This is a genomic window from Microcoleus sp. CAWBG58 (assembly GCF_020883045.1).
Classification (GTDB): domain Bacteria; phylum Cyanobacteriota; class Cyanobacteriia; order Cyanobacteriales; family Microcoleaceae; genus Microcoleus.
Map to the genome: position 1 here is coordinate 1 of NZ_JAHRFA010000059.1, position 45,470 is coordinate 45,470.

At 46.9% G+C, this 45,470-nt stretch carries 39 protein-coding genes and 2 pseudogenes; 19 read left to right on the top strand and 22 right to left on the bottom strand.

All coding sequences use genetic code 11. The features are described 5' to 3' along the window. The 3 genes and pseudogenes from QZ918_RS22965 to QZ918_RS22975 all read right to left on the bottom strand — a co-directional run. Positions 1–153: pseudogene (locus QZ918_RS22965) on the bottom strand (IS630 family transposase); the annotation flags it as partial. A gap of 95 nt (positions 154–248) precedes the next feature. After that, positions 249–587, bottom strand: a complete 339-nt coding sequence (locus QZ918_RS22970) for a DUF433 domain-containing protein (RefSeq protein ID WP_293338676.1) — start codon at positions 585–587, stop codon at positions 249–251. Positions 588–697: 110 nt separating this feature from the next. Continuing rightward, complete coding sequence (locus tag QZ918_RS22975) at positions 698–1,549, bottom strand: leucine-rich repeat domain-containing protein (protein WP_293338678.1); 852 nt, start codon at positions 1,547–1,549, stop codon at positions 698–700. A gap of 359 nt (positions 1,550–1,908) precedes the next feature. On the opposite strand from QZ918_RS22975, the gene QZ918_RS22980 reads away from it, so the two are divergent. Next, on the top strand, positions 1,909–2,796 hold the full coding sequence (locus QZ918_RS22980) for an aspartoacylase (protein ID WP_293338680.1): 888 nt from the start codon (positions 1,909–1,911) through the stop codon (positions 2,794–2,796). A 110-nt stretch (positions 2,797–2,906) separates the two neighbouring features. Here the strand turns inward: QZ918_RS22980 and QZ918_RS22985 are convergent, their stop codons facing one another. Beyond that, complete coding sequence (locus QZ918_RS22985) at positions 2,907–3,041, bottom strand: hypothetical protein (protein WP_293338682.1); 135 nt, start codon at positions 3,039–3,041, stop codon at positions 2,907–2,909. 31 nt (positions 3,042–3,072) lie between these two features. On the opposite strand from QZ918_RS22985, the gene QZ918_RS22990 reads away from it, so the two are divergent. Both QZ918_RS22990 and QZ918_RS22995 read left to right on the top strand, forming a co-directional pair. Then, positions 3,073–4,152 carry a M23 family metallopeptidase gene (locus tag QZ918_RS22990; RefSeq protein WP_293338684.1) on the top strand — a complete coding sequence of 360 codons (1,080 nt, stop codon included), beginning with the start codon at positions 3,073–3,075 and terminating at the stop codon, positions 4,150–4,152. 347 nt (positions 4,153–4,499) lie between these two features. Then, the gene (locus QZ918_RS22995) at positions 4,500–5,069 is read left to right on the top strand and encodes a hypothetical protein (protein WP_367275415.1); all 570 of its coding nucleotides are present in this window, start codon (positions 4,500–4,502) and stop codon (positions 5,067–5,069) included. Positions 5,070–5,191: 122 nt separating this feature from the next. Here the strand turns inward: QZ918_RS22995 and QZ918_RS23000 are convergent, their stop codons facing one another. After that, on the bottom strand, positions 5,192–5,425 hold the full coding sequence (locus tag QZ918_RS23000; protein ID WP_293338688.1) for a hypothetical protein: 234 nt from the start codon (positions 5,423–5,425) through the stop codon (positions 5,192–5,194). 180 nt (positions 5,426–5,605) lie between these two features. On the opposite strand from QZ918_RS23000, the gene QZ918_RS23005 reads away from it, so the two are divergent. Further along, entirely contained in the window at positions 5,606–7,783 is a 2,178-nt protein-coding gene (locus tag QZ918_RS23005) for an NAD(P)/FAD-dependent oxidoreductase (protein ID WP_293338690.1), read from the top strand. Positions 7,784–8,136: 353 nt separating this feature from the next. On the opposite strand, the gene QZ918_RS23010 is transcribed toward QZ918_RS23005, so the two are convergent. The 3 genes from QZ918_RS23010 to QZ918_RS23020 all read right to left on the bottom strand — a co-directional run bounded on the left by QZ918_RS23010 (position 8,137) and on the right by QZ918_RS23020 (position 10,876). Beyond that, on the bottom strand, positions 8,137–9,474 hold the full coding sequence (locus QZ918_RS23010) for a hypothetical protein (RefSeq protein WP_293338693.1): 1,338 nt from the start codon (positions 9,472–9,474) through the stop codon (positions 8,137–8,139). Positions 9,475–9,669: 195 nt separating this feature from the next. After that, the gene (locus QZ918_RS23015; RefSeq protein ID WP_293338694.1) at positions 9,670–10,335 is read right to left on the bottom strand and encodes a (2Fe-2S) ferredoxin domain-containing protein; all 666 of its coding nucleotides are present in this window, start codon (positions 10,333–10,335) and stop codon (positions 9,670–9,672) included. Between the two features lie 295 nt (positions 10,336–10,630). Continuing rightward, positions 10,631–10,876 (bottom strand): Asr1405/Asl0597 family protein, encoded by a 246-nt coding sequence (locus tag QZ918_RS23020; protein WP_293338696.1) that lies wholly within the window; start codon positions 10,874–10,876, stop codon positions 10,631–10,633. 355 nt (positions 10,877–11,231) lie between these two features. Here QZ918_RS23020 and dpsA point away from each other — a divergent pair, with 355 nt between their 5' ends. After that, positions 11,232–11,774, top strand: a complete 543-nt coding sequence (dpsA, locus tag QZ918_RS23025; protein WP_367275416.1) for a DNA starvation/stress protection protein DpsA — start codon at positions 11,232–11,234, stop codon at positions 11,772–11,774. Between the two features lie 299 nt (positions 11,775–12,073). On the opposite strand, the gene chlP is transcribed toward dpsA, so the two are convergent. Continuing rightward, positions 12,074–13,294 (bottom strand): geranylgeranyl reductase, encoded by a 1,221-nt coding sequence (gene chlP / locus QZ918_RS23030; RefSeq protein WP_293153397.1) that lies wholly within the window; start codon positions 13,292–13,294, stop codon positions 12,074–12,076. Positions 13,295–13,846: 552 nt separating this feature from the next. On the opposite strand from chlP, the gene QZ918_RS23035 reads away from it, so the two are divergent. Next, entirely contained in the window at positions 13,847–14,239 is a 393-nt protein-coding gene (locus tag QZ918_RS23035) for a hypothetical protein (RefSeq protein ID WP_293338698.1), read from the top strand. Between the two features lie 249 nt (positions 14,240–14,488). On the opposite strand, the gene QZ918_RS23040 is transcribed toward QZ918_RS23035, so the two are convergent. Together QZ918_RS23040 and QZ918_RS23045 are read right to left on the bottom strand one after the other, a co-directional pair. Next, positions 14,489–14,941, bottom strand: a complete 453-nt coding sequence (locus tag QZ918_RS23040; RefSeq protein ID WP_293338700.1) for a hypothetical protein — start codon at positions 14,939–14,941, stop codon at positions 14,489–14,491. Continuing rightward, entirely contained in the window at positions 14,938–15,414 is a 477-nt protein-coding gene (locus tag QZ918_RS23045) for a class I SAM-dependent methyltransferase (RefSeq protein ID WP_293338702.1), read from the bottom strand. The genes QZ918_RS23040 and QZ918_RS23045 overlap by 4 nt, the downstream gene beginning before the upstream one ends. Positions 15,415–15,543: 129 nt before the next feature. On the opposite strand from QZ918_RS23045, the gene QZ918_RS23050 reads away from it, so the two are divergent. Further along, entirely contained in the window at positions 15,544–16,371 is an 828-nt protein-coding gene (locus tag QZ918_RS23050; protein WP_293338704.1) for a S1 family peptidase, read from the top strand. A gap of 55 nt (positions 16,372–16,426) precedes the next feature. On the opposite strand, the gene QZ918_RS23055 is transcribed toward QZ918_RS23050, so the two are convergent. Continuing rightward, positions 16,427–17,860, bottom strand: a complete 1,434-nt coding sequence (locus QZ918_RS23055) for a tetratricopeptide repeat-containing S1 family peptidase (RefSeq protein ID WP_293338706.1) — start codon at positions 17,858–17,860, stop codon at positions 16,427–16,429. A 182-nt stretch (positions 17,861–18,042) separates the two neighbouring features. Continuing rightward, positions 18,043–18,588, bottom strand: coding sequence for a COP23 domain-containing protein (locus QZ918_RS23060; protein ID WP_293338708.1), 546 nt, complete (start codon positions 18,586–18,588; stop codon positions 18,043–18,045). A 151-nt stretch (positions 18,589–18,739) separates the two neighbouring features. Between QZ918_RS23060 and QZ918_RS23065 the strand changes: the two genes are divergently transcribed. After that, positions 18,740–19,765, top strand: a complete 1,026-nt coding sequence (locus QZ918_RS23065; protein WP_293338710.1) for a serine/threonine-protein kinase — start codon at positions 18,740–18,742, stop codon at positions 19,763–19,765. Between the two features lie 36 nt (positions 19,766–19,801). After that, positions 19,802–19,981: a hypothetical protein gene (locus tag QZ918_RS23070; protein ID WP_293338712.1), complete on the top strand. Its 180-nt coding sequence runs from the start codon at positions 19,802–19,804 to the stop codon at positions 19,979–19,981. Between the two features lie 84 nt (positions 19,982–20,065). Here QZ918_RS23070 and QZ918_RS23075 read toward each other — a convergent pair whose 3' ends face one another. The 4 genes from QZ918_RS23075 to QZ918_RS23090 all read right to left on the bottom strand — a co-directional run bounded on the left by QZ918_RS23075 (position 20,066) and on the right by QZ918_RS23090 (position 23,482). Next, positions 20,066–20,335: a putative type II toxin-antitoxin system PemK/MazF family toxin gene (locus tag QZ918_RS23075; protein ID WP_293338714.1), complete on the bottom strand. Its 270-nt coding sequence runs from the start codon at positions 20,333–20,335 to the stop codon at positions 20,066–20,068. Positions 20,336–20,354: 19 nt separating this feature from the next. Then, positions 20,355–20,780 carry a universal stress protein gene (locus tag QZ918_RS23080; protein ID WP_293338742.1) on the bottom strand — a complete coding sequence of 142 codons (426 nt, stop codon included), beginning with the start codon at positions 20,778–20,780 and terminating at the stop codon, positions 20,355–20,357. Between the two features lie 448 nt (positions 20,781–21,228). Further along, positions 21,229–22,542, bottom strand: coding sequence for a histidinol dehydrogenase (hisD, locus tag QZ918_RS23085; protein WP_293338716.1), 1,314 nt, complete (start codon positions 22,540–22,542; stop codon positions 21,229–21,231). Between the two features lie 613 nt (positions 22,543–23,155). Then, positions 23,156–23,482: a hypothetical protein gene (locus QZ918_RS23090; RefSeq protein WP_293338718.1), complete on the bottom strand. Its 327-nt coding sequence runs from the start codon at positions 23,480–23,482 to the stop codon at positions 23,156–23,158. A gap of 349 nt (positions 23,483–23,831) precedes the next feature. On the opposite strand from QZ918_RS23090, the gene rpsT reads away from it, so the two are divergent. Both rpsT and QZ918_RS23100 read left to right on the top strand, forming a co-directional pair. Beyond that, entirely contained in the window at positions 23,832–24,131 is a 300-nt protein-coding gene (gene rpsT / locus QZ918_RS23095; protein WP_293153433.1) for a 30S ribosomal protein S20, read from the top strand. 261 nt (positions 24,132–24,392) lie between these two features. After that, complete coding sequence (locus QZ918_RS23100) at positions 24,393–25,172, top strand: TatD family hydrolase (RefSeq protein ID WP_293338720.1); 780 nt, start codon at positions 24,393–24,395, stop codon at positions 25,170–25,172. 146 nt (positions 25,173–25,318) lie between these two features. Here QZ918_RS23100 and QZ918_RS23105 read toward each other — a convergent pair whose 3' ends face one another. Next, complete coding sequence (locus QZ918_RS23105; RefSeq protein WP_293338722.1) at positions 25,319–25,471, bottom strand: hypothetical protein; 153 nt, start codon at positions 25,469–25,471, stop codon at positions 25,319–25,321. Between the two features lie 57 nt (positions 25,472–25,528). Next, positions 25,529–25,672 carry a hypothetical protein gene (locus QZ918_RS23110; RefSeq protein ID WP_293338724.1) on the bottom strand — a complete coding sequence of 48 codons (144 nt, stop codon included), beginning with the start codon at positions 25,670–25,672 and terminating at the stop codon, positions 25,529–25,531. Between the two features lie 102 nt (positions 25,673–25,774). Between QZ918_RS23110 and rpoB the strand changes: the two genes are divergently transcribed. From rpoB to QZ918_RS23140, 6 genes are all read left to right on the top strand, one after another. Then, on the top strand, positions 25,775–29,161 hold the full coding sequence (gene rpoB / locus QZ918_RS23115; protein WP_293338726.1) for a DNA-directed RNA polymerase subunit beta: 3,387 nt from the start codon (positions 25,775–25,777) through the stop codon (positions 29,159–29,161). Positions 29,162–29,295: 134 nt separating this feature from the next. After that, positions 29,296–30,072: an HNH endonuclease signature motif containing protein gene (locus QZ918_RS23120; RefSeq protein WP_293338728.1), complete on the top strand. Its 777-nt coding sequence runs from the start codon at positions 29,296–29,298 to the stop codon at positions 30,070–30,072. A 236-nt stretch (positions 30,073–30,308) separates the two neighbouring features. After that, positions 30,309–31,607, top strand: coding sequence for an RNA-guided endonuclease IscB (gene iscB / locus QZ918_RS23125; RefSeq protein ID WP_293338730.1), 1,299 nt, complete (start codon positions 30,309–30,311; stop codon positions 31,605–31,607). A 102-nt stretch (positions 31,608–31,709) separates the two neighbouring features. Further along, on the top strand, positions 31,710–31,976 hold the full coding sequence (locus QZ918_RS23130) for a helix-turn-helix domain-containing protein (RefSeq protein ID WP_293338732.1): 267 nt from the start codon (positions 31,710–31,712) through the stop codon (positions 31,974–31,976). Between the two features lie 84 nt (positions 31,977–32,060). After that, positions 32,061–33,935 (top strand): DNA-directed RNA polymerase subunit gamma, encoded by a 1,875-nt coding sequence (locus tag QZ918_RS23135; protein ID WP_293338734.1) that lies wholly within the window; start codon positions 32,061–32,063, stop codon positions 33,933–33,935. Positions 33,936–34,291: 356 nt separating this feature from the next. Further along, on the top strand, positions 34,292–38,422 hold the full coding sequence (locus tag QZ918_RS23140) for a DNA-directed RNA polymerase subunit beta'' (protein WP_293338736.1): 4,131 nt from the start codon (positions 34,292–34,294) through the stop codon (positions 38,420–38,422). A gap of 1,290 nt (positions 38,423–39,712) precedes the next feature. Here the strand turns inward: QZ918_RS23140 and QZ918_RS23145 are convergent. After that, entirely contained in the window at positions 39,713–40,108 is a 396-nt protein-coding gene (locus QZ918_RS23145) for a response regulator (RefSeq protein WP_293153459.1), read from the bottom strand. 1,332 nt (positions 40,109–41,440) lie between these two features. Here QZ918_RS23145 and QZ918_RS23150 point away from each other — a divergent pair. After that, positions 41,441–41,644, top strand: a complete 204-nt coding sequence (locus QZ918_RS23150; RefSeq protein ID WP_293147232.1) for a hypothetical protein — start codon at positions 41,441–41,443, stop codon at positions 41,642–41,644. A gap of 135 nt (positions 41,645–41,779) precedes the next feature. Here the strand turns inward: QZ918_RS23150 and QZ918_RS23155 are convergent, their stop codons facing one another. Beyond that, the gene (locus tag QZ918_RS23155; protein WP_293153462.1) at positions 41,780–42,103 is read right to left on the bottom strand and encodes a hypothetical protein; all 324 of its coding nucleotides are present in this window, start codon (positions 42,101–42,103) and stop codon (positions 41,780–41,782) included. Between the two features lie 129 nt (positions 42,104–42,232). Between QZ918_RS23155 and QZ918_RS23160 the strand changes: the two genes are divergently transcribed. Then, positions 42,233–44,785: a DNA gyrase/topoisomerase IV subunit A gene (locus QZ918_RS23160; protein WP_293338738.1), complete on the top strand. Its 2,553-nt coding sequence runs from the start codon at positions 42,233–42,235 to the stop codon at positions 44,783–44,785. 503 nt (positions 44,786–45,288) lie between these two features. Here QZ918_RS23160 and QZ918_RS23165 read toward each other — a convergent pair. Beyond that, positions 45,289–45,470, bottom strand: a pseudogene (locus tag QZ918_RS23165) (hypothetical protein); the annotation flags it as partial.

Below are 45,470 nucleotides of genomic sequence, written 5' to 3' on the forward strand. Positions count from 1 at the left end.
ATGAGCAGCTATTTTTTCAACATACCAGCCATGTGCATTTAATCTAATTACTTCTGCTCTATCTTTGACTTTTTGTGGAACATCCGCAGTTCTCAGTTTTAAGAGAGTTTTGTCTTGCTGTTGAGTTAGGAATACCCTTAATCTAGCGCCCATATATTGACTTACCTCAGCAGATATATTCTCTTTGTTTACTTATCTTAACATAGTTCGGTTTTTTTGCGCCGACCTACTTATTTAAGCACCATTCCTTAGGCACCCTGAATCGCAGTTTGCTTTTCCCGTTCGGCCTTCAATTTTCGCAATCTTTCCGCAGCCGGATGAGGATTTTCGGCTTGGATTTTTCGCTGTTGGTGCGACCATTCCAACCAATCTTGTATGTATCGACTTACTGATTCCTTGTTCAGCAAATAATACAAAATAGTCGTATAAACTTCTGCTAAAGTTAGAGAAGGATAGAGTTGCTGAATTTCTTCGGCGGTGCGTTCGCGATGCAGATACTCATACAGCACAGTCTCAATCCCGATGCGATGTCCTTTAATCCGAATATCATCCGCTGCTAAGAAATCAAAATACTGATGCAGTTCCATATCTAAAATTCCTCTTTTAGCTATCTACTATTTTACTATTCGGTTTGATGGAAAACAATAATGCGATCGATTTCTGCGCGGTGGCGATCGCTCCACCGAGCATATCAAATTTACCTTAGAATCGGATTGCCCCGCAAATCTAGTTTTTCTAGATTCTCCATACAGTCGATCGCCCTTGGGATTGCTGTAATCTGATTATCATTCAGGTAAAGCTGTCTCAGATTCGACATTTGGGCGAGATTCTCAGGAATTTCTGTAATTTGATTGCTGCTGAGGTAAAGCTGTGACAGATTCGAGAGTTGGGCGAGATCCTCGGGAATTGCTGTAATCCGATTGTATCGCAGATAAAGCTCTGTCAAATGCGACAATTGGGCGAGATCCTCTGGGATTACTGCAATCTGATTTTTACTGAGATTAAGCTGTGTCAAATTCGCTAATTTTCCTAGCGCGCCTGGGATAGCTGCAATCTGATTGTGCGTGAGGTAAAGCTTTGTCAAACTCGACAATTGGGCGAGAGAGTCTGGGATGAAGGTAATCTGATTATTATACAGGTCGAGGTCTGTCAAATTCGACAATTGGGCGAGAGAGTCTGGGATTTCGGTAATCTGATTGTAACTGAGATCGAGCAGTTTCAGCTTTGACAGTTTTCCGAGTGCCTCGGGGATGACAGCAATCCGATTATTATAGAGGTCAAGGTCTGTCAGATTCGATAGTTGGGCGATAAAATCTGGGATTGCTGCAATCTGATTGTAACTTAAGTCAAGCACTGACAGATGCGAGAGTTGGCAGATAATTTCCGGGATTTCTGTTAAACCAATACTGCTTAAATCTAAACTTTCAAGCTGCGTACATTTGCAAATCTCCGGTGGCAATTCCTGCAAGTCCAATCCCGACAAATCAAGTTTTGTAAATTTTTGATCCGTAGCTAGATTAATTCGTCGTAGTGCTTCCTCGCGCGTCATAGCCTTAGTCTCCGCGTGTGTTTCCCTGGTGTTGTGTTTCTATTCGGGCAGGAATTGGGAAGATCCGGAAAAAATTGATTAGTCGAGATGAGAAACCGCATTAAGGCGATAAACCGGGTTTCTATCATAAATAAACGTCCAAAATTGTCATTGCGAGGCACGAAGCAATCGCCAAGACTAAGATTGCTTCGTGCCTCGCAATGACATATATCAGTTGTTTACGCAGGAGGCGAGAAACTGGGTTTCTATGAAGTTTTTGGTTAGGTGACTATAAATAGGGAAAGAAACCCGGTTTCTGAGGTCTGTGTTACCAAGAGAACGCAAATGATGGTAGGCTTGGCATAGAAACTTGTTTGTTTATGAATCAAATTAAACGTGTTGCCATAGTGGGAGGAACCCACGGAAACGAACTCACAGGAGTATACCTTGTGAAGAAGTTCGATCGCGCGCCAGAGTTAATTGGGCGATCGACTTTTGAAACAATTACCATGTTAGCCAATCCCCAAGCCTGCAAAATTGGCAGGCGTTACATCGACATCGACCTCAACCGCTGCTTTCGCCAGCAAGATTTAGAAAATCCCCACCTTTCCAGCTACGAAGCTCAGCGGGCGAAAGAGATATATCACATTTTTAGCTCACAAAACACCGATCGACAAACCTTGATCGTCGATTTGCACAGCACCACATCGAACATGGGGCTAACATTTATTCTCGCCAGTCAACATCCCTTTAACCTGCAACTAGCAGCTTATTTAACCTCTGTCTATCCTCACATGAAGCTACTGGCTTCGCCAAGCAACCATCAAGATAGTCCTTTGTTGCGATCGATTTCTGAGTTAGGCGGTACGCTGGAAGTTGGTGCAGTGCCGCAAGGCGTGTTAGATGCGTCTTTATTTCAGCAAACCGAGCAAGTTATCGCGACAATATTAGATTGCACAGAAGCCTACAATCTAGGCACAATGCCCGTTGTCAATAATTCCTTGACTATTTATCAAAGCATTCGGGCGATCGACTATCCGAGAAACAACTCTGGAGAAATTCAGGCAATGATTCATCCTCAGCTACAATCGAGAGATTATCAAGCCTTGAATCCGGGCGATCCGATGTTTTTAACCTTTGAGGGCGAGTCTGTCTTGTATGAAGGCAAATCGACCGTATATCCAATCTTTATTAATGAGGCGGCTTACTACGAAAAAGGAATTGCCATGTGTTTTACCGAAAAAGAAATTGTTCTTCATAGTTCGTAGTAAGGACTTTAGTCCTTCTTGTTGCGGACTAAAGTCCTCACTACAAACCTGCGTTGAAACTCATGGCAGGAGTCATATAGGCTTCACTTATCACCGAATATCCAGGAGAATCAATCCGTTACATCCGTTACAGAATCCGTTGCCGAACTTCCTTTTTCTGACAACAAATCTAGGAAACGAAAATGCTCGATCGCACGTCGAGATTCCCGAGCAAGTATATTTTGAATGATTAATAGATTTTCCACTACCCACCTCAGCTTTACATCTCACCAGCGAATGATTTTACTATCAAGAAAACAGATTTCTACAATTTTGTTAACCTTGGGGTTGACAAGTATTTCTAGCTGTGCGAAAGATACTGAAGTAAGTACGCCGATCGCCCAAGCCAACTCGATCGCCCAACGTCTCGTATCAACAGCCGTCGCCCAACAGCCCAACAGCCCGAAATTCGGTCAGCCGATCGCCTGTACTCTAGGAAAAGACTGTTTTGTAATGCACTATTTCGATCGCGATCCGAGTCCCGCCGCCGTTGATTTTGGGTGCGGGCGCCAAACCTACGATACCCACGACGGCACTGATTTTGCGATTCGCGACGCTAAAGCAATGGCTAAAGGAGTCCCCGTTGTCGCCTCCGCTGCGGGCAAAGTTTTGCGAGTGCGGGATGGTATAGTCGATCGACGCTTGCAAAACCCGACAGAGAAAGCCAACCTCGCGGGTACAGAATGTGGTAACGGCATGGTAATCGATCACGGTGCAGGCTGGGAAGCGCAATATTGCCACCTCCGTCAAAACAGCGTGGTTGTGAAACCGGGAATGCAAGTACAAAAAGGTACTGTTTTGGGCATGGTAGGAAACTCTGGGATGGCATCTTTCCCCCACGTACATATCACTTTTCGGTACCAAGGTAAGCCAGTAGATCCGTTTGTCGGCCCCGATGCTAAATTAGGTTGCAACACTGCTCGCAATCCAATTTGGGATAAGCCGATCGACTATGTTCCCACTGGTTTAATCCGTGCTGGTTTTGCCCCCAAGCCACCAGATGAGAATACTGTCTGGGCGGGACAATTTTCGGAAACTCAACTACCTGTAAGCAGCCCGGTTTTATTGTTTTGGGTACAAACTTACGGAGTCCTCAAGGGCGATCGCGAACAATACAAACTCTTTGCACCCGATGGCAAAACCATCGCCAACACCAGCAAAGAAATTCCAGCCCCAAACCGCACTTGGTTGGGTTTTGTCGGCAAAAGAAACAGTACAAATTCTCCCCTCACTCCCGGAGTGTGGCGTGCCGAATACAAATTGACGCGGGGCGATCGGGTTTTGACAGAAGTTAAGCGAGAAGTTGAATTGCGCTAACGGCTAAGTTATACAACAAGACAAGATTACCAGAAAGAATTGGTTGAAAGCCCCAAGTCTTTGAGGGAGAAATTAAAATCAGAATATTCATTACTCCAATCCTCTTCCTTCTAGCGGGTGCATCTGGTATTTGGCAAGGGCGAAGCATTTCGGCACATAATTTATCAGTGATAACCAGAGATTTACGGCCGAAATGCGAGAGTCCCTAGAAATATATTTGCAAAACCCAGATGCACCCTTTCTAGCTAGATGTCGCTCTTAAACTGTCAACTGTCAACTGTCAACTGTCAACTGCCTCAAGGCAAAATACCTTAACAATGTCATACAGTCAATTCACAAACCTAGAAATGATTGAAACCAACTTTGGCATCACCATTGCTGACAAAGTTGGTATTTTTGCCAACTTACCACAATCCGAGTATAGCGACCTCCTCAGTCAAACCCTGCAAGAAAATATTTCTTTAGCTTTAGCAATTAATACCGAAAAAGCTCGTTCAGAATTAATTGTTACACCTATTTTAGTAGAAATTAGAAAGCAGTTAAAATATGAAATTAGCTTTTTTTCAGGAAAAGAGTTTAATGTAGATTTAGAAAAAGGATTGACTGGTTTTTGTGATTTTCTAATTAGTCGTTCTCCCGAACAACTTTTAATTAAAGCTCCAGTTGTCGCCTTAGTCGAAGCTAAAAATGATAATATCCAAGCTGGACTTCCACAATGTATGGCAGAAATGATTGCTGCTCAAATCTTTAATGAAAGAAGAAACAATAATATTTCCCAAATATATGGCGTAGTCACAACCGGGACAAACTGGAAATTCTTACGACTTAGTAATCAAATCATGGAAGTCGATTTAAATGATTATTTCATTGATAATATTAGTCAAATTATTGGCATCTTAAAATATTTGATAAGATAGGGCATACAAGGGAATTCGAGACTGCACAAACGTGTTAGTCTTCGGGAAGCGTAGTCCATGCCAAGCTGACTGAAGAAGATCGTATAATTTTGAACGCCGTGTCTTCTTCAGATATTCACAATTTAAGGCAAATTTTCCCAAGCTTGAGCCACAATCTCGCTCAGCCAACGCCTTTGAGCCAAATCGAGCAGATTGTCGTCCGCCAGTACCTCAGCCTTTAACTCATCCAAAGACTGCGATCGCGATCGGGCAATCTGAACCACACCCACGATCGCAGATGCCACCAATTCTTCATTCAGCGGCTGCTGTCGCAAAGCAATCATTTCTTGAGGATTCGTAGGAATGGGATAATTCATAAAATTGCATACCGAAGGAAGTAGATATTCAGCAACTGCGGGACTTCCAGCCAATTAGCTAAAAATCTGAGAACAATGTAAACTTATTTAAAACTAAATAAGTATTTGGGAGTATAGCCTACTTTGCTCCCTTGTCAACTCCCCCATCTTTATGAATTTATTGACAATTGAGACCTTAAAATGCAAGAAATTCTTTATTTAGAAGTCCCGACACCGGATACAGCAGCCGTCTGCACTTGGTTGCAACAGGAATTCGATCCCGGAATCGGAGAAAAAATTATTACTCCTGACGGTTTTCGCCTCCTTTCCAACGTCACGGCAGCCGAATTGGTCAAATCTGGAGCTCAAAATGCTAATGTAAAACCGACATTCACTCCTAGCAATTCCGAAAACCGCAATTCGCGATCGACAGAACTTTCGATCTTTGTCTGGTCACTTCAACGCACAACTTACTTAAAAGTCTTTCGTCTCGAAGACGCACCCGCTGGAGAAAGAAAGTTCCTAGAAACTCTGAATCTCGCTGTCAGAAACAAGTTTCCAGAACTATACCCGGAACCCCCTGTCATAGACCTCTCCAAGCAGTCAATTTTTGAAGCTCTTGCCCCCTATTACCCCCTCACCGTCAAATACTTCCAAAAAATGCCCAAAGGCGAATACGACCTTCAGCGCGTCTACTGGTGGGAGCAACGCTGGCGTGAAAATACTCGCAATCCTCAACAGCCAAAGCAAGTAGTGTTTTTGAAGGAAGAAGGTTCGGCAACGAGCACTGTACAAGATGTAGCGGATGTAACGGATGTTAAGAAGAATGTAAAAAGTACAGTTGCGGTGTCCGATTCTAGGGATACTGTTTACGACTTGATTTATATTGGCGGGGCTTTGGGGGTAATTCACGCCGCAGTCATGGCGAGATTGGGCTACCGAGTGCTGCTGCTGGAAAGAATGCCTTTCGGGCGGATGAATCGCGAGTGGAATATTTCGCGGGATGAAATTCAAAGCTTAATTGATTTGGGTTTGTTTACGGCTGCGGAAATCGAAACTTTGATTGCGCGAGAATATAAAGATGGCTATAACAAGTTTTTTGATGCTAACAATCCAACTGTTGCTCAAGCCCCAATCCTGCACACGCCGAAGGTGCTGAATATAGCTTTAGACGGTGAGAAATTGCTGTATTTGGCGGGAGTTAAGCTAACAGAAGCTGGCGGAGAAATTTGGGACGAGACAGAGTTTGTTAGAGCCGATGTTGAAGCGAAAAAAGTAGTGATTCAGGCCAAGCACTTGCCGACAAAAGCCGATCGCACAACCTCCGCCAGACTGCTCGTCGATGCCATGGGTTCAGCTTCTCCCATCGCTTGGCAATTGAACGGAGGGCGGGCATTTGACAGCGTTTGCCCCACCGTCGGAGCTGTCATTGACGGAGGATTTGAGCCTGGAGTTTGGGATTCCGACTACGGGGATGTTCTCTACAGTCACGGCGACATCTCCCGGGGACGCCAGCTCATTTGGGAACTGTTTCCCGCTGCTGGTGGAGAACTCACCGTTTATCTTTTTCACTACCACCAAGTACATCCCGAAAATCCCGGTTCTTTGCTAGAACTGTACGAGGACTTTTTCACTATTTTGCCGGAGTACCGCCGCTGCGATATCGACAAATTGGTGTGGAAAAAGCCGACGTTTGGTTATATTCCGGGGCATTTTAGCACCAACAGCAGCGATCGCGCGGTGGCAGTCGATCGCCTAATTGCGATCGGCGATGCAGCATCTTTGCAGTCTCCCTTAGTATTCACCGGTTTCGGATCCCTCGTCCGCAATCTTTTCCGCTTAACTGACCTTTTGGATACAGCATTAAAACACGATTTATTAAGTGCCAATCACTTAAACCAAATCCGCGCTTACCAGAGCAACGTGTCAGTAACTTGGCTGTTTTCTAAAGGGATGATGGTTCCCACCGGCCGCAGTTTGCCACCCCAGAGAATTAATTCAATTCTCAATACCTTCTTCGGTATTTTGGCAGGACAAGAACTCACCGTAGCCGAAACTTTTATCAAAGATAGAGTCGATTGGCTAACTTTCAATCGATTGGCGATTCAAGCAGCCGGAAAAAATCCTTCTCTCCTGCTGTGGATTTTAGATTTTGTCACCTTGCGCGATGTTTGGCGCTGGTTGGGGAGTTACTTGACTTTTACTCTGTTGGCTTTAGCTAGTTGGTTGTTCGGATGGCTGCCCAGTTTCGCCCGCAAGGTACAGCCTTGGTTGGAACCCAGATATCCGGGTGTTTGGTTGTGGCTGTTGGCTACCAGCTATGCTCTCACCTACGGTATGGGAAAGGGAAAGCAGTTTGATTGTCGCCAGACAAATTAGGTACGTAGTTGCGCTTCAGCGCTCTTTGCTTATATTAGGAAAGAGCGCTAAGACCGCAACAAAGAGTCTTGAGCTAATACCTGATAGCAATTGTTTATGAGGCTGCTGCAAATGCAGTTTGATTGTCGCCAGACAAATTAGGTACGTAGTTGCGCTTCAGCGCTCTTTGCTTATATTAGGAAAGAGCGGTTCGATCGCAACAAAGAGCTTTGAGTTAATAGCTGATACCAATTGTTGATGAGGCTGCTCCCGAATGCAGTCTTATTGTCGTCAGACAATTTAGGTACGTAGTTGCGCTTTAGCGCTCTTTTGGGATATCGGAAAGAGCGCTAAAGCGCAACAACGTACCTTTGCTATCGAAAACTCGGCAATTCAATTTCAGCTAGCGATCGACGTTTTTTAGAAGAGCGCAACGGATTGGAAATCAAAGTCAGCCACTCGGGTTGTCCGGCTGCTGTAGGTTTGACCGCACTCGATCGCACTTCCTGAAGGCCAAAGGTTTCCACTGAATTCAAAATTTTAACCGCCTTGGCCAATTCTTGGCTGCCTAAGGTAGGCGCAGCAGTTTCTGGTTCAGGTTCAGGCTGGGCCGCCGGCAGTTGAGGTTCCGCAACCCCAAGGGGCGAGTTTGTTTCTGGCTCAAACGGCTGGTAGGTTTCGGTCTTCTGTAATAGAATGCCGGATGCTTGGGCTAATTTGTTGACTTCCATATTTGCGATCGACTCAGGATCGATCGCATATTCAGCAAACGCTGCCTCTACATACTCTTCGGGATCTGACCAAGCTTGGACAGGGGAAGCGTTGAAGGCTGGCGGTAACGGACTCTGAGAGCTTCTGACTGCCGCTAGCAAGGATTCTAATTGCTTGTGGGCGCTATCCTCCGCATCATGAGGTGGCTCAATAATTGGAGATTTCTGTGGCCTTTCCAGACTTTTTTCCAAAGCAGCTTTAAATTGCAGAGTGTGGCGCTGCTGGCGGTGCAAGCGCGATCGCAATTCCCTGCAAACATTTTCGGTAGCTACTAGCTGGTGAAACTGTTCGTTGTAGCGCTGCACAGTAGACGCACATTCTCGCTCCACAATCGCTAACCTGGTTTGGCTGGTTGCCAACTGACTGCTTAAACTTTCCACTAAAATTTCTTGACCTTGCAGAGTTTGATGGGAAACTTCCACTTTCCCAAACAGTCGCGTCAATTGTTCTTGAATGCTTTCTAGTTCAGCAGTCCGCTGTTCTAGTAACGTTTCGCGATTCTCCAATTTGTTGTGGGACTCTTCGAGGGCTGTTTCTAGCTGAGCGATTCGCTGCAAAAGGTCGCGGTTGCATTCGTGCAGCGCTTGCATGAGGGTAACTGGTGTCGATCCTTTGTTCTTAGCCTGTTCGGCATTCCCAAGCAGATTTTTGAGATTGTCTGAAATCACGGGCGATCCCACCTCTGGCGGCTGTGTCTGAGATGGCAAATTGTTCGGGGAGGGTGTTGTGGGAATTGCATCTACGCTGATCGCGTTGGGAAAATCTAGTGTTTGCCAGTCTTCTTCTGGCTGTTGGGGCACCGTTGCGGGAGTATCTGTCGGACGGGGGGCGATCGGCTCAAAACCCCCAGCAGCAGCAAAATTTGACTGCAATCGTTCGTTCTCGGATCGAACAGCAGGGTGGAGTTGGTGCTGACTGGCTCGAAGATCAGCTTCTGACATGGCTTTCTATCCCAATAGTCACAGGGTCTCAAATACAGTCTATCCTTATAGATTCTCCAAAAGGAAGTCCCTGGTTATTGGTTATTGGTCATTGGTTATTGGTCATTGGGCATTGGGCATTGGGCATTGGTCACAAGCAAAATTCTCCGATTGGGGACTCGGACATTCGGGCATTCCGAGATTTCCTGCGATCGGCTAAACTTTAACAACTGCAAAATGTTTGTCAACAATTGCTGCAACTTCTGCCGGTTTGATGCGACTGTAGCGAGCTTTGTCCGGCATCACAACTATATTTGGGGCTGCTTTGCACTGTTTGAGACATCCGGTTCCCTGAACGGTCACTTGGTCTTCTAAACCCCGCGCCTTCAAAGCATTTTCTAAAGCTTTACAGATTGCTGCGCCGCCCCGCTTTTGGCAGTCAGATTTTTGACATACTAATATTTTGGTTTGAGTTTTTGCCGCAGCTTTGACAGTTTTAGCTGCGCCAGGAGAGCTGAATTCGGTTTTGCCGATCGCGCCATCGGATGTCAGTACCCCAGCAGGTACGCTCGTAGAGTCGAGGTGTTCGGGCGATCGATCGTTGTCGCCCGGAGCCAGAGTGAGGCTGCTAGCTTTCAGTTTTATTTTACCGTTTTTCAAATTGAGTTCTTTCTCACCTGCAACTAAAACTCTCAACCCAGGAGTCAAAACAGGCGCTAAAAATGACCGCAATTCCTTAGAAAGTTTCACAAGGTATTCTACTTTGCGATCGCTGCTAATACGCAAATATTTAAGTTTATAACCATCTTCAATAATCAGGCTGAGGATTTCTCCCTCTAGGCTGAATTCAGAAACTTGCTTGCCAGACTTATACATTGTCATAACTCCTGGGTTGACTGTTGGGTGAAAATTATCAAACTTGACAATAAACGTCGCCAGTGAAGGTATTTATGCGTTGAATCGCATCATTACTGTTATTTCAACCTTTAACCTTCTTCCGTCTTTTTACCTGGAGCGAAGTCAAAAGGCCATCTTCCTTCTCTCCTAGATAACCAAATAAAGTCTTCTTCCTTATCTCCTAGATAACTAAATAAAGTCTTCTTCCTTCTTCCGACTTCGATGGGACTTCCATCCGTTACATCCGTTACAAAATCCGTTGCCGAACTTCCTTCGGGCTTTACCCGATTTGCCAGCAGCACTCCAGCAACTGCACCAGTTCGCGCCGAGGGGCACTAACTTGCCTCAACACGCTCATTACCTGAGCAGCTTGTCTGACAGTGTTGACTTTTACCCGCAAAGGTTGGTCAACCGCACACCAGCAGGGAATTTCGAGTTCTTGCAAGCGTTTGTAAACTTGCCACCTGTCTAGCCAACTAACTTGCACAATCTCAGAAACTTCTAACTCTCGATCGGCTGGATTCATCTTGTGACAACAATAATAATTTGCATTAATTTTTACCCGGACTGATAGCGGGCAGAAGTTAAAAGCCAGATTTCAGAAGAGAATCAAGGATTGTCAAAAGCCCTTTCTGAAAAATTATGCCTTTTGCCTGCTGCTTTCTGCCTTCGGAATATTCGTCCCACTTTCAGGAAGCATTCAGAAGGAGCATCTTTTTCCAGCATAACGCAACTGCTAATAATTCTCAATAGGTTTTGAAAAAAATTTTGCTATTGTACAAAGTCTGCCACTATCGAGGCAGACCCTGCTTGACTGGTAAATCTAGGGTGCTAGACTAACTCTATTGGCAACAAAGCTGCCTATTGATAGGAGAACACTAATGACCCAGATTCAGAGTGCATTGAGACCGTTTGGTCACTTAGCTGAAAACCCAATTTTGTTGGAACATTCCGTCACTGCACCGATTTGTGAAGGAATGAACGCGCTGCTGGCGAGTTTTCAGGCTCTATACCTGCAATATCAAAAACATCATTTTGTAGTGGAAGGGGCAGAATTTTACTCCTTGCACAAATTCTTTGAAGAAAGCTATGGAGAAGCTCAAGATAGCGTCCACGAATTCGGCGAACGCTTGAACGGATTGGGAGGCATACCAGCAGCCAGCTTTAGCAAGTTAGCCGAGCTGTGCTGTTTCGAGCCGGAAGCCGACGGCGTGTATTCGTGCCGCCAAATGCTGGAACACGATTTAGTTGCAGAACAAGCTATTATCGGTTTGTTGCGGCGCCAAGCAGCACAAGCAGACAGTTTGGGCGATCGAGCTACGCGCTACCTCTACGAAAAAATCCTGCTAAAAACAGAAGAGCGAGCTTACCACATTTCCCACTTCCTCGCCCCCGACACCTTAGTGCAATTGAACTTGAACTAACAACAGGTTCGATCGTTCGGACTTCAGTCCTTCTTCTCTTAATCAAGAAGGACTAAAGTCCTCACTACAAACCAGGTTCGATCGTTCGGACTTCAGTCCTTCTTCTCTTAATCAAGAAGGACTAAAGTCCTTACTACAAACCTGACTAAAGTCCTGACAATAGGTTCGATCGTTCGGACTTCAGTCCTTCTTATCTTAATCAACAAGGACTAAAGTCCTTACTACAAACCAGATCAAAAAAGCGAGCTGTTTTCTGAACCGCCCGCTTTTTTATACTAAGTGCGATTAACCGCTAGAAATTAAGGAGCTAAAGCACTACCGCGCAACAAACTACCAATCGTTTTCGCAGTAATCTTCATCTGAATCAAAGGATTAGCCGGTACTACAGTCTTATACAAGTAGCTATCGAATGTGAGCTTCTGCACATCGCGATCGGCACACATTTCCACAAAAGCTTCGCGAGTAGCATCAGAACGGTAGAACACGCGCTGCAAAATGTCAAGCACTTTGTAGGTAATACCGTAAGCCTTATCCCACCGCTTCAGATACAGCTTAATTTCTTGTTCAGTCGGAATCCGCGCGCCCTTATTGGAAATTTCCACAATAGTTTCAGCGCACATCCGGCCAGACTTAGCCGCAAAATAGATACCTTCGCCCGAAGACTTGGTAACATAACCGGCAGCGTCACCTACAAGAGCAACTCGGCCGACAACCCGGCGGGGACGCGGATGTTCTGGGATGGGGTGAGCTTCCACTTTAATGATTTCACCGCCGAGGAGTTTTTTGGCAGCGCGGGCGCGGACTCCGGCTTGCAGCTTTTTGATATCGGCTTGATTGACTTTCATCGTGCCGGTACCGACGGCTACGTGGTCGTATTTGGGGAACACCCAGGCGTAGAAGTCGGTGGAAACGTCATCGCCGACGTACATTTCGGCTAGACCTTCGTAGTAAGCCATTTTATCTTCTGGCAGGCGGATGCGCTCTTGGAAGGCGATCGCATAATTGTAGTCACCAGCATCAATCGCCTTAGCTACGCGGGAGTTAGCACCATCAGCCCCGATTACCAAATCCACTTTCAGAGTTTTCTGAGTTCCCACAGCGGTGCCGTTGGAGTGGTCGGCGTAGTGGAGAATGTAGGGGTCGGTGTTGTTGCCTGGAATTTCTAAGGTGTGAACAGTACCGTTAATCAGTTTGGCACCTAAGGAAGCAGCCCGATCGCGCAAAAAGCCATCGAGGACTTCGCGGCGGCACATACCGATGTATTCGTGTTCGTTTTCGATGTTGATATCCACCTCTACGTTGGAGGGGGAAATCATTTTCATTTTTCTGACTTGGCGATCGATAATACTTTGTGGCAAGTCAAATTCTTCAACCATGCACAGAGGAATTGCCCCACCGCAGGGTTTAGCGTTGTCTAATTTGCGTTCAAATAAATAAGTTTCGATGCCTGCTTTTACCAATGTTTCGGCGGCGCAAGAACCCGCTGGCCCCGATCCAACAACTGCAACCCGTAGTGTCAAAGCTTTTCTCCCAATTTTTTCTATAAGTCTTTACCCAGTCAGATGTGATGGTATCACGGAGTTTCTGTGCTGTGGGGTGAGAATCGGAGATTTAAATGAAATGCAACAGAGCTTAACAATTGGATACAAAAATGGGGTTTTTGATGCTGGTTTCTATGGAAAATCTTAAATTTTTAATGGTAGATGAATGCGGATGGACGCTAATGTGCGATCGAATTAAATACTGTAGGGACACAACATTGTTTATTAGTGTCAACTTCGCAAAGTTAAAACTTTTTGTATATCTCGTTTATCGCCGAGGCCCGATCCCCCTAAATCCCCCTTAGGTCGGGGGACTTTGAGAAGAATCTTGTCCCCCCCTTTTTCAAGGGGGGCTAGGGGGGATCTGGCTCTCGATAGCCAGACAGAAGACTGGTATTACGTTTGACCTTAAACACTTCCGTGTCGTAGCCCCGATATCTCGACTGAAAACTGTACGTGGGGTCGATCGAACTCCGTGCAATACGTTACATTTAAGTTACGTAAAGCTCCTATATAAAATTTCAAATTGCTATGCTAGGTAATTTTCAACAAAGCCAACTGCGGATTGAGGTTGAAGCTTCGGAGACTGCGATTCGGGACAGTTTGATGCGTCCGGTGCAGTTGCAGCAGTGGCTGTGGCCTCAGCAGTTTTCTCAGGGTTTGCCCGAATTGCTCGATCGGGAATTGACATTCACAAGTTGGATAGGCCCAGTAGCGGTGCAGCACTATGTGGAGATTGCAGAGTCAAATTGTCTGCGGCTGTTATTGAGTCAGGGAATTGACGGATTTCACGAGTGGTATTGGGGCGACGGTTGGGTGCAGTCTCGGTTGGAGGGAGTGTCGCTGCTACCGCTGAATTTGGGACAAACCGCTAGTTTGTTGCGGCTGCGGGAGTTTTTGACAGGGAAGGGGAAGGCGAAGTAGAGAAGTTGTTTCCACATTCTACATTTCTTAGTCCGCGCAGGCGGACTTTGTTTTTGTAGCCGCGGTTTCAACCGCCGAGTCATATAAAAATTAACCTCAATCTAATTCAATACGGTTTACTTAAGACAGATCCCCCCTAACCCCCCTTGAAAAAGGGGGGGACAAGAATGCTCTCAAAGTCCCCCTTCTTAAGGGGGATTTAGGGGGATCTCCGGGGCATAAATAGTGTTAAGTGAACCGTATTGCAATCTAATTCACTTGAATCAACTCTTTTTCAATTGAATCAGCTTGATTTGTACTATCCAATTCCAGATAAAACGACACACTTTCAATCTCCCAACTAACCCAAGCATGGGGAACCAACATTACTCCTTCTATGAAAAAAGACTCTACTGGTTCGGTGATATCGGAAAACGGGCCATCGACGATCGAAATTGAAGGTTCCACGGCTTTGAAGTGACCCGATTCAGGCGGTTCGGCAACATAATGCCAGAGTTCGCGAACCGATTTTTTGACTCCCTCGAAGACTAAGCGACATACCGGGATAAAGATGGTTTCCTGTGGCGAGGGATTGAGCGGGTGTCCTGGAATAAGGCCGAGATTGCGTGTCGGAATCACCATTTTATCATCAAGGGCGATCGGCGGATCGTAATCACTGGCGATCGTATAAAGTAGATCGAAATTATTCTGAATAATTGTCATGTTTCCTTCTCCAAAATAGTTGTGCGGATAGTCGGTAGCGGAATATTATAACTGCCATCAGGCCTAGGTATTTGTCGAAAAAATTGTTGGTTGGCAAACCGAGGTTCAAGATTGCCATTTTCTAGGATGACGCGCAAGCGAAGGCGATTTAAAATATCTGTATCAGGCAATCTTGCAAAGGGATTGCTTCTGTTAGCGTTAATATAAATCCGTCCACCTGATTTTAATATTATAGCAGCTTGTTCCAGAAAGAAGGCTTGAGGGCCGCTGGCGATAATCTCGCTGACGCTGTTGGGTGGAAAAATTTCTAGCAGTTGAGAAACATCGCCCCGAATACCTTCTTCTGCGCCTATATCATAATTGATAGCGCCGGTCACTTGGGAAGTTAAACCGCCAAATAAGTCGAGGATGATTTCTTCGCACCCGGAGATTTTGTCCTCTACTAATTTGATGGCTTTTTCTAGATTGTTCAATTTTGACTAAAGGTGATTAGTGGTTGTTGGCAAGAATTTAGTATAATAATTATATCAGCATATGAAGCTCTTGATATCAGCAAATTAGGTATGTATGTTATGAAGCTGTTTTCACATTTTATAGAATATATGAAATACGAACCAGCAAAACCTGTAAATTGGTGGGAATTTATACCAATGTTACTACTATTAACTGCCACATTAAATACTTTCTATCGACCAACGCCGGAACATTTTTCAGCCACACATCCTGCTATTTGCCAACAAGTTAACCAGCAAGTTTCAGAAATTGCACATCTTGTCACTGTGCGAATTCTATCTGATTCTGTGTCCGGTTCCGGCGTAATTATTCAGCATCAAAACCAAACTTATACTGTTTTGACTAACAATCATGTAGTAGCTGATAATAAGGACAAAACTTATCAAGTATTGACAGCCGACGGACGGACGCATATTGCTAAATGGCTTCGTTCGTCTCAGTTTGGTAAAGTAGATTTAGCTTTAGTGCAGTTTACCACTTCTCAATCCTATCGAGTTGCGGAAATCGGAAACTCAAATAAGCTATCGGTGGGAGATGGGGTTTATGCTGCGGGTTTTCCGAATTGGCATTGGATTAACTCAGAGTCTATAGAGAAGACTCGGAATTGGGGGCTAAAAGCTTTTAAGTTAACGAGTGGGAAAGTGGGAATGCTGCCCGCTCAATCCCTTGAGAGTGGATACCAACTTGGTTACACTAATGATATTGCTGAGGGCATGAGTGGCGGGCCTGTATTGGATATTTCTGGTAAGTTGGTGGGGATTAATGGGAGATCGAAATATCCTTTGGGTGGAATTGATGTGTTTAAGTTTGCGGATGGGAGTTTGCCTACTCAGGCGGTTTTTCGGCAGATGGAGGCTTTGAGTTGGGCGATTCCGATTGGGACTTTTCAGCAGTTGGTGAGTCATCTGAAGGCATAATTATTCTGAGTTAGTTGCTACTATTTTTTATCAAAAAATATGGCTTCTGCGTACCTCATTTAGGTGAAAAGTCCTTTAATATTCTAGATTTATGATAATCTTCTATTGCCTGCTGATCATTTCCTACTAAAGAGTGAACGAAACCGCAGATATAATAGTAGTTTGTGCCAAAATCAGAATTGTTTTTCTCGATAGCTGCCCTATAATAATCCGCATTCGCACCTTTTTCATCTCCAAGAGCAGAACGGGTAATACCCCGATTAAGATAAGCTTCATAATAACCATTAGAAAAATAAATAGACCAATAATAAGAAGCCATCGCATCATGGTAATTCTTTTTTTTATAGTAAGCAATCCCCCGACCTATATAGGCATTAGCATAGTTTGGATTTATATTAATAGCCCGGTTATAAGCAGCGATCGCCCCTGGGTAATCTCCGAATTCATTACGAACATTGCCTTCTATGTAATAGAATAAATCAACTATTCCTCTCCCACCTAAAAAAAATGTAATTAACACAACACCAACTACTATATAAAATCCAATAACTGTTACATATTCCAAAGCTTTTTTGGCTTGATTTTGACGATATAAATAATAAAATAGATAAGTTACTCCAGCAATTATAAGAACAAGTATAGACAATTTTACTATAAAAAGAGTGCCATGAAACAGCGCAATCCAGTAAACTGATGAATTTTCATATATAAAATCTAAATTTGCTGCCAAAAACTTATTGATGGGTATACCAAAATTTTCTCCTCTGATAGCATATTCATTTTGTCCTCGACCGTGAATGCCAATCACTTCACCTTTTTGATTTAGCACAGGCCCGCCACTCATCCCGCGTCTTGTATTATTATCATAAATTAAGGTATGTCCTTCAACCTTGGACGACTCCCGCTGTAAACCAATAATCTTGCCATCTGGTGTAAGTGTAGTGCGTTCCGGGATTCCTTCGTTAACTTCAGGCGCTCCTGCAACATAAACCATTGTACCCTTAGTAGCCTTGTCAGAGTCTCCCATCTTTGCCAATTTATAAGTTTTGTTACTCACAAAGGTCAACACTGCCAAATCCACATCAGGTACAGGTACGATTGCCTTCGATACTAATGTTTCGTGTTCTATTTGATCCGATGTCAATATTATACAAGTTCCCTTAGCTTTATTAACAACATGATTGGCTGTGAGGACAGAGTAGGTATTGCCATCTTTTTTGAAGACTACTCCAGAACCTGCTGAACCGCAACTATCAATAATCACAGTTATTTCGTCAGCAATTTCACGTACTTGTTTAGAGGACAAATCAGAATCAAAAAGTTGTGGGAAACTTTGACACCCACTAAGTGCTAAACCGATGCCGATGGCGATCGACACTCTTCGCAACTTCATCAGCTTTTCTCCTGGTATAATTATTTCAAATCCGGTTAAATGAAAATTATATATGTTGTTGCTTCCCAAAATAAATATGTAGTAGGCGCGAAGCATTCTGGCGAGTAATTTCTGGGTAATTCAAACAATTATTTTACTGAATGCTTCGCCCTTTCCGGGAGTAGGGCGAAACATTTATGAATTAGGGATAAATCATTTTCCTCGTGGGAAAAGGCGATTGATTTGAAAACCAAATTTCTCAGGGATTATCATCAATGAATCGCCAATTTTTTTCGCACCTACAACTTCTTGCCAGCTTCTAAATCCACTAAATTTTTCAACAAAATTGAATCAGAAGTCGCATTTTGATCTAGTTTACTATTAGAAGCACTACCCTCACTATATTGTTGAAATATTTTTTGCAATGATTCTGCTGGTTTGTCAGAATGTTTCTGATTTAGGGTAAACAGCGTATTGCCATCATTACAGCTTGTTTGTGCATCCTTGATAACACAGACAACCTTCTGATTATTTAGCGAGCCAACCTTTATTTTCAATAAGCCTAACTTACCCCCATTATCGACAACAGCTTTCGTTAGTTTTGCAGAGACGATATTACAGCGTTTGTCTGGTGTATACTCTGGTCCAAATTCTTTACTATCCCAGGTAATTAGAGGAGATTTGGTAGTAAAATTTCCTTTTTCACCGATAGTTGCCCAGCCATTTCCTTGCTTAACGCATTTAAAAGTTGTCGGCGGTTCACTGACTTGAGTCGAGCTATCGGGAGCCGAAGCCGTCGTCGTCGAACAAGCCACCATCCCAAACAGGGTGAAAGCAGCAGCCATAATTTGCGGAATCAAGCGACGCAGTGGTGTAGTCATTACCTTATATTGCAGTTATTGAGTTTTAATGAAGCTGCTTCCCCGACGGTTTAGAGAAGTACGCCGAATCCGATCCGAGTGTGTGATAATTATAAAAAAATATTATCACAACAAAATGATTATTGGCGGACATTACTACATAATCAGCTTATTGGGTCAAGGTGGATTTGGCGAGACGTACTTAGCACGGGACGAACATCTACCCGACAAGCCCCCGCGTGTAGTCAAGAGATTCAAGCCCCAGTCCAATGAACCATCATTCCTGCAAACCGCCAAAGGCTTGTTTGACAGAGAGTCCAAAATTCTATACAAGTTAGGTAGCCACGATCGCATTCCGCAGCTATTCGCCCACTTCGAGGAAAATCAAGAATTCTATCTCGTCCAAGAGTTGATTGCGGGACATGATTTGAGTCACGAATTTAACCCCTCTCAACAAACGGGAGCGCAGGGAGTGCGGTTCAGTGAAAGTCAAGTCATTCAATTGTTGTATGATATTTTAGAAGTATTGCGATTTGTCCATCAACAAAATATCATCCACCGCGATATCAAGCCCTCTAATCTAATGCGGCGCGATGTTGATGGTAGGATTGTCTTGATTGATTTTGGGGCAGTCAAAGAAATCGGCAGCAAACTACAATATTCTCAAGGACAACCGCCGACAGTTGTTATTGGCACTGAGGGATATATGCCCAGCGAACAAGAAAATGGGTATCCCAAATCGTGCAGCGATATCTATGCAGTCGGAATGACGGCTATCCAAGCACTGACGGGGGTATTTCCTAACCAGTTGCCAAAAGATCCGAATACCCTAGAAGTTATGTGGAGGGAACGAGTATCAGTCAGTCCAAAATTAGCAGACATTTTAGATAAAATGGTGCGATACCAATGGCAACAGCGCTACCAGTCAGCCGATGAAGCTTTAAGCGCGATTCAGCCTCTAGTAGCATCCTCAACATTGCCGACAATTGTTTCCGCTCCTCCGGGTTTGCCTTGGCTCAATTCACCACACATAAAAAAATTGTTAATAGGTTTAGTCAGCTTAGGAATTCTCGTTGTTGGTGGGATTTTTATTCCTCAATTTGTGTGTGATAACAGAATCATGCCAGCAGCTAATTTATGCCCCAGGAAACCGATTCTTTAAACTCGATCGTTCAAATAGATCTCATTGGTAAAAAATATGACCAAAGAACAATATGACCGAATTCTTCACACTGCCGGGTTCTTACTGGCATTAGTTGTTGCTATTCCCGTAGTTTATAACTTTGAAAAACAAAGATTTTTTTGGCAAACAGATTTAGCAGAGAGGCAGATTCAGCAACAGCAGAATATTCGATCTAACCCGAATGCTAAGCTATAGTGGATATTTTTTAGAGAAGCGGGAAGGCGATTGCAAATAATTCATCAAAAAAGCGATTGCCCGCCGGATGAGGAGGGCGATCGCTCAATTATCACCTATAATTCCAATCAATCCATATTTCAGAGATTGCATATCTACATCTTGAAGCCTTCCCAGTTTTTTCAGTATCAGTTGCTTCTCAATTGTCGTAATAACTGGCTTAATCATAGAAGCTTTTAGAAGACCTGCCGATCGCCAATCTGCGATGATGATATCACCGACTTTCGGGCTACTGCTAACTTGACTGGTTATAGCCATAACAATGCGATCGCGCATACCTTCTTCCCATGTAAAACAAGCGTCTCGCCTGTCCATCCCTGCGGTTCAATTCCCCTTACCTAGCCCGCACAACCAACACCGAACAAGGAGCCTCAGCCACAACCTCAGCACTCACCGAACCCTCCAAAATCCGCTTCAAACCAGTCAAACCGCGACAGCCGATCGCAATTAAATCCGCTTTATAAATATTCGCCAAACGCAAAATCTCCTCGGCTGGTTCCCCCGCAACAATCTCCAACTCACTCTGGCAAGGCAACATTTCCTGATAAGATTGCAACAACTTCTCTACTTCTCGGTAAGCAATCTCATTTCCCTGAGGGTGAGGTCGATCGACCACCGCATCAAAATCCAACGTACCAGAACTCACAACATGAACTAAAATCACCTTCGCCGTCGGTTCTAGTTTAAACTGCCCCACAGCTTGCAAAACCTGTGCTGCAAACTCAGAATTGTCGATCGCCACCAAAACAGTATTCAATATAATGCACCTTTAAATCTCAGATATTAGACTTTAAACTTCTGATTGATAGTCGCCTACTTTCCCCAATTTAGCGCTTCCCACCAACAGCATCATTAACTACACAGCAACCCGGTTTCTTAACATAATTGCGTCATTCAGTTGACAGTTGACAGTTGACAGTTGACAGCGAATTCTACCAGAAAGGAAGAGAATTGGAGTAATGAATCGTCTGGTTTTAATTTCTCCTTACAAGCGAGAGGCTTTTAAGCAATTCTTTTTGGTAATTTAAGCAAGATAAGCTGTTCTACATTTAAATTGTATGTCAAAAATCACTTAAACACTCTTGTGGGACGTTGCTCCGAGTAGCGTCCCGAATATACAATTTAAATGTGCAACAGCTTATTGAAAGAAACCGGGTTTCTTAAGCCCGAAGTGCGTAAATATCGATCGCCAACTTCAAATCTACCATCTAAAACTCATCATCCCCCTCATTTTCAGTCCGCAGCCGCACCGAATCAGCGTGAGAAGGCAAACCCTCAGCTTCGGCCAAAACATTAATCGCCTTAGCCACCTTTTTCAACGCAGTCGGCGAATAGTCAATCAAACTCGAATGCTTCATAAAAGTTTCCACACAAAGCGGCGACGCATAGCGCGGAGCTCCTGAAGTCGGCAAAGTGTGATTCGGGCCAGCCAAATAATCTCCCACAGCTTCCGGTGTGGAATAGCCCAAGAAAATTGCCCCAGCGTGCCGAATTTGGTCTAGCAAAGCCCAGGGATCTGCCACTTGCAATTCCAAGTGTTCGGGAGCAAACTCGTTAGAGAGTTCCGCCGCCGCCTTCAGAGACTCAACCACTACGACTAAACCGTAATTTGCGATCGCCTTTTCCGTCAAAGTTCGGCGCGGGTGATTTGCCAATTGTTTGTCTACCTCAGCCACGACTTTTCTCGCCAGCACCGAATCCGCTGTCAGCAGAATCGCCGAGGCCATCGAATCGTGTTCAGCTTGAGCCAGCATATCCGCAGCCACGTGGACGGGATTAGCCTTACCATCAGCGATAATCAACACTTCTGACGGGCCCGCCAGAGAATCGATGCCGACAGTCCCATAAACCAGTTTTTTCGCCAGCGTGACGTAAATATTCCCCGGCCCAGTAATTAAATCCACCTTCGGAATAGTTTCTGTACCGTAGGCCAAAGCTGCGATCGCCTGGGCCCCACCCACCCGATAAATCTCATCAACTCCCGCCTCCTGAGCCGCTACCAGCACCGCAGGATTCATTTTCTTCTCCTGTCCGGGGGGAGTACACATCACCAGTTTCGGAACCTTGGCGACCTTCGCAGGCACCGCATTCATGATTACTGAGCTGGGATAGGAGGCCTGACCGCCAGGAATATAAATTCCCGCGCGATCGACTGGCGTGTAGCGCTTGCCCAAAACAACCTCGTCATCACCAAACTGCACCCAAGACTTGGGGACGCGCTGTCGGTGAAACGCTTCTACCTGTTTGCAAGCCAACCGGATGGCATTTAATAATTCTTTCGATATTTGCTGATAAGCAGCATCCAATTCGGCGCCACTCACGCGCAAATCCGCCGCATTTAGGGTCATGCGGTCAAATTCAGCAGTATATTGCAGCACAGCCTGATCGCCTTTGCGTCTTACAGCTTGCAGCACCTCGCGCACGGTGGCTTCTTTGTGAATAACAAGTTCGTCGTGGGTGCGATCGCAGATTCGTCGCAGTTCAGCTTGCGCCTCAACCCACTGAGTAATAATTCGCAGCATGGAGATTAGGAATGCCGTCAATAATTCACGCTTGATTTGCTTGACAATTGGGGATTTTTGTGACTATCTCCTGGATAAGTCAGCCACCACCAGTCCACAAGCTTAAACCGCGAGTCTCGCGGCTGTTTCAAAGGCTTCGTTTCCCATCGTCAGTGCAGCGTTTAAATCTCTGTCGAGGATTTTTTTGCCAAACTGACGACAAGTCACAACCTTCCTTGAGGAATTGCCTTTGATACTCCCCAGCCCTAAAGGGACGGAGATTCTTGAAGAGTTCGTATTTGAACTTTCAAAGGCGAAATCAAAGCGCCTCTACCCACTCAGCTTAGACAAATCCAAACTTTGCGTATACTTTTAGCTTTTTTATGTTTTCGGAGTCCATCACTAATGCCAAAGATACGGTACGCTCAACAACCTGCCTTTTGTTTGCCCTTTAACTATTCCGAATCAAGTCGGATATGTCCGTTGCCGGGATTTCACCGCACTAGGTTGTTTCAACACGCAGATGGTTATTCTTACTTGCTACTTGAATTATATCAAATACTCAAGGCGGTTGAAACCGCCGCCGACTTATCCCCGTGTCTGAAGCCAGGGGTACGGGAGGCTCGTTTTTGGGTCAGAGCACCGGGTGCACAGAGGGAGGGAGAGGGAGAGAGGGAGAGGGGGGAGGGGAAGAGAGGGGGAGAGGGAGAGCGGGGGAGGGGGAGAAGGAAAAAATCTTCCCTCTTCCCTTCTTCCCTCTTCCCTTCTTCCCTCTTCCCTTCTTCCCTCTTCCCTCTTCCCTCTTCCTTCTTCCCTCTTCCTTCTTCCTTCGACGAAGCCCAAATAACCCGTACTCTTTGTTATAGCTTAACTTGGATTTTTCAGGGAATGGGATTTTGAGCCGAATCGATGCTATATTAGTTTTTTCGACACCTGATAATTTTTTATAAAAAAACGCCAAGTTATTGTATACTTGAAAATTGCGCGCAATAAACCGTGACTTTAACTCGTGACGGTGGAAACCCCGCAAGACGCCTCGATCGCACCCTTGTCATACCTTTGGGTATCGTCAGAGGTAAAAAAAGGGCAGTTAAATGAGTCAATTAAAAATTATTGCGCGATCGCCCTTGAAAAAGTAGCCCCAGGCTCAGCTTGAATCCGATCGATCGGCTCATGGCTGACTCAGCTTTAAAAAAAATCAAGCTTTTTGCGGCTCCCACCCGAAAAGATTGTCCCTCAAAATCTCCGTGTCTTGAGACTATCTTGAGACCATGATGTATCAATCAATACCTACTTCCACAAACTGAACTATGGCAAATATTAAGTCCGCCGTCAAACGAGTCAAAATCGCCGAGCGCAACCGCTTGTACAACAAGTCGTACAAGTCAGCGGTAAAAACTTTGATGAAAAAGTATTTTGCAGCCGTCGATAAATACGCCGCATCTCCGACACCAGAATTAATGCAAGAAGTCCAGCAGCGGATGTCTGAGGCCTATAGCAAAATAGACAAAGCTGTGAAAAAAGGTGTATTGCACCGTAACAACGGCGCTCGCAAAAAGTCCCGCTTGGCAAGAACCCTCAAGCCACACGAAACACAAGTAGCATCCTAAGACAGAAGAAGGAAGTTCGGCAACGGATTTTGTAACGGATGTAACGGATGTAAAGGATGGAAGTCCGATGGAAGTCGGTAGAAGGAAGAAGTTCGGCAACGGACTTTGTAACGGATGTAAAGGATGGAAGTCGGAAGAAGGAAAAAAGTAGGAGGAAGTAAGGAAGAGAAAAGATTTTTCCCCTCTCCCCCTCTCCCCCTCTCCCCCTCCCCCACTCTCGCACTCCCCCACTCTCTCACTCTCTCACTCTCCCATTCGCCCATGCAGCTCATCGATACTCACGTTCATATCAACTTTCAGACTTTCAAGTCGGATTTAGAAGCCATTCGAGAACGCTGGCGGGAAGCTGGTGTGGTTCGATTGGTTCATTCTTGTGTAGAACCCGAAGAGTTTGCTGGAATTCAAGCAATTGCCAATCAGTTTGCAGAAGTCTCTTTTGCGGTGGGGCTTCATCCCCTAGATGCCGCCAAGTGGAAAGACGAAACTGCAAGCTTGATTAGGGAATTAGCAAGTTCTGACTCTCGGGTAGTGGCGATCGGCGAAACAGGACTAGACTTTTTTAAGGCTGACGATCGCGAACACCAGTTTAAAGTGTTTGAGGCACAGCTTGAAATTGCTCAGGAACTTGACAAACCAGTCATTATCCACTGTCGCGATGCCGCCGCCCCGATGGCCGAAATGCTGCGGAATTTTTGGGAAAGACGCGGCCCGGTGCGCGGGGTGATGCACTGCTGGGGGGGCACGCCAGAAGAAACCCAGTGGTTTTTAGACTTGGGTTTCTACATTAGTTTTAGCGGCACTGTCACCTTTAAAAAAGCCTTGCAAATACAAGAATCAGCTTGTATGGTAAATAGCGATCGCATCCTAGTCGAGACAGATTGCCCTTTTCTCGCGCCCGTACCCCAGCGGGGAAAACGCAACGAACCAGCCTATGTCTACTACGTAGCCGAGCAAGTTGCTAAATTGAGAGGAGTTTCTCTGTTAACTTTGTCCCAGCAGACAACCGAAAATGCCTGTCAGCTATTCGGGTTGTCACTTTAGCTACTAGCGCATAGAGAAACGAGGAAAACAGGTGGAGTTCGGGGCAAAAGATAGGAAAAATCCCATCTATATCCCGATCCAAAAACCGGATTCATCCTTAATCTCAGATTCTTTGGGAGTTGGCGTAGTGCGATCGGATTTGCGTCCTATAATAATAAAAAGAACCGACCGATCGGGCGATCGCTTGCTCTGGGAGCCGTCGCAGTCGCCGAACTGCTAGCTTGGGCGAGGGCGCGCCAACCTTCCGGACAGACAAAAACGTCAAGCAATACCTCAAACTTACACTCAATTTTACACATTACAAGCAACTTGGAACCTCAGCAATTTGGCAATAGCTGTAAAGTCAATTTTAGGAGTCAAATGTGTAAGGGATTTACCCTGGAGTACCAAGAGATCGGATCTAAAAGAATCTCGATCGCAGGCAGAACCCGCACAAAAATAATGCGAGCAACCAATAAAAATAACCGTTGCAGCAGTTGGTAGGCGATCGAAAACATCATATAAATTCTCTCACACAATCCATCAAAAAAACGCAACAAGGTAAAAACGCCAAGCCTTGGCGCCATGTAAAAAGCTAGAGCCACTGCGGAAAAAGGACACCCATGACGACTAAAGATTACACAGAATTCGCCTTCACCTTGCCCGACTTGATCGAAATCCAGCGGGCAAGTTTTCGCTGGTTCCTAGAAGCCGGACTGATTGAAGAACTAGACAGCTTCTCCCCGATTACAGACTACACGGGAAAGCTGGAACTCCACTTCATCGGTAAAGACTTCAAACTCAAGCGCCCGAAATACGACGTAGACGAAGCTAAGCGCCGGGACAGCACCTACTCGGTGCAAATGTATGTCCCCACCCGCTTGATTAACAAAGAAACAGGCGAAATCAAAGAGCAAGAAGTCTTCATCGGCGATTTGCCGTTGATGACCGAACGCGGCACTTTCATTATTAACGGTGCGGAACGAGTCATCGTCAACCAAATCGTCCGATCGCCCGGGGTATACTACAAATCAGAAACCGACAAAAACGGCCGCCGTTCCTACAACGCCAGTCTGATTCCCAACCGCGGCGCGTGGCTCAAGTTTGAGACGGACAAAAACGATCTCGTCTGGGTGAGAATTGACAAAACCCGCAAGCTGTCAGCTCAAGTGCTGCTCAAAGCCCTAGGCTTGACAGACGGCGAAATTTACGATTCTTTGCGCCACCCCGAATACTTCCAAAAGACGATCGAGAAAGAAGGACAATTCGGCGAAGAAGAAGCTTTGATGGAGCTCTACCGCAAGCTGCGTCCGGGCGAACCCCCCACCGTCGCGGGCGGCGAACAACTCCTCAATTCGCGCTTTTTCGACCCCAAACGCTACGATTTGGGCCGGGTAGGCCGCTACAAACTCAACAAAAAACTGCGGTTGACAGTCCCCGATACGATGCGGGTACTGACATCCCAAGATATCTTGACGGCGATCGACTATTTGATCAACCTCGAATTCGACATCGGTTCTACCGATGACATCGACCACTTAGGCAACCGTCGCGTCCGCAGTGTCGGCGAACTGTTGCAAAACCAAGTGCGCGTCGGATTGAACCGCCTAGAACGGATTATCCGCGAACGGATGACCGTTTCCGATGCCGACGCCCTCAGCCCTGCTTCCCTAGTTAACCCGAAACCGCTGGTAGCCGCCATTAAGGAATTCTTCGGTTCCTCGCAGCTATCTCAGTTCATGGATCAAACCAATCCTTTAGCAGAACTGACCCACAAACGCCGGCTGTCCGCCCTCGGCCCAGGAGGCTTAACTCGCGAACGCGCAGGTTTCGCAGTGCGGGACATTCACCCGTCTCACTACGGCCGGATTTGCCCCATTGAAACACCAGAAGGCCCTAACGCCGGACTCATCGGTTCTTTGGCAACCCACGCCCGCGTCAACCCCTACGGCTTTATCGAAACCCCATTTTACCCAGTCGAAAAAGGACAGGTACTGCGGGACAAAGCCCCGGTTTACATGACAGCCGATGAAGAAGACGACTTGCGCGTCGCCCCCGGAGACATCAGCCTCGACGAAAACAACAACCTCTTGGGCGAAACCGTAGCCGTGCGTTACCGCCAAGAATTCACCACCACCACCCCGATGCAGGTGGACTACATGGCGATTTCTCCAGTGCAAATCGTTTCCGTCGCCACCTCCCTGATCCCGTTCTTGGAACACGACGACGCCAACCGAGCTCTGATGGGCTCGAATATGCAGCGGCAAGCTGTGCCGCTACTGAAACCAGAACGTCCTCTCGTGGGTACGGGCTTGGAAGCTCAAGCCGCCCGAGATTCCGGGATGGTAGTAGTTTCTAAGGTCAACGGCGAAGTAATTTACATCGACGCTACCCGGATTATTGTCAAGCCCCTGGCGATAGATGCCGAGTCGAATTCCAGCGAAGAACATTTCATGATTCGCGAATACGACGAGCTCAAAACCAAACAGCCCTCGGTGTGGAAGCAAAAATATGCCGGCTGCATCGAACACGAACTGCAAAAATATCAGCGATCGAACCAGGATACCTGTTTAAACCAGCGTCCTTTGATCTATGAGGGCGATCGCGTCGTAGCCGGTCAAGTGCTCGCCGACGGTTCCTCCACCGAAGGCGCCGAACTCGCCCTGGGACACAACATCCTCGTAGCTTATATGCCCTGGGAGGGATACAACTACGAAGACGCTATGCTCATTAGCGAGCGTTTGGTGTACGAAGACGTATACACCTCGATTCACATCGAGAAATACGAAATCGAAGCCCGCCAAACCAAACTCGGCCCCGAAGAAATCACCCGAGAAATTCCCAACGTCGGCGAAGACGCGCTGCGCCAGCTAGACGAACAGGGCATCATCCGCAAAGGTGCTTGGGTAGAAGCCAGCGACATTCTAGTCGGCAAAGTCACCCCCAAAGGCGAATCCGACCAACCCCCCGAAGAAAAACTGCTCAGAGCAATCTTCGGCGAAAAAGCCCGAGACGTGCGCGACAACTCCCTGCGCGTCCCTAACGGCGAAAAAGGCCGCGTCGTAGACGTGCGGGTTTTTACCCGGGAACAGGGCGACGAACTGCCCCCCGGCGCCAACATGGTTGTCCGCGTTTACGTAGCCCAAAAACGCAAGATTCAAGTCGGCGACAAAATGGCCGGCCGCCACGGTAACAAAGGTATCGTCTCCCGGATTCTGCCGATGGAAGATATGCCCTACCTGCCCGACGGCACCCCGGTTGACATCGTACTCAACCCGTTGGGCGTACCGTCGCGGATGAATGTAGGTCAGATTTTCGAGTGCTTGCTGGGCTGGGCCGGCGAAAATTTGTCGATGCGGTTCAAGATGGTGCCGTTTGACGAAATGCACGGGGCTGAAAAGTCGCGGGAAACCGTTCACGGCAAATTAGAGGAGGCGCGGGAAAAAACTGGCAAACCTTGGGTATTTAACGAAAAACACCCAGGCAAAACTATAGTTTACGACGGCCGCACCGGCGAACCGTTCGATCGCCCGGTGACAGTCGGCATCGCCTATATGCTCAAACTCGTCCACTTGGTAGACGACAAAATCCACGCCCGGAGCACGGGGCCTTACTCGCTGGTAACGCAGCAGCCTTTGGGCGGCAAAGCGCAGCAGGGGGGTCAGCGGTTCGGAGAAATGGAAGTTTGGGCGCTCGAAGCGTTCGGCGCAGCTTATACTTTGCAAGAGTTGCTGACTGTCAAGTCGGATGATATGCAGGGTAGAAATGAGGCTTTGAATGCGATCGTCAAAGGCAAAGCCATTCCCCGCCCCGGTACGCCGGAATCCTTCAAAGTGCTGATGCGAGAGTTGCAGTCTTTGTGCTTGGACATTGCCGTGCACAAGGTGAATACGAACGACGAAGGCAGCGAGCACGTAGAAGTGGATTTGATGGCAGATGCTGGCGGGCGGCGATCGCCCTCCAGGCCTACTTACGAATCGCTTTCTCGCGACGAACTCGACGAGGATTAGGAATTAAAGATTTTAGATTTTTTGGCAACATTCAATCTAAAATCTTTAATCGATACTCTCAAATGAAAATGCCTCAACAGTGTTCGTACCACTGTTGAGGCGAATCAACGCTCTAACTAAGGAGATGCGCTGACATGATTATTGTAACAGTTATCCCTGGAATTGAAGGAGAATTCGATCGGGAGACAGGCTGTATTAATTGGCAAGGCAGTAAGTTTGGCAACGGTTACGGGCGCAAGTGGATCGATGGCAAAACGGTATTAGTTCACCGATTAGTCCTCGAATCGAAAATAACAGGATTCCTCGATTCCGGTTATTTGGCTTGCCACACCTGCGACAATCGAAGCTGCATCAACCCGGAACATCTGGTAGCTGGATCTCCTGCTGAGAATACCGGGCAGATGATGGAGCGCGATCGTAAAACCCCCAGACGCAAAAGTATTCCGGGAAGTGGTAAATTGTCCATCCAACAATTGCGGGAAATTCAGACTAAATATTTATCTGGAACAGCCAAGAACCGCCTAGTAAAAGAGTACGGGGTACAATATGAAACTATTGCTAAGATACTTCAGGCAAATATCCCCGATAACTTCACCACAGTTTCCCCACGCTTTTTAGGAGAAATTAAAGACAACGGCTGCATAATTTTCCAAGGTGCAAAAGACGGTTCAGGCTATGGCAGGTACTTTGAAAATGGGAAATCAAATTCAGTTACTCGTGCTGTTTTAGCAGAGAAATTAGGATATGAACTTCCCACCTATATGGATGCTTGTCATACTTGCGATACTCCCAGTTGTATTAATCCAGAACACCTCTGGGCTGGTACTCGCACTCAGAATTTATTCGATGCTTCCAAAAAAGGACGCACCCAAGGAAAAAGTCATCCCCTTTCCAATGCCAAATTAGAGTAGCAAAGAAATGGAGTAAATCGGAGTTTCCGGTTTACCCCAGGGATAAAAACCCTGCTACGCCAGAATAAGATCCTTGAGATCTACGCTACCTGAGGTCAAAACCCCAATAGGATTCGCTAGTTCTAAGCGGTTTGGCAAATAGAACATTGCCTAGTTTCTAAAGGTGAAACACTATTGCCAGTAACAAGTCTCAGGAGCATTTTCAAAGCAAACATCACCCGAAAGGCGAAGCAGAAATGCAACCAACCAAACAACAGAACTGGGTATTTCAGCTCAACGGAGATAAGCAACCGTTAGATATGATTCACCCCGGCAGATGTCGAGAATTACAAAATCGTGGGAAGCTTGCCAGTTTTCGCAGATTTCCTTATGTCGCAATCCAGCAAAAAACAATCGAAAGTCTCCAAACAAAGGAATACATCCTCAAGATTGACCCAGGTAGTCAGTGGACGGGGTTTGCCATTCAATGTGGTAATGATATTTTGTTTCGAGCCGAACTAAATCACCGAGGAGAATCAATCAAGTTAGATTTAGTTAAACGAGCAGGGTTTAGACGTGGAAGACGTTCGCGCAATTTACGCTATCGCAAGAAACGTTTTAATCGTGCCAAGCCAGAGGGTTGGTTAGCTCCATCAATTCGACACAGAGTGCTAACAGTTGAAACTTGGATTAAACGCTTTATGCGGTATTGTCCAATTGCCTGCATCGAAATTGAACAAGTTCGGTTTGATATGCAAAAGTTAGCTAACCCAGAGATAGATGGAGTTGAATACCAGCAAGGTGAATTACAAGGATACGAAGTGCGTGAATACTTGTTGCAAAAGTGGGGTAGAAAATGCGCTTACTGTGGCACAGAAAACGTACCTCTAGAAGTTGAGCACATTCAACCTAAATCGAAAGGAGGGAGCAATCGCATTGGAAATCTAACTCTAGCTTGTCATGTCTGTAATGTCAAAAAAGGTAACTTGGACGTTCGCGATTTCTTGGCAAAATCGCCTGACATTTTGAAGCAAGTTCTAGAGAATGCCACGAAACCTTTAAAAGATGCTGCTGCGGTCAATTCAACCAGATACGCAATTGTGAAAATGGCTAAATCTATTTGCCAGAATGTGAAATGCTCCTCAGGTGCAAGAACCAAAATGAATCGAGTGCGTCAAGGTCTTGAAAAAACTCACAGCCTTGATGCTGCTTGTGTTGGCGAGTCTGGGGCAAGCATTCAAGTTAGAACCGCTCGACCTTTATTGATTACCTGCAAAGGTCATGGCAGCCGCCAATCCATTCGAGTTAATGCTTCTGGATTTCCGGCAGTAAAAAATGCTAAAACTGTTTTCACTCACATTATAGCAGGTGATGTAGTCAAGTTTACTATTGGCAAAGACCGGAAAAAAGCTCAAGCTGGAACTTATACGGCAAGAGTTAAAACACCGACTCCAAAAGGGTTTGAGGTTTTGCTCGATGGCGCGAGAATAAGTCTCTCAACCATGAGCAATGTAGTCTTCGTACATAGGAGTGACGGCTATGGCTATGAGCTTTAATTTGCTCGCATTGACTCCGGATCACTCCAATAAAACGATTTCTAGCGATCGGACTGGGAAAAAGTCCGAGAAATCCGGCAAAAACTAGCAGCAGGAGAGAGAATGAAGGATCTAGCTGAAGCATACGGCGTAAATCCGATAACTATACACAATATTAAGTATCACCTGACTTGGAAGGAAGAAGGCGAAGAGGTTCCGATTCCTCGCATGGGTGGATATCTCGATCGCAAGCTGACTTTTGCTCAAGCACAGGATGTGCGAGAACGAGTTAAAGCTGGAGAATCCATTGCTAAAATTGCTCTGGAATTTGCAGTATCGACAAGTGTCATTTATGACATTAAAAATAATGTCACATATAAAGGAGTCTGACATTGATTTAATTGCCAAAGAATCAATCAAAACAGATAAATTACAGCAAATAATTTCAAGTAAATCCATCGATTGGAGTCAAGAATGGCTAAGATAGAACAACGATTTGATTACGTAAAGATTGGGTTAGCTTCACCAGAAAGAATTCGACAATGGGGAGAAAGAACTTTACCCAATGGTCAGCTAACTGGCGAAATTATCAAACCAGAAACAATTAATTACCGTACATTAAAACCGGAAATGGACGGATTGTTTTGCGAGCGCATTTTTGGGCCTGCAAAAGATTGGGAATGTCATTGTGGTAAGTACAAAAGAGTCCGTCATAGAGGCATTGTTTGCGAGAGATGCGGTGTTGAAGTTACTGAATCTCGCGTCCGCCGCCACCGCATGGGATTTATCAAATTAGCAGCTCCAGTGGCTCACGTTTGGTATCTCAAAGGCATCCCCAGTTACATGGCAATTCTGTTAGATATGCCCCTCCGAGATGTCGAACAAATTGTCTATTTCAATGCCTATGTTGTGCTGAATGCTGGTAATGCGGAAAAGCTTCAATACAAGCAATTGCTCACTGAAGATGCTTGGCTGGAAATAGAAGATGAACTTTACAGCGAAGATTCCACGCTGACAGGCGTAGAAGTAGGCATTGGTGCGGAAGCTTTGCAAGTTTTGCTGCAAAATATTCCGCTAGAAAGCGAAGCGGAAAAGCTGCGGGAAGATATTGCTAATGCTAAAGGTCAAAAACGCGCGAAGTTAATTAAGCGTTTGCGGGTAATTGACAACTTTATTGCTACGGGTTCTCATCCCGATTGGATGGTACTCAATGTGATCCCGGTGATTCCCCCAGACTTGCGGCCGATGGTACAGCTAGACGGTGGACGCTTTGCAACCAGTGACCTCAATGACCTTTATCGCAGAGTTATTAACCGCAACAATCGCTTAGCCAGATTGCAAGAAATTTTGGCACCGGAAATTATCATTCGCAACGAAAAGCGGATGTTACAAGAAGCTGTGGATGCGCTAATTGATAACGGTCGCCGGGGCCGGACTGTGGTGGGCGCAAACAACCGTCCGCTGAAGTCGCTTTCCGACATTATTGAAGGGAAACAAGGTCGTTTCCGGCAAAACTTGCTGGGTAAACGGGTTGACTACTCTGGACGTTCGGTAATTGTGGTGGGGCCGAAACTGAAGATTCATCAGTGCGGTTTGCCGAGGGAAATGGCGATCGAGCTTTTCCAGCCCTTTGTCATCCACCGCCTGATCCGTCAAGGATTGGTCAACAACATCAAAGCAGCCAAAAAACTGATTCAACGCAACGATCCTAGCGTTTGGGACGTGCTGCAAGAAGTGATTGAAGGACACCCCGTCATGCTGAACCGGGCTCCTACACTTCACCGTTTGGGGATTCAAGCTTTTGAGCCGATTTTGGTGGACGGGAGGGCGATTCAGCTTCACCCGCTAGTCTGTCCGGCTTTTAACGCTGACTTTGATGGCGACCAAATGGCGGTACACGTTCCTTTGTCTCTGGAATCTCAGGCTGAAGCGCGCTTGCTGATGCTGGCTTCTAATAACATTATGTCGCCGGCAACCGGAAGACCGATCGTCACTCCTTCTCAAGATATGGTGCTCGGTTGCTATTACTTGACAGCCGACAATCCTAACGGTCAAAAAGGAGCAGGTCACTACTTCTCTAATCTTAATGATGCGGTTGTCGCTTACGAACAAGGAATCGTGGACTTGCACTCCTACGTGTGGGTGAGGTTTCAAGGCGCGATCGAAAACACGGAACCCGAAGGTGAACCGCTGAAGGTCGATCGATCGACTGACGGTACTGTGACGAAAGAATACAAGTTCCGCCGCGTTCGGGAAGATGCAGAGGGTAAGAGGATCAATCAGTTTATTCGGACTACTCCGGGCAGGATTATTTATCACCAAACGATCGAATCGGTAATTAACAATTAGAAAGATGTTCAACAGTTGACAGTTGACAATTGACAGTTGACAGTTGACCGTGGTAGAGCGACCTCTACCTATAAGTCAGAGGATTCAAACAGTGAATAATTTTGTTTTATTTCCCCCTCGAAGGAGGAGGCTTTAAACTCATTATTCTTGGTGATTGGTGATTGGCAAGTCCGAAAGACGAAAAAAATGAGGTGCGACTTAGTGCCGACGCACACGAGGCGCACCCTAAATATCGATATTAGGCTGCTGAAATTTTATTAATTACCAATGACTGATGACCAATGACAAATGACTCATGACTAATAACGTTCGCGAGCGCGGACAGAACTAATGACTAAATTACTAACAACAGAAAAATGACAGAAAAGAAGGAAATTGTTTTTCGCAATCGAGTTGTTGACAAAGGTCAGCTCAAAAAATTAATCTCTTGGTCATTCATGAACTATGGAACGGCCCGCACGGCGCAAATGGCCGACAAACTCAAAGACTTGGGTTTTCGGTTTGCGACCAGAGCCGGAGTTTCGATTAGCGTAGACGACTTGCAAGTACCGCCAATCAAACGACAACTGCTCGAAGCAGCCGAAGAAGAAATCAGAATCACCGAACAGAAATATACCAGAGGCGAAATCACAGAAGTCGAACGCTTCCAAAAAGTAATCGATACCTGGAACAGCACCTCGGAAGACCTCAAAGACGAAGTAGTCAAAAACTTCCGAGCCACAGACCCGCTCAACTCGGTGTACATGATGGCCTTCTCCGGCGCCCGGGGGAACATCTCCCAAGTACGGCAACTCGTCGGAATGCGTGGATTGATGGCAGACCCCCAAGGCGAAATCATCGACTTGCCAATTAAAACCAACTTCCGGGAAGGACTCACCGTTACCGAGTACATCATTTCCTCCTACGGAGCGCGCAAAGGCTTAGTAGATACGGCCCTCCGCACCGCCGACTCGGGCTACCTGACTCGTCGGTTAGTGGATGTATCCCAAGATGTCATCGTGCGGGAAGTAGACTGCGGCACCCAGCGCGGGATTCGCGTGCGGCCGATGACTGACGGTGCTACTGTGCTGATTCCCCTGAAAGATCGGCTTCTGGGGCGGGTGTTGGCCCGAGATGTGGTCAATCCCAAAACCAAAGAAATCGTGACTTTTGAGAAGGAAAGAGCCGTCCGCAACCAGCCGATTACTGAGGAGCTGGCAGGGGAAATCGGTAAATCCGGAGTGCCAGAAGTTTATTTACGATCGCCCCTAACTTGCGAAGCCACCCGTTCGGTTTGCCAGTGCTGCTACGGTTGGAGTCTCGCCCACTTGCAAATGGTGGATATGGGAGAAGCGATCGGGATTATTGCCGCCCAGTCGATCGGGGAACCGGGAACCCAACTCACCATGCGTACCTTCCACACGGGCGGCGTATTTACTGGAGAAGTTGCAAAACAAGAACGGGCACCATTTCCCGGTACCGCCAAGTTCAAGAACTTACGCACCCGCGCCTTCCGTACCAGACACGGTGAAGAAGCCCTCGTCGCCGAAAACAACGGCAAACTTGTATTCGAGGGCGACGGCTACGAAGAAGGCAAATCCGGCGCCAAAAATCAGAAACTGAAAGTAGAATTCGCGATCGTCCAAGGTTCGACTCTGATGGTCAAAGACGGACAGCGCGCCATCCCCGGTCAAGTTTTGGCAGAAGTGCCGATCGTCGGACGCGCTGCCCGCAAAACCACGGAAAAAGTCACGACGGACGTAGCATCCGACTTGGCCGGCGAAGCTAAGTTTGCCGATTTGGTACCGGAAGAAAAAACCGACCGTCAAGGCAATACCACCCGCACCGCCAGCAGGGGCGGGCTGATTTGGATTCTTTCCGGCGAAGTCTACAACTTGCTCCCGGGTGCTGAACCTGCCGTCAAAAATGGCGATCGCATCGCAGCCAACAGCGTCATCGCCGAAACCAAACTGATCTCCGAACACGGCGGCGTAGTCCGCATCGCTGACGAGCGAGAAATCGAAATCATCACCGCTCAAGTGCTGTTAGACCAAGCGATCGTCCGGGCAGAAAGTGCGGGCGGCCGCGACCACTACATCATCGAAACCGCTTCCAAGCAACGGTTTTCGCTGAAAACAGCACCAGGAAGCAAAGTCATCAACGGTGAAGTCGTGGCAGAATTGCTCGACGACAGCTACCGCACCGCCACCGGAGGCATCGTCAAATACGCCGGTGTCGAAGTCCACAAGCGCGGCAAAGCCAAACTCGGCTACGAAGTGGTCAAGGGCGGCACCCTGCTGTGGATTCCCGAAGAATGCCACGAAGTCAACAAAGACATCTCCCTGCTGTTGGTAGAAGACGGCCAGTACGTCGAAGCCGGTACCGAAGTTGTCAAAGATATTTTCTGCCAAACCAGCGGTGCGGTAGAAGTTACTCAGAAAAACGACATCCTCCGGGAAATTGTGATCAAGCCCGGGACGCTGCACTCGGTCGATCGCCCGCCGCTCACATTGGGCGAAGGTCAAATAGTCAGCGCCGGTCAAGAAATCTTCCCCGGCTTGGTTGCCGAAGAACTCGGCTATGCCGAATACATCGAAACCCCCGAAGGGCCGGCATTGCTGCTGCGCCCCGTCGTCGAGTTCCCCGTACCCGACAAACCGCCCGTACCTTCTCAAACAGCGCTCAATGAGTCGATCGCCCTCAAAGCAGTCCAGCGCCTCCCCTACAAAGACGGAGAGCGCGTCAAATCAGTCGAAGGACTGGAACTGCTGCGGACTCAGCTCATCTTAGAAATCGGTTCCGGGGCGCCGCAACTGGCAGCGGATATCGAACTTTTGCCCGATGAGGGGGACGCTTTGGCTTTTGGTGCTGACGGTTCCGGCCCGGCGTGGGGTGGCGACGAAGCGGCCGTGGAGTCGCAAGAACTGGCTCTGGTTGAAGGCGAGGAAGTCCCAGCACCTTCTCGGATTTTCCGCTTGCAGTTGGTAATTTTGGAATCGCTGGTAATTCGGCGGGACGTATCGGCCGATCCGACCCAAGGCAGCACCCACACCAGGCTGCTGGTAGAGGATGGACAGTCGATCGCCCCCAGCGCAGTAGTCGCCCGCACCGAGATTCTCTGCAAAGAAGCGGGGATCGTCCGGGGCATCCGCGAAGGGCAGGGCGAACCCATCCGCCGGTTGTTAGTCATGCGGGATGCCGATTCTGTGACAGTTTCAGTAGCGGGTACGCCGGAAGTTAGCCCCGGTCAATTACTCGTAGCCGGTACCGAAGTAGCGCCGGGAGTCATTCTGGAAGAGTCCGGCCAAGTCGTGAAAGTTATACCAGCCTCCGATAGCGGAGAACAAGCCAAAATAGTTTTGCGAGTAGCCCGTCCTTACCGGGTTTCCGGGGGTGCGGTGCTCCACGTAGACGATGGCGACTTGGTGCAACGCGGCGACAACTTAGTCATTCTGGTGTTCGAGCGAGCCAAAACTGGGGACATCATTCAAGGTTTACCGCGGATTGAGGAATTGCTCGAAGGCCGGAAACCGAAGGAAGCTTGCATTTTAGCCAAGCGCCCAGGGACGGCTCAGGTAGTTAACGACGACGATATGATCGAACTGGCAGTAGTAGAAGATGACGGCCGGATCGAGCAATATCCTTTATTACCCGGCCAAAACCCGATCGTCACTGACGGACAGCGCGTTGGCGTCGCCGAAGCCTTAACCGACGGGCCCGCCAACCCCCACGAAATTCTGGAAGTATTTTTCCAGGTACTCAAAGAGCGCCAGCCTACCTTCGAGGCTGCTTTGGAGAGTTTCCAGCAGGTGCAGACTTTCCTCGTCAACGAAGTGCAATCGGTTTACCAGTCTCAAGGCGTGGATATTTCCGACAAACACATCGAAGTCATCGTCCGCCAGATGACCAACAAAGTGCGGATGGAGGATGGCGGCGACACCACCATGCTCCCGGGCGAGTTAGTCGAACTGCGCCAAGTCGAACAGGTGAACGAAGCAATGTCGATTACCGGCGGAGCGCCAGCAGATTACACTCCCGTACTGTTGGGGATTACCAAAGCTTCGCTGAATACCGACAGCTTTATTTCCGCTGCTTCCTTCCAAGAAACCACAAGGGTGCTTACCGAAGCTGCGATCGAAGGCAAATCCGACTGGCTGCGCGGCCTCAAGGAAAACGTGATCATCGGCCGCCTGATTCCTGCCGGCACCGGCTTCAATGCCTATGAGGATGCCAGCGTTCAGGATGCCGGTTTTGACGGTGCCGTGTTTGACGACGACATCCAGGATTTGCAGGAGGATGTTGTGGACGATCGCACTGCCCGTCGCAAGTATACGATCGAAAGTCCTTTTGATGTTGGTCGCGCCTCTGACATTGAATCCGATGAGGATTTTGAGGAAGTTGAGGTTGATGAGGACGATTTTGTCCCTGATACTGATGATGATTCCTTAGGTGCGATCGCCGATGATGATGATGATATCGGTTACGACTTCGACGAGGACGAAGAGTAAAACGAGTGTTTTGAGATAGATTGCCGCGCAGCCAGCGATCCTGAACTGCGCGGCAATTTTTGAGAGATCCTCCCAACCAACAGGCGCAAGGGTTGGTTGCAATACGGTTTACATAAGGCAGATCCCCCCTAACCCCCCTTCCCAAGCAGGGTGGATTAATTGTCAGGATAGGAGATATAAAACTACCAAAAGTATCGCTCAAAGGTCGGCTCGCGCGATCGGCCAAGGTACGTAGTTGCGCGAAGAGCGCTCTTTATCGCTCTTTTGTCACTCCAGAAAAATAAAAATTGCAGCCAACTGATGAAACTTATACTCAATGGGCAATCTGGCGATCGCAAACTGATAGGAACCCATACCTCAAGCTCAAAAGGGGAAAGTCTCTCGGTGTAAAAGTTCCAGGTTTTTATATGACGAGAGTGACGAAAGAGCGTTATAAGATTAAGAAAGAGCGCAAAGATCGCAACTACATACCTAATTTGTCTGACGACAATAAAACCGCCCTGCCTAACCCCCCTTCCCAAGGGGGGGACAAGAAAGCTCTTAAGTCCCCCTACAACCAGGGGGATGCGAGGGGGATCTCCGGGGCATAAAAAGTGTTAAGTAAACCGTATTGGGGTTGGTTGAAAAATCTTAAATTTTTGCTTTCAAAACTTAAAATTAAAAATTCACAGCCGAAAGTGCGATCGGCACATCAAATCGCCCGAAAAAAGAACGCAGAAGATATTCAGCCGCAGGCATAAATCAGAATTCAATAAAACTTGAAAATTAAAAATTTTAATTTTTTGAATCAACCTAAAATTAAAATTATTTCTCCCTTATAATACCAATTTAACAAATTAATACAACATTATTAGTTGTAGGCTGTGGATCCACGAAAAATTCGTAGCTATATATCGACAATTTGACAGAGCCGCACCTGACCACAATGGTACGATCGACCAAACACAACATTTATTGTGTCGCAATCTTTTGTCAAAATGGTATTATAAACACGCTCGCATTATTCAAGCCAGTCTGCGAAAATAACTATTTGTTCTGATGTGGGTTTAAGCACGAATTCGTAGGTTAGATTGAACACTAGGTCTTTAAGAAATATCAAGACTTTTCTTAAAAAGTCGATCAAATAAAAGCCGTCCTAGAAGGACGGGGCTGAAGAAGCCAAGTTTTCGGTAAAAGACCGCTAACCCAAGCGTATTAAACTACAAACTTCGTGGCTTCCCTCCGTTACAGTTGTTACATCCGACAGCCGACGAATCCGTTGCTGAACTTCCTGCTTCAAATATGATTCGCTTACTCAGGGAGCAAAGCCTTGATCCGATCGACAAACTCTTGATGGTCTACTACGGGTTTAGAGATGTAACCGTCGGCACCGCTTTGATCCAGAAAAGTTTCTCTATCACCGGCCATCGCGTGAGCCGTCACCAATATAATCGGCAGCGAGGCGGTTTGCGGGTCAGCTTTCAGCAGTTGAGTAATCTTAATGCCGTCAACAGATTTTCCCTGGTACACGCTGCGCGAAAGAGACACGTCCATTAAAATCAAATCAGCTTGGCCGGCCGCAGCAATCTGCATCACCTCTTCAACATTTTCCGTGTGCTTGACAGCTAAGCCCCCCCGCTTAGTAAGTATTTTGGAAAAAACTCGAGCATTAACCAAATCGTCCTCTACAATCAGAACGGTTTTCATAAATAAATATGGGAAGTATGGAAACTTTGCGACATTAGTCCAAAGAGGAACACGGCACGGGGATTAGATTCCCCGTCAAAAATGCAGAGTTTTTAGCGCCATCAGCCGGGAACCCTGAAAAACCCGCATATATTCGTTGAGTGACTACCGTGGGAGGGTGTACAGATGCCGAGAAGCATCCATTACCATCATTTAGACTACTACTACAGACAGATACATTTAACCCGGTAGAAGCTGAAAATCAACCTTTACTGTGTATGGCACAATTTTGTAAGATGCAATCTTACGCCTTTGTTTCGCGGATCTGTCACAGCCTTTAACAAAAGGCTAAAAGTGCCATTTATATCACGCCCGATGCCATGACCGCAAGAAGGGCAAACTGTTGGTTACCTTCTAACTTTTTGTGGTTATGTCCATACTTTGAACAGGTTTTAGATGTATATTCTTCAGTCAGTCTGCTACAATACATCCGCGCTTAGATGCGGAAATGCTTTAACCTAAAATAGGGTGAACCTATTGATATTACTACAATCTACCACAGTCTACTAGAATATTTCAAATAATTGTCTACCTTAGATAGAGTGTTTAGTTGTTTTTTAGAACTAGACCTGACACTGGCGCTCGTCTCACGATCCCCCGGTAGCAAGTTTTTAGTAACCTGTTGTCGATTTAAATTGTATATTTGAATTCTCTATTCCCCTTCACGGTTACATTTTCTCCCCGACGACCGAGAATCTCCCTCTCTCCCCCGAATATCGCAGACAATTTCGGGATTGCTACTGCTTATCCTCTCTTGTGGTCAGGACTCCAACTTGTACCATTTTAGATTTTAGATTTTAGACTGGGGAAGATCGCTCGGATAGGGGTATGAAGGTGGACTGAGGTTGAGGGCAGTTCCATTACTTTTTGTAACTGCTATGGGAGTCTCGGAGCCTTGACAATTATTTTCTTTCTTGCTCTTAGAGTCAAGCAATGTTGATTGACCTACTCGGGCCTTCGCATTCGGATCGGAGTACCCAATATAGCGGGGATGGTTGGGGATTCGCCATTCTCAGTTTTGACCGCTATCGAGCTGGTGTCAGAGGCTTGAGAGTTCGCCCGGATAGATTTGACCCGGCTGAATTCTGAACGATCGGCCTTTGTGAGCGATTATAAGGAAAAGCTTGACTGTGAATCAACCTTCTCGTGGTGGCGGAGGTAAATCGACAGGTAGGCGCAAAGGTAGGCAACATAGACGTTAGCTATCTCACGGGAAGCCCCGCGCTCTATCTGAAAGATGAGCGTCGGGATGAGAGCAGGGCTGTTGACGACGCTCCCTGAACGAATTGGGCGTTGCCCAACAGACTCGCAGGAGATGGAGGAAACAGTCAGTTAACCTCCTGGATTGTCGAAAACCTTGAAATGCCCTCAGAGAATTGTTTTCACGCTATATTGTCAATGGTCGTTGACCCGCCCGACTGCTCGAACAGACAGGCTACAGTAGCGGTCAAACGCTTGCCACAGCAAGACCAGAGTTCGGGGAAGGAATACGCCTAGCCCGTTGGCAATTGCCGTAAATCCATGGTGTATTGTGCGAGTAGAACTTAAACTCCTTGGGACGCAGGGAGCCTGCCCGGTCACTATCACGGGATAGCGAAAGAGTCAGTAGCAATGTGTTGATTGATTCATTGACTAAAACCTCTGGACGCGGTGTAAGACCAACACTATCTTCGGATAGTAGAGGCAACGGCGGATGAAACGGGAAGCCCGCACTGTATGCATAGCATCAGTGTCGAGTACGTCACTGTAAGAGTGGAGAGTAAGAGGCAAGTCTTGCCAGTCTTCGGCACTGCTTTTACCTGTTACATTTATTTTTCTCCTCCCGCTGGGCGGTTTGGTCGAACTATTGGTTCGCTGCACCAGCAAACGCTTTTCATTCGATACAGGCAACCCGATCGCGATCGACCCCGCCCACAAACGGATACCGTGTCCCCACAATCGTCGTGGAGATCCCAAAATTTTAGACTAAGAGTTCAATCCCCGAGATTGATCTGTGGAGTAAATCTAAAGTCTACAATCTAAAATCTAAAATCTATGGACTGACAGGGGCTGTCTTCACTCAGGAATTAACGGACATAAGGACTCATGGCTAAACAACTCAACCTACTTTCCGGGCAAGTAATTTCTACGCCTCTGCACGCCGAGATGCAGCAATCGTACCTCGAATATGCCATGAGTGTGATCGTCGGGCGAGCTTTGCCTGATGTCCGCGACGGTTTAAAACCTGTGCACCGTCGAATTTTGTACGCGATGCACGAACTCGGTTTGACACCAGACCGACCTTACCGCAAGTGCGCCCGGGTAGTTGGAGATGTTTTGGGAAAATATCACCCCCACGGCGACCAATCGGTTTACGATGCTCTGGTGCGGATGGTTCAGGAGTTTTCGAGCCGCTATCCTTTGCTGGCGGGTCACGGCAATTTCGGTTCGGTGGACAATGACCCCGCTGCTGCGATGCGCTACACGGAAACTAGACTGGCATCGATCGCCCACGAAGCCATGCTAACCCAAGTCGGCGATGCAACTGTTGATTTTACTGGTAACTTTGACAATTCCCAGCAGGAACCGACGGCGCTTCCTGCCCAGTTGCCCTTTCTTTTGCTCAACGGCTGTACTGGCATTGCTGTCGGGATGGCTACTAATATCCCGCCGCACAATTTGGGCGAGGTGGTAGACGGTTTAATTGCTTTGATTGAAAATCCGGAGATCTCGGATGAAAAGTTGATCGAACTGATTCCGGGCCCAGATTTTCCGACCGGAGGGGAAATCGTCTCTACAGAGGGCATTTTTGACGCCTACACTAAGGGTAGAGGTAGTATTGCGGTCAGGGGTATAGCTGGGGTGGAAGAAGTGCCTGGGAATCGCAAGGTACGAACTAAAACGGCGATCGTCGTGACGGAGTTTCCGTTTCAGGTAAATAAGGCGGCTTGGATTGAAAAGGTGGCGGACTTGGTAAATGCCGGCCGCCTCGACGGTATTTCTGATTTGCGTGACGAGAGCGATCGCGAAGGCATTCGAGTTGTAATTGAACTTAAACGAGAATTTACTCCAGAGGCGGTGCTGGCTCGTCTTTACCAACAAACTGACCTGCAAACAAATTTTGGCGCGATTTTGCTGGCAATTGTCAACGGTCAACCCCGACAGTTGACCCTCAGACAATTGTTGCAAGAATTTCTGGATTTCCGGGAGGTGACTCTCACCCGGCGCTACAATTACGAGTTGCAGGCGGCAGAACGTCGCTGTCACATTGTCCAAGGCTTAATGTTGGCTTTGACAAATCTTGATACTACGATCGACATTCTCAGAAATGCTCCTGACGGTTCTACGGCTAAGCAAATTTTCCAAGTTCGCCTCAATTTGAGCGAAAGTCAATCTGATGCGATTTTGGCGATGCCGATGCGCCGGCTAACTGGTTTGGAAAGAGAAAATTTGCAGTCTGAGTTGGATGAGTTGACGGCGAATATTCAAGAATTGCAGCGGCTGTTGAGCGACAGGCGCGAACTTTTGAAGGCCTTAAAGAAGGAATTGCGATCGCTAAAACGCAAGCATGGTGACGAACGCCGCACTAAATTTGCTCATGGAATTGGACGCGCGAGAACTTCTGAAACACAACCGGCTGGCAAGAAAAATGCTGGTGTGAAGCCTTTGTTGCCGGCAATAATTTCTCCTAATCTATTGCCCGATATTGAGCCGGAGGAAACTATTGTTGAATTTTCGCACAAGCAGTACGTGAGACGCTTGTCGGCTGGGGAACGTCCGCGCTCGAAAAGTCGCGAAAAATCGGTTTCAGCTTTAGAAAAAAATGAAGATTTTATTGTGACGGCAAACCTGACAAAAACCGATCGCACTTTGGTCGTCTTAATTCCTAACGGCAAAGCTTATCCGCTGAAAGTCGCCGATATTCCTAGTAGCAGCCAAAAAGACCGGGGAACGCCGATTGTTAGTTTGTTGTCGCCCAGTGCTACTAAAGAAAGTGCAGGTCGTGCTTTCTCGGAAATCACAGTTGCACACTTTATTTTGCCGGAAAATTCGGAGGCTGCGGATTTAGTAACTCTGACTCAACAAGGCAAAATTAAGCGCTTGCCGATGCAGGAATTTGCTGAGCTGACTAATCGCGGCGTGACTGTTGTTAAACTCAAGGAGGACGATCGACTGCGAAATGCTAGTCTCAGCAAAGTTGGCGACCAAGTGGTCGTCGCAACTTCGGGAGGCCGAGTCCTCCGATTTGATGTTGATGACGAACAACTGCCGCCCATGGGCCGCACCGCCCAGGGTTCTCAAGTCACCAGGTTGCGGAAGCAGGAACAGTTGGTGGGTTGTATTACGATCGACCGGGAGGACAGTCTGGTGCTATTTTCGGAGTTGGGTTGGGCGAAACGAATGCCTGCGGGTTCTGTCAGGCTTACTAACCGCGGCGAAATCGGCACTCAAGCTTTTCGCTTTGCAGAGCCTAAAGATGCTTTGGTTGGATTGCTGCGGGCTGTTCCGGGTACGGATGTTAAACTTTTTACTACCGCTGGCCGCCTGCTGCGATCGACTACTGATGCTATAGCTTTTTGGGGGAAGGATGCTCCGGGCGATCGGGTTTTTGACCTCAATCCTGGTGAAAAAATTATCAAAGTTATCAGTAGTCAATAGTTATTGGGGATTGGGGATTGCGAATTGGGCGAAGCGAAGCGGAGGGATGGGGCATGGGGCATTAGCCAAACAGGTCATTGGGCGAAGCGAAGCGGAGGGATGGGGCATTGGGCATTGCGAATTGGGCATTGGGAATTGGGGATTAATCTGATTTCTTGTTTCTGACTTCTGAATTCAACATCCATCCGTTAAATCAATTAAATCCCGTACACTGCTGATTGCGGAACTTCCTCCTTCATTAGACCTCCTGCGAAAGTATTTTATCGATCCTTTAACAGTAGCCATTTCAGCCATTATTAACTAATAATAAAAGATTGGCCAGACATACTGGTAATTATCGGTTCTGTCGATTAGGTGAGGACTTTCGCAGGAGGTCTATTGAATATCCCAATTACAAATTACAAATTACAAATTACAAATTACAAATTACAAATTACAAATTACAAATTACAAATTACAAATTACAAATTACAAATTACAAATTACAAATTACAAATTACAAATTACAAATGCCCAATGCCCAATTCCCAATGCCCAATTCCCCATCCCTCCGCTTCGCCCAATGCCCAATGCCCCATGCCCCATCCCTCCGCTTCGCTTCGCCCCATGCCCCATGCCCCATCCCTCCGCTTCGCTTCGCCCCATGCCCCATGCCCCATGCCCCATGCCCCATGCCCCATCCCTC

Coding starts and splice junctions, on each gene's coding strand:
- QZ918_RS23010 (WP_293338693.1), bottom strand. CDS start 9,474: ATGTCAGAAGCTGATCTTCGAGCCAGTCAGCACCAACTCCACCCTGCT.
- QZ918_RS23055 (WP_293338706.1), bottom strand. CDS start 17,860: ATGCTTCGCGCCTACTACATATTTATTTTGGGAAGCAACAACATATAT.
- QZ918_RS22970 (WP_293338676.1), bottom strand. CDS start 587: ATGGAACTGCATCAGTATTTTGATTTCTTAGCAGCGGATGATATTCGG.
- hisD (WP_293338716.1), bottom strand. CDS start 22,542: ATGCTGCGAATTATTACTCAGTGGGTTGAGGCGCAAGCTGAACTGCGA.
- rpoB (WP_293338726.1), top strand. CDS start 25,775: ATGACGACTAAAGATTACACAGAATTCGCCTTCACCTTGCCCGACTTG.
- QZ918_RS23005 (WP_293338690.1), top strand. CDS start 5,606: ATGCAAGAAATTCTTTATTTAGAAGTCCCGACACCGGATACAGCAGCC.
- QZ918_RS23100 (WP_293338720.1), top strand. CDS start 24,393: ATGCAGCTCATCGATACTCACGTTCATATCAACTTTCAGACTTTCAAG.
- dpsA (WP_367275416.1), top strand. CDS start 11,232: ATGACCCAGATTCAGAGTGCATTGAGACCGTTTGGTCACTTAGCTGAA.
- QZ918_RS23130 (WP_293338732.1), top strand. CDS start 31,710: ATGAAGGATCTAGCTGAAGCATACGGCGTAAATCCGATAACTATACAC.
- QZ918_RS23160 (WP_293338738.1), top strand. CDS start 42,233: ATGGCTAAACAACTCAACCTACTTTCCGGGCAAGTAATTTCTACGCCT.
- rpsT (WP_293153433.1), top strand. CDS start 23,832: ATGGCAAATATTAAGTCCGCCGTCAAACGAGTCAAAATCGCCGAGCGC.
- iscB (WP_293338730.1), top strand. CDS start 30,309: ATGCAACCAACCAAACAACAGAACTGGGTATTTCAGCTCAACGGAGAT.
- QZ918_RS22980 (WP_293338680.1), top strand. CDS start 1,909: ATGAATCAAATTAAACGTGTTGCCATAGTGGGAGGAACCCACGGAAAC.
- QZ918_RS22975 (WP_293338678.1), bottom strand. CDS start 1,549: ATGACGCGCGAGGAAGCACTACGACGAATTAATCTAGCTACGGATCAA.
- QZ918_RS23140 (WP_293338736.1), top strand. CDS start 34,292: ATGACAGAAAAGAAGGAAATTGTTTTTCGCAATCGAGTTGTTGACAAA.
- QZ918_RS23015 (WP_293338694.1), bottom strand. CDS start 10,335: ATGACAATGTATAAGTCTGGCAAGCAAGTTTCTGAATTCAGCCTAGAG.
- QZ918_RS23075 (WP_293338714.1), bottom strand. CDS start 20,335: ATGGACAGGCGAGACGCTTGTTTTACATGGGAAGAAGGTATGCGCGAT.
- QZ918_RS23070 (WP_293338712.1), top strand. CDS start 19,802: ATGACCAAAGAACAATATGACCGAATTCTTCACACTGCCGGGTTCTTA.
- QZ918_RS23060 (WP_293338708.1), bottom strand. CDS start 18,588: ATGGCTGCTGCTTTCACCCTGTTTGGGATGGTGGCTTGTTCGACGACG.
- QZ918_RS23110 (WP_293338724.1), bottom strand. CDS start 25,672: ATGATGTTTTCGATCGCCTACCAACTGCTGCAACGGTTATTTTTATTG.
- QZ918_RS22995 (WP_367275415.1), top strand. CDS start 4,500: ATGATTGAAACCAACTTTGGCATCACCATTGCTGACAAAGTTGGTATT.
- QZ918_RS23035 (WP_293338698.1), top strand. CDS start 13,847: ATGCTAGGTAATTTTCAACAAAGCCAACTGCGGATTGAGGTTGAAGCT.
- QZ918_RS23050 (WP_293338704.1), top strand. CDS start 15,544: ATGAAATACGAACCAGCAAAACCTGTAAATTGGTGGGAATTTATACCA.
- QZ918_RS23135 (WP_293338734.1), top strand. CDS start 32,061: ATGGCTAAGATAGAACAACGATTTGATTACGTAAAGATTGGGTTAGCT.
- QZ918_RS23065 (WP_293338710.1), top strand. CDS start 18,740: ATGATTATTGGCGGACATTACTACATAATCAGCTTATTGGGTCAAGGT.
- QZ918_RS23020 (WP_293338696.1), bottom strand. CDS start 10,876: ATGAATCCAGCCGATCGAGAGTTAGAAGTTTCTGAGATTGTGCAAGTT.
- QZ918_RS23040 (WP_293338700.1), bottom strand. CDS start 14,941: ATGACAATTATTCAGAATAATTTCGATCTACTTTATACGATCGCCAGT.
- QZ918_RS23000 (WP_293338688.1), bottom strand. CDS start 5,425: ATGAATTATCCCATTCCTACGAATCCTCAAGAAATGATTGCTTTGCGA.
- QZ918_RS22990 (WP_293338684.1), top strand. CDS start 3,073: ATGATTTTACTATCAAGAAAACAGATTTCTACAATTTTGTTAACCTTG.
- QZ918_RS23120 (WP_293338728.1), top strand. CDS start 29,296: ATGATTATTGTAACAGTTATCCCTGGAATTGAAGGAGAATTCGATCGG.
- QZ918_RS23145 (WP_293153459.1), bottom strand. CDS start 40,108: ATGAAAACCGTTCTGATTGTAGAGGACGATTTGGTTAATGCTCGAGTT.
- QZ918_RS23105 (WP_293338722.1), bottom strand. CDS start 25,471: ATGTGTAAAATTGAGTGTAAGTTTGAGGTATTGCTTGACGTTTTTGTC.